This is a genomic window from Burkholderia puraquae (genome assembly GCF_002099195.1).
Lineage (GTDB): Bacteria > Pseudomonadota > Gammaproteobacteria > Burkholderiales > Burkholderiaceae > Burkholderia > Burkholderia puraquae.
Window position 1 is genome coordinate 1 of sequence record NZ_NBYX01000027.1, and the last position, 56,478, is coordinate 56,478.

Genomic DNA, 56,478 nt, shown 5'->3' on the forward strand with positions numbered 1-56,478 from the left:
CTTTCGCTATCTGATCCGAGGATCAGCTCGCTTCCATCAAGCGCCCACACTTATCGGCTGTTAATTTTTAAAGAGCATTCTGCGAGGAACTTCGTGTTTCCCGGCAGCGCTGCGTTTTCAGCAGCAGAGAAGCGAGATTATGAACCGTGTTTCGCAGCTCGTCAACAACTTTYTACACTACRTCGTTGCGACTGCGGGGCTCAACTTCCAGGCCAGCTGCGCGCCCCAGACTGCAGCACACCACCGACCCTGCTTCCCTCTTCCGCGCTGCGTTTCCGTTAGCGCGAAAGAGGCGTGATTCTAAGCACCCGCCCCCGTCCGCGCAAGCCCCTTTGTGAAAATATTTTGAAAAAGCCCCCGTGCGCTGACGCGCACGGGGGCTTGGGGCTCGGCGGCACGTGCAATCGCGCCGACAACCGATACCAACCAGCCTCCGGCCGCCTACCCAGGCACACCGATCAGCGGTGCTTGAACACCGGCTTCCGTTTCTCGACGAATGCCGCCATCCCCTCCTTCTGGTCTTCGGTCGCGAACAGCGAATGGAATAGCCGACGCTCGAAGTGAACACCTTCGGCCAGCGTCGTCTCGTACGCACGGTTCACCGACTCCTTGACCATCATGACTGCCGGCAGCGAAAACTCGGCGATCGTCGCCGCGGCGGCAATCGCCTCGTCGAGCAGCGTGTCGGCCGGCAGCACGCGCGACACGAGCCCCGCGCGCTCCGCTTCGGCTGCATCCATGAAACGGGCGGTCAAACACATGTCCATCGCCTTCGCCTTCGACACCGCGCGCGGCAAACGCTGCGTGCCGCCCGCACCCGGCATGACGCCCAGCTTGATCTCCGGCTGGCCGAATTTGGCCGTGTCCGCCGCGAAGATGATGTCGCACATCATGGCCAGCTCGCAGCCACCGCCCAGTGCAAAGCCCGAAACCGCTGCAATGATCGGCTTGCGGATCTCACGGACCGTCTCCCAGTTGCGCGTGATGTAGTCGCCCCGGTAGACATCCATATAGGAGTAAGTCGCCATCATGCCGATGTCCGCGCCGGCAGCGAATGCCTTCTCGCTCCCGGTCACGACAATAGCGCCGATGCCATCGTCCGCGTCGAGCGCCTTCAGCGCGTCACCCAGTTCATCCATCAGCACATCGTTCAGCGCATTCAGCGCCTTCGGACGGTTCAGCGTTACCAGCCCGGCACGCCCCCGGGTCTCCACCAGGATGTTCTCGTAAGCCATCTATTTCTCCTCGATCAATGAAATGAGAAACGCCTCGCACATGCGAATAGTTTGATGCTACCATTCTCCGACCAACCGGTCGGTTAATTAATCGATCCAATCCCTCTCAACGTCCATCAGGCCGCCGCCATGACCCATGCACTGTTCACGAAGCACGAAGACACGCTGAAGCACGCACTCGCCGCCATCGAGAGCCGCGGGTACTGGAGCCCGTTCGCCGAAATGCCGAGCCCCAAAGTGTACGGGGAAAGCGCGAACGCAGATGGCGAGGCCGCGTTCAAGTCGTACTTCAACAAGACGTTCGCGCTCGACCAGCCGGCGTCCGGAGAAACGGTCGGCTCAGAGCGGTCGCCGTATGGCATTGCCCTGGGTATCCGGTATCCGAAGTCGACGCCCGACGAACTGATCGCCGCCGCTGCCGCCGCGCAACGCTCGTGGCGCGAAGCCGGCCCGAGCGCCTGGATCGGCGTCAGCCTCGAAATCCTCGCGCGCCTGAATCGCGCAAGCTTCGAGATCGCCTACGGTGTGATGCACACCACGGGGCAGGCATTCATGATGGCGTTCCAGGCCGGCGGCCCGCACGCGCAAGATCGCGCGCTCGAGGCAGTCGCCTATGCATGGGACGAACTGCGCCGCATCCCGGCCGATGCGCACTGGGAGAAGCCGCAAGGCAAGAACCCACCGCTCGCGATGCACAAGCGCTATACGATCGTCCCGCGCGGCACCGGGCTCGTACTCGGCTGCTGCACGTTCCCGACCTGGAACGGCTACCCGGGCCTGTTCGCCGATCTGGCAACCGGTAACACCGTGATCGTCAAACCGCATCCGGGCGCGATCCTGCCCCTCGCAATCACTGTCAGGATCGCTCGCGACGTGCTCCGCGAAGCCGGTTTCGATCCGAACGTCGTCACGCTCCTCGCGACCGAACCCAATGACGGGGCACTCGTTCAGGATCTCGCGCTGCGCCCCGAAATCAAGCTGATCGACTTCACGGGCAGCACGCAAAACGGCACGTGGCTCGAACGCCATGCCCACCAGGCACAGGTCTATACCGAGAAGGCTGGCGTCAACCAGATCGTGATCGACTCGACCGACGACTTGAAGGCCGCCGCCAAGAACATCGCGTTCTCGCTGGCGCTGTACTCGGGCCAGATGTGCACGGCACCGCAAAATATCTACGTGCCGCGCGACGGCATCCGGACGGCGGACGGCCATGCGAGCTTCGACGAGGTCGCACAGGCAATCGCCGTTGCCGTGCAAAAACTCACCGGAGACCCGGCACGCTCGGTCGAACTGATCGGCGCAATCCAGAACGAAGGCGTGACCGCACGCATCGACGACGCCCGCCAGCTCGGCCGCGTGCTCGCCGACAGCCTTACCCTTCAGCACCCTTCGTTCCCCGATGCCCGCGTGCGCACGCCGCTCGTGCTGCAACTCGACGTGGCCGATCGCGAAAAATTCACGCAGGAGTGGTTCGGCCCGATCTCGTTCGTCATCGCAACCGACTCGACCGCACAATCGCTCGACCTCGCCGGGGAAATCGCGGCGGAACATGGCGCGCTGACGCTCTCCGTCTACAGCACCGACGATGCAATCGTCGCCGCCGCCCACGACGCGGCGGTGCGCGGTGGCGTCGCGCTGTCGATCAACCTGACGGGCGGTGTGTTCGTGAACCAATCGGCAGCGTTCTCGGATTTCCACGGCACGGGCGCGAACCCGGCGGCCAACGCGGCGCTGGCCGACCCAGCGTTCGTCGCCAACCGGTTCCGCGTGGTGCAAAGCCGAGCCCATGTTGCGCCGAAAGCGGCACCCGCGGAAGCCGGCCAACCGGCATAACCCGAATGGTCGACGTGCAAACGCCGCCACGTTCCCTACCATGAACGAATCCGTCACCCGGCGGGTTCGTTGCTCATCGATACGCCCATGACAGACGCCTATATCTGCGACGCGATTCGCACCCCCATCGGCCGCTACGGCGGCGCCCTGAAGGATGTCCGCGCCGACGACCTCGGTGCGGTACCGCTCAAGGCGCTCGTCGAGCGCAACCGCAACGTCGACTGGACGGCAATCGACGACGTGATCTACGGCTGCGCGAACCAGGCCGGCGAGGACAACCGCAACGTCGCGCGCATGTCGGCGCTGCTCGCGGGCCTGCCCACCGACGTGCCCGGCACGACGCTGAACCGCCTGTGCGGCTCCGGGATGGACGCGGTCGGCACGGCCGCACGCGCAATCAAGGCGGGCGAGGCCAGCCTGATGATCGCAGGCGGCGTCGAGAGCATGACGCGCGCGCCGTTCGTGATGGGCAAGGCCACGAGCGCGTTCGCGCGCCAGGCCGACATCTTCGACACGACGATCGGCTGGCGCTTCATCAATCCGCTGATGAAACAGCTGTACGGCGTCGATTCGATGCCGGAGACGGCCGAGAACGTCGCGGTCGACTACAACATCAGCCGCGCCGACCAGGATCTGTTCGCGCTGCGCAGCCAGCAGAAGGCCGCGCGTGCGCAGCAGGACGGCACGCTCGCCGACGAAATCGTCGCAGTCACGATTCCGCAGAAGAAAGGCGATCCGGTGGTCGTGTCGCGCGACGAGCATCCGCGCGAGACGTCGCTCGAAGCGCTCGCGAAGCTGAAAGGCGTCGTGCGCCCGGACGGCTCGGTGACAGCCGGCAACGCGTCGGGCGTCAACGACGGTGCGTGCGCGCTGCTGCTCGCCAATGCGCAGGCAGCCGACCAGTACGGCCTGCGCCGCCGCGCACGCGTGATCGGCATGGCGACAGCCGGTGTTGCGCCGCGCGTGATGGGCATCGGGCCCGCGCCGGCCACGCAGAAGCTGCTCGCGCGGCTCGGCATGACCATCGACCAGTTCGACGTGATCGAGCTGAACGAGGCGTTCGCATCGCAAGGTCTCGCGGTGCTGCGCATGCTTGGCGTTGCCGACGACGATCCGCGCGTGAACCCGAACGGCGGCGCGATCGCACTGGGCCATCCGCTCGGCGCATCGGGCGCCCGGCTCGTGACCACGGCGCTCCACCAACTCGAGCGTACGGGCGGCCGCTTTGCGCTCTGTACGATGTGCATCGGCGTCGGCCAGGGCATCGCACTCGCGATCGAACGCGTGTAACCCACGCACCGCGCGCCTATAACGAAGTCATGAAGGAGATACTGCATGTCCTATCAGGCGATTCAGCTGGATATCGATCAGGCCTCGAACGTGGCCACGATTACCCTCAACCGTCCCGATAAGCTGAACAGCTTCACGCGGGCGATGCATCGCGAACTGCAGTCGGCGCTCGATGATGTCGAGGCGGCCGGCGCGCGCGCGCTGATCCTGACAGGTGCGGGGCGCGGCTTCTGCGCGGGCCAGGATCTGGCCGATCTCGACTTCACGCCGGGCGCATCCACCGACCTAGGCACACTGATCGACGAGCACTTCAATCCGCTGATCCGCCGCCTGCAGCGTCTGCCGATTCCGGTAATCGCCGCCGTCAACGGCACGGCGGCCGGCGCCGGTGCGAATCTCGCGCTCGCATGCGATCTCGTATTCGCCGCCCGTTCGAGCAGTTTCATCCAGGCCTTCGTCAAGATCGGGCTCGTACCCGATTCGGGCGGTACGTGGTTCCTGCCGCAACGCGTCGGCATGGCACGCGCGCTGGGGCTCGCCCTGACCGGCGACAAGCTCGGCGCCGAACAGGCCGAGCAATGGGGCTTGATCTGGCGCGCGGTCGACGACGACACCCTCGCTGCGTCAGCCCGCCAGCTCGCCACCCAGTTCGCGCAACAGCCGACGCTCGCGATCGCATCGATCAAGCAATCGATGCGCGACAGCGTCACGAACACGCTCGACCAGCAACTCGACCTGGAACGCGACCTGCAACGCAAACTTGGCCAGTCGCACGACTACGCGGAAGGCGTTAAGGCATTCGTCGAGAAGCGCGCGCCGCGTTTCGAGGGGCGTTGACATGACGAACGCCACTGCCACGCTCGACCCCGATTCGCTCGCCCGCGCCGCCGCGCGGGCCATGTACGACGCCGACGCATGCAGCCGCGCGTTCGGGATGGAAATCGCCGAAGTACGCGCCGGCTATGCGCGCCTGCAAATGCGCGTGCGGCCCGAATTCCTGAACGGGCATCAGACTTGCCATGGCGGGATCATCTTCACGCTGGCCGATTCGACGTTCGCGTTCGCGTGCAACTCGTACAACGTGAACGCAGTCGCGGCCGGCTGCTCGATCGAATACCTGCGCCCCGTGCACGGCGACGACGTGCTGACGGCCGAGGCGATCGAGCAGGCACGCGCCGGCCGCCAAGGCATCTACGACATCCGCGTCACGAACCAGACCGGCGAAACCGTCGCGATGTTTCGCGGCAAATCTGCCCAGATCAAGGGCACGGTCATCCCGGAAGACCGCTGACGTCGACGGCTCGCACATAACAAACACTGGAGACATGCATGACTACCCCGCTACCGCTCGAGCCGATCGAGACCGCCTCACGTGACGAGCTGACCGCGCTGCAGCTCGAACGCCTCAAGTGGTCGCTCCGGCATGCGTATGACCACTCTCCCGTCTATCGTCGCAAGTTCGACGATGCGGGCGTCCATCCGGACAACCTGAAGACGCTCGCCGACCTGTCGCGCTTTCCGTTCACGACGAAAAGCGACCTGCGCGACAGTTACCCGTTCGGGATGTTCGCGGTGCCGCAGGATCAGATCTCGCGCATTCATGCGTCGTCGGGTACGACCGGCAAGCCGACGGTCGTCGGCTATACGGCCGGCGACATCGACACATGGGCGAATCTCGTCGCGCGCTCGATCCGCGCCGCCGGTGCGCGCCGCGGCGACAAGGTGCACGTCAGCTACGGCTACGGCCTGTTCACGGGCGGGCTCGGCGCGCACTACGGCGCCGAACGCGCGGGGCTGACCGTGATCCCGTTCGGCGGCGGCCAGACCGAGAAGCAGGTGCAGCTGATCCAGGATTTCCGGCCCGACATCATCATGGTGACGCCGAGCTACATGCTGTCGATCGCCGACGAAATCGAGCGCCAGGGTCTCGATCCCGTGCAGAGTTCGCTGCGCATCGGCATCTTCGGCGCGGAACCCTGGACCAACGACATGCGCGTCGCGATCGAGCAGCGGATGGGCATCGACGCGGTCGATATTTACGGGCTGTCCGAAGTGATGGGGCCCGGCGTCGCGTCCGAATGCGTCGAGACCAAGGACGGCCCGACCATCTGGGAAGACCACTTCTATCCGGAAATCATCGATCCAGAAACCGGCGAAGTGCTTCCGGACGGCGAACTCGGGGAGCTCGTGTTCACGTCGCTGACGAAAGAGGCACTGCCGATCGTCCGCTATCGCACCCGCGACCTCACGCGCCTGTTGCCCGGAACCGCCCGCACGATGCGCCGGATGGAGAAGATCACGGGCCGGTCGGACGACATGATGATCGTGCGCGGCGTCAACGTGTTCCCGACGCAAATCGAGGAGCAGTTGCTCAAGCAGCGCGCGCTCGCACCGCACTATCAGATCGTGCTGACGAAGGAAGGCCCGCTCGACGTGCTGACGCTCAACGTCGAGCCCTGTCCCGACACAGCGCCCGATACGGCGGCGATCCACGCGGCAAAACAGGCGCTCGCACACGACATCAAGTCGCTGATCGGCGTGACGGCCGTGATCAACGTGCTGCCCGTGAACGGGATCGAGCGTTCGGTCGGCAAGGCGCGACGCGTTGTCGACAAGCGCACGGGCTGACGGCAATCGCTGCGCATGCATGACGCGCGGCGAATCCGCGGCTGCAAATGAAACAGCCCGATCGACGAACGCCGATCGGGCTGTTTCATTCCGGAACGCCGCTGGGGCACCCGCCGACGCGACAGGCGCGTCACGAAAACCGACACCGCACTGGCACCGTCGCGATCAGAGCGACGCAGCGCCTACGAATGCGGCGCCTGATGCATCGATGACAACTCGCGCAACCCGCGCCGCCTCACATCAAGAATTCGGGAACAGCAGCCACATCCGGCCGACCTGCTTCATCCGCCCGGCCTGATCGCCCGCGTCGTCGCCGAGCCCCCAGAAATAGTCGGCCCGCACGCCGCCCTTGATCGCGGAGCCCGTATCCTGCGCGAACACGAGCCGGTTCATCGGGGTATTCGTCAGCGGGCGCGTGGTCTGCAGGAACACGGGCGTGCCGAGCGGGATCGACGACGGATCGACTGCGATCGAACGCTCCGGCGTCAACGGCACGCCGAGCGCGCCGATCGGGCCGTCCGCGCCGCCGTGCGGTGCATCTTCCTTGGTCGGCATGTCGCGGAAGAATACAAACCGCGGGTTCGTGTCGAGCAACGCGTCGACACGGCTCGGGTTCGCCTTCGCCCACGCCTTGATGCCCTGCATCGTCGCCTGAGCGGGTGTCAGTTCGCCGCGATCGAGCAACCACTTGCCGATCGAGCGGTACGGCTGGTTGTTGGTGCCGCCGAAGCCGACCCGCATCACCGAGCCGTCGTCGAGCAGCACGCGCCCCGAGCCCTGCACCTGCAGGAAGAACGCTTCGATCGGGTCGTCGACCCACACGAGTTCGTTGCCGTTCAGGATGCCGGCGCGTTCGAGCTGTGCGCGTGCCGGCAGCGCGGCGCCCGCGCGATAACCGGCCGGCCAGCGATAGAGCGCGTACTGATACGGACCGCGACGCACGCGCGAACCATGCAGCAGCGGCTCGTAATAGCCGGTCACGAGCCCGTCGAGCGTACCGTCGGTGTTCGCGAGCTGGAACGGCGTGAAATACGTTTCGAAGAACGTACGTGCACTGCTGACGTCGAGCTCGTCGAGCCGGTCGGCAGCCGAGCAAGCACGCTGCCAGGCCGGCTGGCGCGCGAGCCGCACGCAGTTCTGCCGCAGCGCGGCCGTCGCGCCGATCAGCGCATCGTCCTGCCAGCCCGGCACCTGCTGCCACGCGACCGGCGTGAGCCGCTTCGCGGCGACCTGACCCGGCACGATCGCCGCGCCGGTCGGCGGCTTCAGCGACGACGTCCGCGTCGGCGCACCGCCGCACGCCGCGAGCAACGCCGCCGCTGCGGCCGCCGCAACCCACCCGGCCAACCGGGGCCCAAACCACATACAATGTCCGTTCTTGATGGAAACCGCCATGTCAGATTTTCTCGACCAATATCCGATGCTCATCTTCGCGCTCGAAGCCTTCGTAGCGCTTGCCCTGCTGATCTTCATCGTCGTGTGGACGTCGTCGGGCAGGAAGAAACACGCCCGCAACAACGATCGCCAGCCGCGCTGACGCGCCCCGCACGCTCAATGCAGCGTGCGCGGCATGTGCAGTGCGAACTCGTCGACCGGCGCCTCGAAGCGCTCGCCATCCTCCGCCACGCAGAAATACTCGCCGCGCATCGTACCGACCGGCGTTGCGATCACGGCCCAGCTCGTGTACTCGAAATGCTCGCCCGGCTGCAGCAGCGGCTGGTGCCCGACGACGCCGAGCCCCTTCACTTCCTGCACGTGGCTCTCGCTGTCCGTGATGATCCAGTGACGCGCGATCAGCTGCGCCGCGACCTGTCCCGTGTTGCGGATCGTCAGCGTGTACGCGAATGCGTATTGACGGCGATCGGGGTCGGATTGTTCCGGCAAGTAGCTGGTTTTCACCGAAACGGTGAACTGATACTGACTCATGATGTTTCCGGTGGAAGGTGACTGTCCGCGCCGGCATGGGCAACGGGGCCGCGGGCGCGCCGCATTGGTTCGGCATTCTATGCGCAATCGGGCCGCAACCGCACGGCCTGCCGCCGCGCACCGGGTCGCCGGACGGTAGAATGACGGTTTTGCGCCGCAACGTCCCCGCTCTCCTGCCATGACCCAATTCCGCATCGCTCCCAGCATCCTGTCGGCCGATTTCGCTCGGCTCGGCGAAGAAGTCCGCAACGTGGTCGCCGCCGGCGCCGACTGGATCCACTTCGACGTGATGGACAACCATTATGTGCCGAACCTGACCATCGGCCCGCTCGTGTGCGAAGCGATCCGCCCGCACGTGCAGGTGCCGATCGACGTGCACCTGATGGTGCGCCCGGTCGACCGGATCGTGCCCGATTTCGCAAAGGCGGGTGCAAACCTGATCAGCTTCCACCCGGAAGGCTCCGATCACATCGACCGCACGCTGTCGCTGATCCGCGACCACGGCTGCAAGGCCGGCCTCGTGTTCAATCCGGCCACGCCGCTGAACTACCTGGACCACGTGATGGACCGCCTCGACTTCGTGCTGCTGATGTCGGTCAACCCGGGCTTCGGCGGCCAGTCGTTCATTCCGGAAACGCTGAACAAGCTGCGCGAGGCACGCGCACGCATCGACGCGTACACGGAGCGCACCGGCCGCGAGATCCTGCTCGAAGTCGACGGCGGCGTGAAGACCGACAACATCGCGGAAATCGCGGCGGCCGGTGCGGACACCTTCGTCGCGGGTTCGGCGATCTTCGGCAAGCCCGACTACCGCAAGGTGATCGACGACATGCGCGCCGCGCTCGCTACCGTCGAGCGGAGCTGACGCCGTGGCCGAATCGTCGCTCGCCGGCCATGTGCCGGCCGGGGCCGCAACGGAAGCCGCCCCGATCCGCTTCGCCACGCCGCGCATCGACGCGGCGCTGATCGATCTCGACGGCACGATGGTCGATACGGCCGACGATTTCACGGCCGGCCTGAACGGGATGCTCGCGCAGCTCGGCGCGCCGGCCACGTCGCGCGACGAGGTGATCGGCTACGTCGGCAAGGGCTCCGAACACCTGATCCTGAGCGTGCTGAAGCCGCGCTTCCCGGCCGACGAAGCGCATGCGCGTTTCGACGACGCGCTGGCGATCTACCAGACCGAGTACGCGAAGATCAACGGCCGCCACACGCGCCTCTATCCGGACGTGGCCGCCGGCCTCGACGCGCTGCGCGCGGCCGGCATCCGGCTCGCGTGCGTGACGAACAAGCCGCACCGCTTCGCGGTCGAACTGCTCGAGCAGTACGGGCTGGCCGATTGCTTCGGCATCGTGCTCGGCGGCGACAGCGTCGCGCGCAAGAAGCCCGATCCGCTGCCGATGCTGACGGCCTGCAACGCGCTCGGCGTCGCACCGGATGCGGCGGTCGCGATCGGCGACTCGGAAAACGATGCGCTGGCAGGCCGGGCGGCGGGGATGGCGACGCTGACGGTGCCGTACGGCTACAACCACGGCAAAGCTATACAAACGATAAATTCGGATGGTATAGTCGATTCGTTGCTGGTCGCAGCTCGCGCGATCACCGCGCACAACGCCGGCCGACCAACCCTCTGATTATTTCTTCCATCTGCATGTTTCTGAATAAAAAACGGAGTCTGAGCAGCATCGACCGGGGAGCCTGGCCCTGGCGTCGCTGGTCGCGCTAACCTCTTCGATGAGGTACGCTGAAGCACGTCTTCAGCGCCGTTTTTTATCTCGCTGCGCATCCGCGCGCCGATCGTCGCACCACCTCGAGTTCTACCGCGTCCGAACGCTTGCGTTCAGGCTCGGCTGCAGGCTCGCGACGTTCACGCCCGGAGTGCCGGCCGGCAACAGGCACTTCTCGATCGACCGCCCTTTCGCCGACGGCATCCCGCGCAGCGTCAAATGATCCCTGGCGCACGCGCCGCTCGTCCCGAACAGGACCGGAACATGACCGAACTCGAATTTCAATCGCTCGCGAACGAAGGCTACAACCGCATCCCGCTAATCGCGGAAGCCCTCGCCGATCTCGAAACGCCGCTGTCCCTCTACCTGAAGCTGGCCCAGCCCGAACGCTCGGGCGCCAACTCGTTCCTGCTCGAATCGGTGGTCGGCGGCGAACGCTTCGGCCGCTACTCGTTCATCGGCCTGCCCGCCCGCACGCTCGTGCGTACCCGCAACGGCGTGTCGGAAGTCGTGCGCGACGGCCAGGTGGTCGAGACACATGACGGCGACCCGTTCCAGTTCATCGAATCGTTCCAGGCGCGCTTCAAGGTGGCGCAGCGCCCGGGCCTGCCGCGCTTCTGCGGCGGTCTCGCCGGCTACTTCGGCTACGACGCGGTGCGCTACATCGAGAAGAAGCTCGCGAACACCGCACCGCGCGACGATCTCGGCCTGCCCGACATCCAGTTGCTGCTGACCGAGGAAGTCGCGGTGATCGACAACCTCGCCGGCAAGCTGTACCTGATCATCTACGCGGACCCGAGCCAGGCCGAAGCCTACACGAAGGCGAAACAGCGCCTGCGCGAACTGAAGCAGCGCCTGCGCACGACCGTGCAACCGCCCGTCACGTCGGCGAGCGTGCGCACCGAGACGTTCCGCGAGTTCAAGAAGGACGACTACCTGGCCGCCGTGCGCCAGGCGAAGGAATACATCGCGGCCGGCGAGCTGATGCAGATCCAGGTCGGCCAGCGTCTGACGAAGCCGTACCGCGACAATCCGCTGTCGCTGTATCGCGCGCTGCGTTCGCTGAACCCGTCGCCTTACATGTACTACTACAACTTCGGCGACTTCCACGTGGTCGGCGCATCGCCGGAAATCCTCGTGCGCCAGGAAAAGCGCGGCGAAGACCAGATCGTCACGATCCGCCCGCTCGCCGGCACGCGCCCGCGCGGCAACACGCCCGAGCGCGACGCGGAACTCGCGACCGAGCTGCTCAACGATCCGAAGGAGATCGCCGAGCACGTGATGCTGATCGACCTCGCGCGCAACGACGTCGGCCGCATCGCGGAAATCGGCTCGGTGCACGTGACCGACCAGATGGTCATCGAGAAATACTCGCACGTGCAGCACATCGTCAGCTCGGTCGAAGGCAAGCTGAAGCCCGGCATGACGAACTACGACGTGCTGCGCGCGACGTTCCCGGCCGGCACGCTGTCCGGCGCGCCGAAGGTGCGTGCGATGGAACTGATCGACGAACTCGAGCCGGTCAAGCGCGGGCTGTACGGCGGCGCCGTCGGCTACCTGTCTTTCTCGGGCGAGATGGATCTCGCGATCGCGATCCGTACGGGCCTGATCCACAACGGCAACCTGTATGTGCAAGCGGCGGCCGGTGTCGTCGCGGATTCGGTGCCCGAATCCGAATGGCAAGAGACCGAAAACAAGGCGCGCGCGGTACTGCGTGCGGCCGAACAGGTCCAGGACGGCCTCGATAGCGACTTCTGACCGGAGACTGACCATGCTGCTCATGATCGACAACTACGACTCGTTTACCTACAACCTGGTCCAGTACTTCGGTGAACTCGGCGAGGACGTACACACCTACCGCAACGACGAAATCACGCTCGACGAGATCGCGCGGCTCAATCCCGACGCGATCTGCCTGTCGCCCGGCCCGAGCAACCCGCAGCACGCGGGCATCACGCTCGACGTGCTGAAGGAATTCGCGGGCAAGAAGCCGATCCTCGGCGTCTGCCTCGGCCATCAGGCGATCGGCGAGGCGTTCGGCGGCCGCGTCGTGCGCGCGAAGACCATCATGCACGGCAAGGTGAGCAAGATCGAAACCGACTGCCGCGGCGTGTTCGCCGACCTGCCGAAGCACTTCGACGTCACGCGCTATCACTCGCTCGCGATCGAGCGCGAATCGCTGCCCGACTGCCTCGAGGTGTCCGCCTGGACCGACGACGGCGAAATCATGGGCGTGCGCCACAAGACGCTGCCGATCGAAGGCGTGCAGTTCCACCCGGAATCGATCCTGTCCGAGCATGGTCATGCGCTGCTCGAGAATTTCCTGAAACAGGCCCGCGGCGTGGCCGCACAAGCCGCCTGACGGGAGCCTCACGATGACGATTACCCCTCAGGAAGCGCTGCAGCGCACGATCGAACACCGCGAGATCTTCCACGACGAGATGCTGCACCTGATGCGGCTCATCATGCGCGGCGACATGTCGCCCGTGATGGCAGCCGCGATCATCACCGGGCTGCGCGTGAAGAAGGAGACGATCGGCGAGATCGCCGCCGCCGCGACCGTGATGCGCGAATTCGCGAACCACGTCGAGGTGCAGGACAACTCGAATTTCGTCGACATCGTCGGCACCGGCGGCGACGGCTCGCACACGTTCAATATCTCGACCGCGTCGATGTTCGTCACGGCCGCGGCCGGCGCGAAAGTCGCGAAGCACGGCAACCGCGGCGTATCGAGCAAGTCCGGCAGCGCCGACGTGCTCGAGGCGCTCGGCGTAAACATCGACCTGCAGTCCGATCAGGTTGCCGCGTCGATCGCCGAAACGGGCATGGGCTTCATGTTCGCGCCGAACCATCACCCGGCGATGAAGAACATCGCGGCCGTGCGCCGCGAGCTCGGCGTACGGACGATCTTCAACATCCTCGGCCCGCTGACCAATCCGGCCGGCGCACCGAACCAGCTGATGGGCGTGTTCCATCCCGACCTCGTCGGCATCCAGGTGCGCGTGATGCAGCGTCTCGGCGCGCAGCACGTGCTCGTCGTGTACGGCAAGGACGGCATGGACGAGGTGTCCCTCGGCGCCGCGACGCTCGTCGGCGAACTGCGCGACGGCAAGGTGCACGAATACGAGATCCATCCGGAAGACTTCGGCCTGCAGATGGTGTCGAACCGCACGCTGAAGGTGGAAAATGCCGACGAATCGCGCACGATGCTGCTCGGCGCGCTGGACAACAAGCCGGGCGTCGCGCGCGAGATCGTCACGCTGAACGCGGGCACCGCACTCTATGCGGCGAACATCGCCGAATCGATCGCGGACGGCATCCAGCTCGCCCGCGAAGCGATCGCGAGCGGCAAGGCCCGCGCGAAGGTAGACGAACTCGTGCGCTTCACGCAGCAGTTCAAGCGCTGACTCCCCTTACGAATCAAGCAGGAATCCACATGAGCGACATTCTCGACCGAATCATCGCCGTCAAGCGCGAAGAAGTCGCGGCGGCCATGCGCAGCGCGCCGCTCGAGGCACTGAAACTGGAAGCATCCGCGCGCGACCTGCGCGACTTCGTCGGCGCACTGCGCGCGAAGCATACGGCCGGCCACGCGGCCGTGATTTCCGAAATCAAGAAGGCGAGCCCGTCGAAGGGCGTGCTGCGCGAGCATTTCGTGCCGGCCGACATCGCGCGTTCATATGCGGAGCACGGCGCCGCGTGCCTGTCGGTGCTGACCGACGAGCAGTTCTTCCAGGGCAGCGTCCGCTATCTCGAGGAAGCGCGCGCAGCCTGCACGCTGCCGGTGCTGCGCAAGGACTTCATCGTCGACGCGTACCAGATCATGGAAGCGCGCGCGATGGGCGCCGACGCGATCCTGCTGATCGCCGCCGCACTCGACACGCCGCTGATGCAGGATCTCGAAGCGTATGCGCACTCGCTCGGCCTCGCGGTGCTGGTTGAAGTGCACGACCGCAACGAGATGGAACAGGCGCTGACGCTCAAGACGCCGCTGCTCGGCATCAACAACCGCAACCTGCGCACGTTCGAGACGTCGATCCAGACCACGCTCGGCATGCTCGACATGATTCCGGCGGACCGCATCGTCGTAACCGAATCCGGCATCCTGTCGCGCACCGACGTCGACACGATGCGCGCGGCGAACGTGAACACATTCCTCGTCGGCGAAGCGTTCATGCGCGCCGCCCAGCCGGGCGAGGAACTCGCACGGATGTTCTTCTGATGGCGATCGAAAAGGAAATCAAGCTCGCGCTGCCGGCCAGCCAGGCCGACGCCGCGCGACGCTTCTTCGAGACGCTGACCGGCGAACCCGGTCACGACATCACGCTCGCGAACGTCTATTACGACACGCCCGATCTCGCGCTGGCCCGCTCGAAGAGCGCAGTGCGCGTGCGCCGCGCGCCGCAAGGCTGGCTGCAGACGTTCAAGACTGTCGGCAGCGCGGAAGGCGGCCTGCATCGCCGCCACGAATGGGAACTGCCGGTGGCCGGCGACGCGCTCGAGATCGATGCGCTCGTCGCGGCCTGCGACGTGCCGGAAGCCGCCGCCGCGCTGAATGACGCGGCCGGCACGCTGTCCGCGCTGTTCCGCACGGATTTTTCGCGTACGCTGTGGCGCATCGCAATCGGCGGCGCAACCGTCGAAGCCGCGGTGGACCTCGGCGAGATCGTCGTCCAGGCGGAACACGAAACGCGCCGCGAACCGATCAGCGAAATCGAACTCGAACTGATCGACGGCCCGGAAGCGGCGCTCGTAACGCTCGCCGCCGAACTGCAGCAGGCGCTGCCGGGCCTCGTTCCCGAAAACATCAGCAAGGCGCAGCGCGGCTACCGGCTGCGCGCGCAATAACACGCATCACGCATGGCAACCCGCAAGACTTCCCGCGCGCCGCAACAGGCGTCGCTGTTCGACGATCCCGTGCCGGAAACGGCACCGGCCGATCATCCGTCCCCGCCTTCCGAGCCGCCCGCGGCCGGGCGCAAGTCCGCAAGGAAAGCCGCCGCACCGGCTGCGGCCCCGACGGCACCGCAGCCCGTTGCTGCCAACGTTCCACACCTCGCCGCGCAATTCGACGCGCTGCCGACCGTCTGGCGCGACGTGCTGAAACCCTTCACCGACAGCGACGCATATGCGCCGCTGTGCCGCTTCGTCGATGACGAGCGTGCGGCCGGCAAGGCGGTCTATCCGACCGACGTATTCCGCGCGCTGCGCCTGACGAGCCCGGATGACGTAAAAGTCGTGATCCTCGGCCAGGATCCGTATCACGGCGACGATCGCGGCACGCCGCAGGCGCACGGACTCGCGTTCTCGGTGCCGCCGGCCGTGCGCACGCCGCCGTCGCTGCGCAACATCTTCAAGGAAATCGCTGCGAACTTCGGTCATGACACGCCGCGCCACGGCTGCCTCGACACCTGGGCGCGCCAGGGCGTGCTGCTGCTCAATACGGTGCTGACGGTCGAGCGCGGTGCAGCCGCGAGCCATGCGAAGCGCGGCTGGGAGCAGTGCACGGACACGCTGATCCGCGAACTCGCCAGCCGCCATCGCGGGCTCGTCTTCATGCTGTGGGGCGCACACGCGCAGGCGAAACGCGCACTGTTCGACGCAAGCGCGCACTGCGTGCTCGAGGCACCGCATCCGTCGCCGCTGTCCGCGCACCGCGGCTTCCTCGGCTGCCGCCATTTCGCGCTCGCGAACGACTATCTGGTCGATGCCGGCCGCGAACCGATCGACTGGCGCCTGCCGGAAGTGGCCGAAACGCTCGCTTGACGGCCGCGCCGCCGATTCTTTCGCCAGCCGGCATGCAAAAACGCCGCGCCCCTTTCGGGACGCGGCGTTTTTTTTCGGACGATACAGCGGGCGCGGCGCACCCGCATCGACCTTACGCGGCGGCGATCGCTTCGCGTGCGCTGGCGAGCGCGGCGCTCTGCGCATCCGGCCCGAGGTTCAGGCCTTCCGCGAAGATGAAGCTCACGTCGGTCATGCCGACGAAGCCGAGGAACGTGCGCAGGTACGGGGTCTGGCTGTCGTTCGGCGTACCGGCGTACTTGCCGCCACGCGCCGTCACCACGTGAACCTTCTTGCCCTTGATCAGGCCTTCCGGACCGTTCTCGGTATAGCGGAACGTGACGCCTGCCCGCGCGATCCAGTCGAAGTACGTCTTCAGTTGCGACGAGATGCCGAAGTTGTACATCGGTGCGCCGATCACGATGATGTCGGCGGCTTGCAGCTCGGCGATCAGGGTATCGCTCTTCGCGACGATCGCATTCTGCTCCGCGGTGCGGTTCTCGGCCGGCGTGAAGAACGCGCCAAGCACCGATTCGTCGAGGTGCGGCAGCGCATCGGCCAGCAGGTCGCGAACCACGACCTTCGCGCCGGGGTTCGATTGTTGCAGTTTTGCCGTCAGCTCGTTGGCCAGCAGCGTGGATTGCGCACCTTGCGAACGTGCCGCGGAATTGATTTGCAGAATGGTCGTCATGTCAGGCTCCAGTAGGGTTGCGCTTTGGTAGCGCGAGTGACCCCATTGTGCGTGGCCGCATGACCGCGAAAAAGCGGGCTCAGGGCGACGGATTGTTGCAACAGCGAAACAATCCTCGATCGCGCCCCGATACCTGCCTCTGTACGCTCACCCCTTCAGCCAGGCCTCCCGGGCCTTCGAGACGGCGGCCGGCTTCGCGGCTGCCGCCAACCGGTAGCGCGTGACTTCCGGGCCGTCGAGCTTCAGTTTGACGGTACGCAGTTCGTCGCGGCGGAACGCGTGAACCTCGACCTTGTCACCCGGCCGGTAGCGCGCGAGCAGCGCGTCGAGGTTGGTACCCGTGACGCGCAGCCCGTCGACCGCGATTAGCGTATCGCCAGCCGACAGCCCCGCGCGATGTGCGGCGCCGCCTTCGTAGACGGCCGCGAACGTGCAGTCCGCGCCGCCGCGCAGGCGCGCGCCGATCGTCGGCTTCGCGGCCGCGCCGTTCGCGACATCGGGCGCGAGCGTCACGCCGAACGGCGCGAACAGCTCGGCGAGCGGCAGGTCGCGCGTGCCGTGGACGGCATCGGTGAACAGGCGGCCGAGCGCGACGCCCGTCGCCTCTTCGATCAGTGCCTCGACTTCGTTTTCCTCGACACCCGCCTGCTTGCCGCGGTAGAAATCGCGGCCGTACCGTTGCCACAGCAAGCGCATCACGTCGTCGAGCGACTTCTTGCTGCGCGTCTGCGCGCGAATCGCGAGATCGAAGGCGAGCGCGACGAGCGAACCCTTCGTGTAGTAGCTGACGATCGCGTTGGTCGCGTTCTCGTCCTGGCGGTAGTACTTGATCCATGCGTCGAACGAGCTTTCCGCGACGCTTTGCTTGAGCCGGCCCGTACCGCGCAGCACGCCGCCCACCGTGCGGCCGAGCGCCGCGAAATATTCGTCCTGCGACATCAGCCCGCTGCGCACGAGCATCAGGTCGTCGTAATACGACGTGAAGCCTTCGAACAGCCACAGCAGCGACGTGTAGTTTTCCTTCGTCAGGTCGTACGGCACGAACGCCGCCGGCTTGATGCGCTTCACGTTCCACGTGTGGAAGTACTCGTGGCTGCAGAGACCAAGATACGTGCGATAGCCTTCCGTCGTTTCGGGCCGCCCCTTCACCGGCAGGTCGGTGCGGTTGCAGATCAACGCGGTCGACGCGCGATGCTCGAGGCCGCCATAGCCGTCACTGACCGCCAGCGTCATGAACACGTAGCGCTCCATCGGCGCTTTCTTCGATTTCGGCTCGAACAGCGCGATCTGCGCTTCGCACACGCGCTTCAGGTCGGTGCGCAGGCGCTCCAGGTCGAGCTGCGTCACGCGCCCCGCGATCACGATGTCGTGCGGCACGCCATGCGCGTCGAACGTCGCAAGCGCGAATTCGCCGATCGTCACCGGATGGTCGGAAAGCTCGTCGTAGTTCGACGCGCGGTACGCGCCAAACCCGTAGCGCTTCGTGCCGCGCGCTTCGGGCAGCGCGGTGCCGACGCGCCACGTGCGGAACGCCATGCCGGCCGGTTTCGCGATGTCGACTTCACACGGCGCGTCCTCGCGGCCGGCGACGCTCAGGAACACGGCCGTCGCGTTGAAGAAGCCGCCCGATTCGTCGAGATACGCGGAGCGCACCGACAGGTCCCACGCATACACGTCGTAGCGCAGCGTCAGCGCGCCGTTCACAGGTGCGGCCTGCCACGTGTGCTTGTCGGTCTTCGCGATCCGCACCTTGCGGCCCGCGTCGTTGAATGCGCCGAGCGTCACGATGTTGCGCGCGAACTCGCGCACGAGGTAGCTGCCCGGAATCCACACCGGCAGCGAGAAGCGCTGGCCTTCGGGATCGGGATCGGCGACCGTCACCGATACTTCGAACAGGTGCGCGGCAAGATCTTTCGGGACAATCGAATAGCGGATCGGCTGGGTCATCGTGGCAATCGGTCGGTCGAATACGGCGGCGAAAACGAAGAGAGGCGCCGGCAGATCATGCGGGCGCCCCTCGCTGGCCGGGCCATGTGCCCGGCGTGTGGTCGGTTACTTGCTCGAGGCGAGCGCCTGGTTGAGCTGGTCGGCCGACACTGCGCCCGGCAGGCGCCGACCGTCCGGCAGGAAGATCGTCGGCGTGCCCGTCACGTTCATCCCGCGGCCGAGCGCGAGGTTCTTGTCGAGCGCGGTGGTATCGCAGGTACCGGCGCCGGACGGTGCGTGATGGTCGAGCATCCAGCTCTGCCACGTTTTCGCGCGATCGGTCGCGCACCAGATCGCCTTCGACTTCGCGGTCGAATCCGGCGACAGCACCGGGTACAGGAACGTGTAGACGGTCACGTTGTCGACCGACTGCAGCGTCGTCTCGAGCTTCTTGCAGTACGGGCAGTTCGGATCGGAGAACACCGCGATCTTGCGGGCACCGTTGCCCTTGACGACCTTGATCGCATTCGCGAACGGCAGGCTCGCGAAGTCGATCTTGTTGATTTCGGACAGGCGTGCGTCGGTCAGGTTCTTGTGCGTCTTGGCGTCGACGAGATCGCCGAGCAGCACGTAGTCGCCCGCCGCATCGCTATAGATGATCTGCGAGCCGAGGTTCACTTCGTAAAGGCCCGCGACCGGCGATTTCGACACGCTCTTGATCGGCGCGTCGTTGCCGAGGCGGGCCTGCAGCGTGGCTTTCAGCTTGTCGGTGGTCTGGTCGGCCTGCGCGGTGCAGCCAAGCGTCGCCATCGTGACGGCCAGCGCCAACGACGCGATGCGGATCGTTTTTTTCATCGAAATCTTCCTTCAGCTCAATCGGAGTGCACGGCACAGTGTACGCCGTAACGGAACCGTGTCCGACCGGCGAAGCGGCCGAAGGTTCGATCAACCGAGCGCGGCCGACACGAGCCAGCGCTTCACGAGCGGCTGCGCACCGACGAACGCCATGCCTGCATTGCGCACGGCCTTCGCGAGCGAGCCCGGCACCGCGAACAGCCGCTGCAGCCCGTCGGTCGCAACCATCAACGCGCGGATGTCCTCGCGGCGCGAACGCTCGTAGCGGCGCAGCAGCACCGTATCGCCGAGGTTGCGGAAGCTTTCCTTGCTCGCGATCGCGTCGGCCAGCGCCGCCACATCGCGCAGCCCGAGGTTCATCCCCTGCCCCGCGAGCGGGTGGATCAGGTGCGCGGCATCGCCGACGAGCGCGACGCGCGGCGCGATCAGCTTGTCGACCGTCTGCAGCGCCAGCGGGAAGCCGGCGGCCGGCGTCACGCAATCGAGCGTACCGACCTGGCCCTGAGACACGCGCTCGACCTCGGCCGCGAGTTGCGCCGGATCGAGTGCGAGCAATTCGTCCGCATGCGCGGTATGCGCGGACCAGACGAGCGACACATGGCCGTCCGGCAGCGGCAGCAGCGCGACGATCTCGCCTTCGTGGAACCACTGGTAGGCCGTCTCGCGATGCGGCAGCGATGCCTTGAAGTTCGCGACGACGCCGGTTTGCCGGTAGTCGCGCCGTTCGACTTTGGCCCCCATTTGCGAGCGCACCCACGAATGCGCGCCGTCCGCGCCGACGACGAGGTCCGCCTCCAGCACCTGCCCCGACGACAGCGTGAGCACGGCCGCGTCGTCGCGCACGTCGAAGCCCTGTGCGCGCGCATCGAACCACGTGAGGTTCGGCTGGAACCGCAGCGCGGCGTCGAGCGACGCCTCGACCAGCGACGATTCGGCGATCCACGCGAGTTGGGGCACGGAGGCCTGGTACGCGGAGAAATGCAGTTCCGCGTGCGCATCGCCGTACACGCGCATGTCGTACACCGGTGCGAGCCGGCCGTGGTCGAGCGCCTGCCAGACCCGCAGCCGCTCGAGCAAGGCCTGCGAACTGGAGGACAGCGCGTAGACGCGCGTGTCGAATGCGAGATCGGCGGGGCGCGGCGTGGCCGGCTGGGCGAGCAAGGCAGTCTTGTAGCCGGACTGGGTCAGCGCGAGCGCGGCCGTCTTGCCGACGAGCCCGCCGCCGACCACGGCGACATCGAAGGTGTGGTGGACAGTCATGGCGGGCATTATAGCCGCGGGGCCAAACCCTTACGCAGCCGGACTTTGCGGGAAATCAGCAGAATCGCAGGCCGATGCGGCAGCGCGGCGGCCCGTCGCATCGGCCGTTCGGCGCCAGCCCGGAATCCGGTGCGTCGGCACGGTACAATAGCGTCTTTGACCGTCGGCCCGCCGCGCCCCAAGCGCCGGCCGCCCTTTTTTCCCGCGCCGCCGTGCCCTGTCCGGCCGCGCCGCCACACCCGTCCGAAGGATTCCATGAGTCTCAAATGCGGCATCGTCGGCTTGCCCAACGTCGGCAAGTCCACTCTGTTCAATGCGCTGACCAAGGCCGGCATCGCCGCCGAGAACTACCCGTTCTGCACGATCGAGCCGAACGTCGGCATCGTCGAAGTGCCCGATACACGCCTGAAGGCGCTCTCCGAGATCGTCAAGCCGGAGCGTATCGTGCCGGCCGTCGTCGAATTCGTCGACATCGCGGGCCTCGTCGCAGGCGCAAGCAAGGGTGAAGGCCTCGGCAACCAGTTCCTCGCGAACATCCGCGAAACCGACGCGATCACGCACGTCGTGCGCTGCTTCGAGGACGAGAACGTCATTCACGTCGCCGGCAAGGTCAGCCCGATCGACGACATCGAAGTGATCAACACCGAACTCGCACTCGCCGACCTCGGCACTGTCGAGAAAGCGCTCACGCGCTATTCGAAGGCCGCGAAGTCGGGCAACGACAAGGAAGCGGCGAAGCTCGTCGCGGTGCTCGAGAAGGTGCGCGCGCAGCTCGACCAGGGCAAGGCCGTGCGCGGCCTCGCGCTGTCGGACGACGAACAGGCGCTGCTCAAGCCGTTCTGCCTGATTACCGCGAAGCCGACGATGTACGTCGCCAACGTGAAGGACGACGGCTTCGAGAACAATCCGCACCTCGATGCGGTGCGCAAGTACGCGGAAAGCGAGAATGCACCGGTCGTGGCCGTGTGTGCGGCGATCGAAGCGGAAATCGCCGATCTCGACGACGCTGACAAGGAAGCATTCCTCGCCGACATGGGCATGGAAGAGCCGGGCCTCGACCGCGTGATCCGCGCGGGCTTCAAGCTGCTCGGCCTGCAGACCTACTTCACCGCGGGCGTGAAGGAAGTGCGTGCGTGGACGATCCATATCGGCGACACGGCACCGCAGGCGGCCGGCGTGATCCACACCGACTTCGAGCGCGGCTTCATCCGTGCGCAGACGATCGCGTTCGGCGACTTCGTCACGTACAAGGGCGAGCAAGGCGCGAAGGAAGCCGGCAAGATGCGCGCGGAAGGGAAGGAATATGTCGTGCACGACGGCGACGTGATGAACTTCCTGTTCAACGTCTGAGCGAATAACCCCGGCGTACTGCAATTCGCGGAAACGAAAACCCCTTGCGGCCTCGGCGCCGCAAGGGGTTTTTTGTTTTTATGTGTCCCGCGTCGTTCAACTCGAGTTGACTGACTGTAACCATTTTGTCGAGGGTATTGTCACCCAGACCAGGCATCTCAGCCCCCGAAAGTGGAGTGGCCTGCAACGGTCGAGCGTAGCGCCCTGCGCAGTACGGGGCGCCACAACCTTCTTGTCGTAACAGCCCGATGATAAAGTGCCCTGCCCTCGTGACCGTCGTGAGCCCGGAAAAAAGCACTGAGAGGACAAGGATGGCAAACGAAAACATGCGCCTGAGCGAAGCCGGCTGGGCGGCGTTGTGTGATCGCGAACAAGCGGTCATGCACTATTACAACGATCAGGCGAACAACTGTACCTTCGGCGTGGGAACGCTCGCGCACAGTGGACCATGCACACCCGAGTAATTGCGCCGCCCGGTAACTCCAGCACAGGCTAATGCGCAGTTGGCGGCCCGCGTGAGCACCGCAGAATCTCAAGTGCGCAGGAGCGTCACACAGCGCGAACTCACACAGGCGCAATTCGATGGGCTGGTCAGCTATACCTATAACGCTGGCAATACCGGCACACTGGCGGCGTTGTAGTCCGCGAATCAAAACAATGATACGGGTGTCGTATCGCACATGAACCAGCGCCTCTACATCCACCCGCGCGACGCCCAAGGGCGCCGCCTTCGCGCAATTCGATCGAACGGCCTGGTTAACCGCCGACGCCTGGAATCCGTACCGTTCCAACCCCAGAGGACGCGACGAAAAAAGCACTGCCTATTGCTGTTCATGGTGGTGTCGGCGACGGCGTTCGCAGACCAGACACCGGCCGACGAGATATCGGCGCGCAGCGGGTTACCGGCCAGCGACGTTGCCGCACTGCTCAACAACTGCGACTCGAGCCAAACCAGCATGAATTTCTGCGCCTGACGCGACCAGATCGTCGCCGAGCGCGAACTACAGAAAGTCGTCGACAAGCAGGTCAGCGAACACCCGGATCGTAAAGCGTCGCTCGAGGTACGTATCTCAAAATGGAAGAAGGCGCGAGACGCATCCTGCGAAAAGTCGGCTCACAAGGAATGGGGTGACGGCTCGACGCTTCCTGCGGCGAAGGCGATCTGCGCAACGGCATCGACAAAGAAGATGGCGAAGAAATTGTCGGCAACTGGCAAGCGGAAACCATCCTGATACGAGGATGCCGGCACGCCGGAGTGTCGCTGCTGAAATCCGCTGGTGAGTTCAGAAAACCAAATGGCCCGAACCGGCATTCGCCGATCGGGCCATTTTTCATGACGGGGCGTTCCCGCCCGCCATCACTTCACTCCATCAGGTCGCCGACACGCGCCGCACTTCACTCGCCTGCGCATCGCGGCCACGCTTGTTCAACCACGACGCCAGCAGCACGATCAACGCCAACACGGCAGTCGCACCCACTTCCATCCGGTGATCCTCACTGACGAACATCACGGTGAGCGTGCCGCAGATGAACAGGATCACGGCCCACGTGAGCCACGGGAACAGCCACATCCGCAGCGTCAGGTCCGCGCCGCTCGATTCGAGCGTCTTGCGCATCCGCAACTGCGAGATCGCGATCACGAGATACACGAGCAGCGCGATCGCACCCGACGTCGCAAGCAGGAAGCCGAACACCTGCTCCGGCATCAGGTAGTTCGCGATCACGGTCAGGAAGCCGAACGCGGTCGACGCGAGCACGGCCGCGCGCGGCGTGCCGGTCGAATCGGTGCGGTGCAGGAACGCCGGCGCATCCTTGCGCTTGGACAGCGAGAACAGCATCCGCGACGCGGTGTACAGCGCCGAATTCAGGCAGCTCGCAACCGACACGAGCACGATCACGTCGATGATCGCCTTCGCATTCGGAATGCCGATCAGTTCCATCGCGCGCTGATACGAACCGTGCTTCGGCAGCAGCGGGTCGTTCCACGGCACGATGGCCGCGACGACGAGAATCGAGCCGAGATAGAACAGCGTGATACGCCAGATCACCGAGTTGGTCGCGCGCACGATCTGGCGTTGCGGGTTGTCCGATTCCGCAGCCGCAATCGTCACGATCTCGGTGCCGAGGAACGAGAACATCGTCGTCAGCATCGCCGCGAGCACCGCGCCCGCGCCGTGCGGCATGAAGCCGTCATGCACGAACAGGTTCGACACGCCCGACACGGCGGGGGCAGGAATGATGCCGACGATCGCCGCGCCGCCGATGCACAGGAACACGACGATCGCGATGACCTTGATCAGCGCGAACCAGAATTCGAATTCGCCGTAGTTCTTGACCGAGAAGAGGTTGGTCACCGTCAGCACCAGCGTGATGCCGAGCGCGAAGACCCAGGTCGCGACGCCGGGGAACCACGCATTGAGGATGGTCGCGGCGGCGGTCGCCTCGATCGGGATCACGAGCACCCAGAACCACCAGTACAGCCAGCCGATCGAAAAACCGGCCCAGTGGCCGATCGCGCGATCGGCATAGGTGGAGAACGAACCGCTGTCCGGATGCGCGACGGCCATCTCGCCGAGCATGCGCATCACCAGCACGACCAGCACCCCCGCGATCGCATACGCGAGGATCGACGCCGGGCCGGCTTCCGCGATGGCATGGCCGGAGCCGACGAACAAACCCGCGCCGATCACGCCGGCAATCGACATCATCGTCACGTGCCGCTGCTTCAGGCCCGTACCGAGGCCTGTGTTGCTTCCACTCATCTGTCTCTCTCCAAAAAACGGTTCCGGTATGGCCGGGTATCGCGTGAAGGCAGCACGGAGGATTGTGGTTCTTGAGCCGGGCCGGATGCGGCACCTGCAGGGGATGCAGGCGCGAGCCGGATCGGGGGCCGTTCCGGAACGGTGCGCCGCGCAGTCTGCGAAGCTGCGGGTGCGATGCCGCGCGCAAGGCGCCGGCGCATCGCGTGCACCCATTCCGTCGGCTTTCGTCAGCTGCCTTCGAAGCGAAGGAGTGTAAGCATCAAACGGTTCTTCACTAAGAACCAATTGAAGAATTTCGATGGAACCACTTGTTGCATCGACGTCGATCGATGCAACGCTTGTCCCCGTTCGCAGCGGCTCGCGAGCGCGTCGAAGGCATCCGGCGACGCCGGCCAGCCAGCCGCAACCGGTGCATCAGCTCGTGCCGCGCGCCATCTCGTCGCGCCATTTGGCAGGGACGACGGCCTGCCATTCTCGCAGAAGCAGGTTTTTCACGGCGTCGGGCCGGGCCGCCGACAGACGCACCAGCACGATCGGCCAGCCGGCGTAGTGATCCGTCACGTAATACACGTCGGGTTCCGATTCGATCAGCCACGCGCGTTCGTCGGGGCCGACGCCTTTCACGACGAGCGTGTCGCCGTCCTCGCGCAGCCGCGCCAGCATCTTGCCCTTCACCTTGAGCGCGGGCGTGCCGTACGACGTGCCTTCCTCGACGCCGCGCCATGCCAGTGCGATCTGCCGGACTTCATCGAATGTCATGGAGCCTCCCGCCTGCAAGACTTCGGTTCACGATCCGGCCACCCTACCGGAATTCGCGAAGGCGCACCGTGGAAAGTGCGCCTATCCGCGCGCCGCACGTGCGGCCATCGACACACGCCCCGTCGTCGCGACGATCGCGAAGGCGATCGCATTCGCAGCGGCGCTCGCCAGGATCGGCACGAGATAGCCGCCGCCCGCGTCGTAGATGAAGCCGGCCGCGGTCGGCCCGATCAGCGTGCCGAATGCAACGCTCGTATAAAGCACGCCGATGATCCCGCTCACGTTGCGGCCGCCGAAGTAGTCCATCGCGACCGCCGGCAGTACGGCGACCCAGCCGCCGTAGAACACGCCGAACACGAGTGCGAACGCGGCGAGCGTCGCGACGGTGCCGGCACCCGCCCATGCGACAAGCGCGACGGCCATGCCCGCGAACATCGCGAGCAGCGATGCGCGGCGGCCGAAGCGATCGGCGAGGCCGCCGAGGAAGAAGCGGCCGGCCGTGCTGCCGACGCCGATCGCGCCGAGCAGCAGCACGGCGGTCGATGACGAGACGCCATGATCGAGCGCGTACGGCACGAGGTGAACGAACGGGACGAACACGCCGAACGAGCAGATGAGGCATGCCGCGTAGAGGCTCGCGAACGGACGCGACATGACAGCTTCGCGCACCGTCGCACCGGCAGACGCAGAAGCGGCAGCCGGCTTGCGACCCGCGGCGGCGGCAGACACCGAAGCCCTCGCATCGCGCTCGGTGACTTTCGCACCGCCGCCTTCGACGGGCTCACGCGCCGCCTCCCCGTCCGGCAGCAGCCCCCGGCCACGCGGATCGTTCTCGATCAACAGCGACATCCCCGCGCCGATCACGACCGCGATCACGGCCAGCGTGAAATACGCACCACGCCAGCCGGCGTGTGCGATCAGCGCGGACGCGAGCGGCGGCATCACCAGCGTGCCGACGCCGATCCCGGCGACCGCGAGCCCCGACGCAAAGCCGCGCCGGCGCACGAACCAGCGCTGCACGGCGCCGACGGCCGGCACGTATGCGCAGCCCACGCCGAGGCCGACGCCAAGACCGTACGCGGCATAGACCTGCACCAGCGTATGCGCGGCTCCGGCAGCCGCGAGCCCGGCGCCCGTCAGCAGCATCCCGGCAACAGCAAGCCGCCGCGAGCCGAAGCGGTCGGCAAGCGGCCCGCTGACGATGCCGAAACCGAAATACAGGAAGCCGGCGAGCGAGAATACGAGCGAGATCTGCCCGCGCGACGCGGCAAAATCCCGCTGCAGCGACTCGACGAACGCGCTGAACGTATACGCGCTGCCGAAACCGACGAACGTGACGGCGAACGCGGCCGCAACCACGTACCAGCCGTAGAAAAGGCGCGATGCGCCTGGGCGGTTCATGACGATGCTCCTCTCAGGTTCCACCGGCCGCCGGGCGGCATCCGGATTGCCTCATGGATATAGTTGAACTATGTTGATCGCATCGGCCGCCGACCGGCAGCCGCGAAGCATGCGATCCGATGCGTCAACGGTACTCGTGCGTACGCCTCGTCTCAAACGATATTTCGTCGGACTTTCGATTTAGAAAAACTGAATGAATCGTTCCCGCTTGCCGCCCCTCAACGCGCTGCGCGCATTCGAAGCGGCCGCCCGCCACCTGTCGGTGAAGGCGGCCGCCGAGGAGCTGTCGGTCACGCCCGGCGCGGTCAGCCAGATGATCCGCACGCTCGAGACGCATCTCGGCGTGCAACTGTTCGAGCGCGTCAACCGCGGCATCCTGCTCACGGCCGCCGGTCGCGACTACCTGCCGCCGGTGCGCAACGCGTTCAGGCAGATCGCCGATGCGTCGCAGCGCGTGTCGGGCGCCGCCGACAGCGGCGTGCTGACGGTGAGCGTCACGCCGTTCTTCGCATCCGCGTGGCTCGTCCCGCGCCTCGCCCGGTTCACGGAGGCTTGCCCGGACGTCGACCTGCAGGTCGTCACGAGCCACGCACTCGCGGATTTCTCGCGCGACGGTGTCGACGTCGCGATCCGCCATGGCCTCGGGCGCTACATCGGGCTGTGCAGCGAGCGCCTGCTGACGGTGGAGATCGTCGCGCTCGCGTCGCCCGGACTCGTTGCGCGGCTCGGCATGCCGGCGACGCCCGCCGATCTCGTCGGCTGGCCGCAGTTGCACGACGCCGAGCGCAAGGGCTGGCACATCTGGTTCGGCGCGCAGCGGATCGACGATTTCGGCCCGCCGCGCGGCCCCGCGTTCGACGACTCGGGCCTGTTGCTGCAGGCGATCGTCGCCGGCCAGGGTGCCGGGCTGCTGCCGGCCGCGATGGTACGCGGCGAGCTGGCAAGCGGCCGGCTCGTGCAGCTCGCCGACGTCGCATGGCTCGACGATTTCGCGTACTACCTCGTCTATCCGCCGCATCACGCGGAACGGCCGAAGGTCGCCGCTTTTCGCCGATGGATCCTCGACGCCGCGCAGGCCGACGGCGCGGCATCGATGTCGGGCGCGGCATAGCGGCGCTCCCCGAGCGACACCGATCCTCGGCCGATCGGCTAACATGCGGCCCGGCACCGATAACAACAGACCGAGTGAGACCATGCCTGCCCTGCTCCGCCGCGCGACGCGCATCGCGACCCTGTCCGCCGCTGTCTTCGTCGCGTGCGCGGCGCTGCCCCATCCGGCGCACGCGTACCGCGCACCGCCCGGCTACGGCAACGAAGCCGATCTCGACCGTCACGACACGTATCGCAACCGCGACGGCGAAACCGTGCACGCGCCGGCGCATTCGAAATCGGGCCGCGTGCCCGAAGGCGCGAGCGCACGCTGCCGCGACGGTACGTACAGCTTCAGCCGTCACCGGCGCGGCACGTGCTCGGGGCACGGCGGCGTCGCCGCGTGGCTGTGAGCAGGACCCTGGCCAAAAGGCCGGCATCGCGCCAGCGGCAACCGGCGGCGAAGTACAATAGCCGCTCGCGCCGCCGACACGCGGCGCCGCCGCGCCGCGCGCGGCACGCTCCGTACCGAATCACCCGACGCCGCCACGCCAGCGCGCTGCGCGGCAGTCTCAACCACTTCTGACTTTCACACCCAAATGGCCCAATACGTTTTCACGATGAACCGGGTCGGCAAGATCGTGCCGCCCAAGCGCCAGATCCTGAAGGACATCTCGCTGTCGTTCTTTCCCGGCGCGAAGATCGGCGTGCTCGGCCTGAACGGCTCGGGCAAGTCGACGCTGATCCGCATCATGGCGGGCGTCGACAAGGACATCGAAGGCGAAGCGACGCCGATGCCGAACCTGAACATCGGCTACCTGCCGCAGGAGCCGCAGCTCGACCCGACGAAGACGGTGCGCGAAGCCGTCGAGGAAGGCCTCGGCGACCTGTTCCAGGCCAACAAGAAGCTCGAGGAAATCTACGCGGCGTACGCGGAGCCGGACGCCGACTTCGACGCGCTCGCGGCCGAGCAGGCGAAGTACGAAGCGATCCTCGCGTCGAGCGACGGCGGCAGCCCCGAGCAGCAGCTCGAAGTGGCCGCCGACGCACTGCGCCTGCCGTCGTGGGACGCAAAGATCGAACACCTGTCGGGCGGTGAGAAGCGCCGCGTCGCGCTGTGCAAGCTGCTGCTCGAAAAACCCGACATGCTGCTGCTCGACGAACCGACCAACCACCTCGACGCGGAATCGGTCGACTGGCTCGAGCAGTTCCTGGTGCGCTTCCCGGGCACCGTCGTCGCGGTCACCCACGATCGCTACTTCCTCGACAACGCAGCCGAGTGGATTCTCGAACTCGACCGCGGCCACGGCATTCCGTGGAAGGGCAACTACAGCAGCTGGCTCGACCAGAAGGAAGAGCGCCTGAAGCAGGAAGAAGCGTCGGAATCGGCGCGCCAGAAGGCGATCAAGAAGGAACTGGAGTGGGTGCGCCAGAACCCGAAGGGCCGCCAGGCGAAGTCGAAGGCACGTATCGCGCGCTTCGAGGAGCTGAACAGCCAGGAATACCAGAAGCGCAACGAGACGCAGGAAATCTTCATCCCGGTCGGCGACCGCCTCGGCAATGAAGTGATCGAGTTCAAGAACGTCAGCAAGGCGTTCGGCGACCGCCTGCTGATCGACAACCTGAACCTGAAGATCCCGGCTGGCGCGATCGTCGGCATCATCGGCCCGAACGGCGCCGGCAAGTCGACGCTGTTCCGGATGCTGACGGGCAAGGAACAGCCGGATTCGGGCGAAGTCGTGATGGGGCCGACCGTGAAGCTCGCGTATGTCGACCAGAGCCGCGACGCGCTCGACGGCTCGAAGACGGTGTTCGAGGAAATCTCGGGCGGTGCTGACGTGCTGACGGTGGGCAAGTACGAAACGCCGTCGCGCGCGTACATCGGCCGCTTCAACTTCAAGGGCGGCGACCAGCAGAAGATCGTCGGCAACCTGTCCGGCGGTGAACGCGGCCGCCTGCACCTCGCGAAGACCCTGATCTCCGGCGGCAACGTGCTGCTGCTCGACGAACCGTCGAACGACCTCGACGTCGAAACGCTGCGCGCGCTGGAAGACGCGCTGCTCGAATTCGCGGGCTCGGTGATGGTGATCTCGCACGATCGCTGGTTCCTCGACCGGATCGCGACGCACATCCTCGCGTTCGAAGGCGATTCGCAGGTCACGTTCTTCGACGGCAACTACCAGGAGTACGAAGCCGACAAGCGTGCACGCCTCGGCGAGGAAGCCGCGAAGCCGAAGCGTCTGCGCTACAAGCCGATCAGCCGCTGACCGGCACGGCCCGGGTGCCCGGCCCTGCGGCAACGCAGGGCCGGTCGCCGAGGGTGGCCGCATCAGGATGCGGCACAACAAAAAGCGGGCCACTGGCCCGCTTTTTCTATCTGATGGCTGGCGGCTCGCCCGCCGCTTACGCGAGCGCGCCGAGTTCGCGCAGCCGCGCCTCGGTCGCCGCCGCACTCGTGTGATGAATGCCGTGCCAGTCGAGCGCCGTCGCGGCCGCGGCATTCTTCGCGTTGTCGTCGATGAACACGAGTTCGTGCGGCGCGATGCCCGGCAAGTGCGGCTCGATCCGCGCATGCATCTCGCGGTAGATCGCCGGATCGGGTTTCACGAGCTTCACACGGCCCGACACGACGATGTCCCTGAAACGCCGCAGCACCGGAAAGTTGTCCCACGCATACGGAAACGTCTGCGCGGACCAGTTCGTCAGCCCGAACAGCGGCATCCCCTGCGCCTCCAGCCGGTCGACGAGTGAGGCGCCCTCTTCGAGCACGCCGCCGATCATCTCGTGCCAACGTGCGTAGAACGCGCGGATCAGCGCCTCGTGTTCCGGGAACTTCGCGACGAGCTCGGCCGTGCCTTCCTCGATCGTCTGCCCGCCGTCCTGGCGGATCACCCAGTCCATCGCGCACACGTGCGTGAGGAACCAGCGACGCTCCGCGTCGTCGGGAATCAATTCCCGGTAAAGGTACTCCGGGCTCCAGTCGATCAGCACGCCGCCGAAATCGAACACCACGGCCTTGATCGTCATGCGAACTCCGTCGCCAGGATGTCCGCGAGCGGGCGTGGCGTCACCGGGTTGCCCGACAGCGAATTGTTTTGCCATACGAAGTGATGGTGCGCGACGATCTGCGCGGCCGACAGGTGCGTGCGCTCGTTCGTCGTATGCAGATCGGACACGACGGTCGTCCGGTAGCCGAGCAGCGCCGCGCGGCGCGCGGCCGAATCGACGCAGAACTCGGTTGCATAGCCGCAGATCAGCACCGAACGGATGCCATGGCGGTCGAGCTGCGCCGCGAGCGGCGTGTCGTGAAACGAGTCGCTCACCTGCTTGCGCACACGCCAGTCGTCGTTCCCGACGACCAGCCCCGCATGCAGTCCCCAGCCCAATGTGCCGGGCACGATGTCGTCGTCCGCATCGCCGTCGTGCTGCACGAAGCACACGGGCGCGTTCGCCGCGCGCGCCGCCGCCGTCAGCCGGTTGATGCCCGACACGACGTCGTCGAGCCGGTACGCGGGCTTCGCCCGCTGCACCAGACCGCGCTGCATGTCGACCACGATCACTGCTGTGTCCGCCATTGTTGTCCTCGATGTTGTTGTTCGATCGCTTTCCGGCCGCTATCGCACGTGGCGTCAGATCGGCTGCGTGCGCGTGTCGAGCCACGCCTTCGCGTCGCCGCTCAGGTGCCGGCCGACGCGCTCGCGCACCGTCGCGTGATACGTGTTCAGCCACGCGCGCTCGTCTTCGTGCAGCATCTCGATCAGCACGCAGCGCGTGTCGATCGGGCACAGCGTCAGCGTCTCGAATGCGAGGAAATCGCCGAATTCCGTCTGTCCGGCCGCGCGGTTCACGACCAGGTTCTCGATCCGGATGCCCCACTGGCCGGGACGGTACACGCCCGGCTCGATCGACGTGATCATGCCCTCTTCCATCGCCGTGTACGGCTCGGCCGGCGCGTAGTGCGAGATGACCTGCGGGCCTTCGTGCACGTTCAGGAAGTAGCCGACGCCATGCCCCGTGCCGTGGCCGTAGTCGAGCCCGGCCGCCCACATCGGCGCGCGCGCGATCGCGTCGAGCATCGGCGAGCGGATGCCGCGCGGGAAACGGGCGCGCGACAGCGCCATCATCGATTTCAGCACGATCGTGAAATCGCGCCGCTGCAGGTCGCTGACCGTGCCGACCGGCACGACGCGCGTGATGTCGGTCGTGCCCGTCACGTACTGGCCACCCGAATCGATCAGCAGCAGCCCGTCGCCGGCGATCGTCGCGTGCGACGCGGGCGTCGCATGGTAGTGCGGCATCGCGCCGTTCGCGTTGAAGCCGGCGATCGTCGCGAAGCTCGGCGACACATAGCCGGGGCGCCGTGCGCGCGCGGCCGTGAGTTTCTCCTCGATCGTCAGCTCGGTGATCGTCTCGCGGTTCACGGCCTGCTCGAACCAGGTGAAGAATTCCGCGAGTGCGGCGCCGTCGTGTTCCATCGTCACGCGCACGTGCTCGATCTCGGTGGACGTCTTGCGCGACTTCGCGAACGTCGACGGATTCACGGCCTCGACGAGCTTCACGCCGGCCGGCACGGCCTCGAGCGTGCCGAACGTCACGCGGCGCGGGTCGATCAACAGCGTCGCGCCGTCGGGCAGCGCCGCGAGTGCGGCGCGCGCGGCGTCGTAGGCACGAACGTCGACGCCATCCTGTGCAAGCGACGCGGCCAAGGCCGGCGACACCTTGCCGTCGGCGACGAACAGCGTCGCGCGATCGGCGCCGATCATTGCGTGCGCAACGAACACCGGGTTGAAGTTGACGTCGGCGCCGCGCAGGTTGAACAGCCAGGCGAGATCGTCGAGCGTCGACACGAAATGCCACTGCGCGCCCTGCGCACGCATCGCGCGGCGCACTTCGGCCAGCTTGCTCGCACGCGTCGCGTCGGCCTGCGGCGCCACGTGCTCGAACACCGCGTCGCCGGGCAGCCCCGGCCGCTCGGGCCAGATCGCGTCGAGCAGGTCGAGGTCGGTGCGCAGCGCGATGCCGCGCGCGTTCAGCGCGCCCGTCAGCCCGCGTGCGGCCGCGACGCCGAGCACGGCGCCGTCGACGCCGACCGTCGTACCCGCCGCCACGTTCTGCGCGAGCCAGTCGACGTGCGGCGCGCTCTGCTGCCCGCCCGTCATCTTCATCAGTTGCACGCCCGTGCCGGCCAGTTCGGCATCGGCCTGCACCCAGTAGCGGCTGTCGACCCACAGCCCCGCGAAATCCGCGGTCACGACCAGCGTGCCAACCGAGCCCGTGAAGCCTGACAGCCAGCGGCGGGCCTGCCAGCGCTCCGGCAGATACTCGGACAGATGGGGATCGGCGGACGGCACGAGATAGGCGGCCAGGTCCTCGCGGGCCATGGCGCCACGCAGCAGCGCGAGGCGGGCCGGCACCGGCGAGACTTCGGGAAGACGGGCATTCATGATTTCACCTGAGAGCATTCAGCGACGGGCCGACAGCGCGACCGTCACGGCTACGGCGAGGAACGCGACACCGGTGCAGACCGGCCATTCGAGCGTCTCGCCATCGTAAAACAGTCCAGAGAGATTGCCGGCCATGCGGGCCGAGGCCGCGCCGACGATGCCGGCGAGCACCGCGATCCACCACGCCGGCCGGCCTGTGCGCCGCATCGGATGCAGCCATCGGCCGAACAGCCCGACGGCCGCTCCCAGGACAAGGATTCCAAACCAGTTCATTCGACGCCTTCTATAAATTCAGATTCGTCCCATAGGCGTGAACGTTGCCAGCGGCTAGCATCGATTCATCCATCGAACCCGAGACCAGCCGGGTGCCGCGAACATTCGAGTGTAGGGGCCGACTCGACGTTATGGCAAGCGCGCACCGGCTGCCGTATTGAAGAAATTCTCATGCGAATCGCTCTGATCGATCCGGACACGCGCCATGTCGCGCTCCTGAACCGTCTGCTCTTTGCAGGCGGTCATGTGTGCCACGCGTTTCCGTCCAGCACGGCGTTCTTCGAGTGGCTCGCCACCGACACCTGCGACATGCTGATCACCGGCCACTGGGCCGGCGACCAGCCGGCCGAGGAAGTCATTCCGCGCGCGCAGACCATCCTGCCCGGGCTGCCGGCCATCGCCGTGATGCAGTTGCCGCGCGAAAGCGAAATCGTATCGTGCCTGCACGCGGGCGCCGACGATTGCCTCGTGCGCCCGGTGAGCGGGCCCGAGCTGCTCGCGCGCGTCAACGCGCTGAGCCGGCGCGCGGGCGTACGCCGGCCGCCGACCCGCTCGCGCGAAATGTATGGCGAATACGCTTTCGACGCCACGCACTGCCTCGTTCGCTTCGGCGACGCAATCGTTTCACTCACGCCGAAGGAGTTCCGGTTTGCGCAGTTGCTGTTCGCGAACCTGTCGCGGCCGGTGTCGCGCGCCCATATCCTCGAAACGGTGTGGGCGCGCCGCCGCGACATGAAGTCGCGCACGCTCGATACCCACGCGTCCCGGCTGCGCAGCAAGCTGCATCTCCTTCCGGAGCGCGGCTACCGGCTGCTGCCGCTCTACGGCTACGGCTATCAGCTCGACCGCGTGCCGATCGAGCCCCCGAATTCCCGGCCCCGCCACGCTGATGCCCGGTATGCGGCGAGTGAGGAAATCGCTGAAACGCTATAATATGGGGCTAAACGATAGCCCTCGATATGCAACTCCTCACGATCGGAATCAATCACCACACTGCGCCTGTCGCCCTGCGCGAACGCGTGGCGTTTCCGCTCGAGCAGATCAAGCCGGCTCTCGTCACGTTCAAGAACGTGTTTCTCGGCCCCCAGGCGCCCAATACGCCCGAAGCGGCGATCCTCTCCACCTGCAACCGCACCGAACTGTATTGCGCGACAGACGATCGCGCGGCCCGCGAAGGCGCGGTCCGCTGGCTGTCGGAGTACCACCGGATTCCGGTCGACGAGCTCGCACCGCACGTCTATGCGCTGCCGCAGTCGGAAGCGGTCCGGCACGCATTCCGCGTCGCCTCCGGCCTCGATTCGATGGTGCTCGGCGAAACGCAGATTCTGGGCCAGATGAAGGACGCCGTCCGCACCGCGACGGAAGCCGGCGCGCTCGGCACCTATCTGAACCAGTTGTTCCAGCGCACATTCGCGGTGGCGAAGGAAGTGCGCGGCACGACCGAAATCGGCACGCAGTCGGTGTCGATGGCCGCCGCCGCGGTGCGCCTCGCGCAACGGATCTTCGAAAAAGTGTCCGATCAGCGCGTGCTGTTCATCGGCGCTGGCGAGATGATCGAGCTGTGCGCGACGCACTTCGCCGCGCAAGGCCCGCGCGAACTCGTCGTCGCGAACCGCACGGCCGAACGCGGCCAGCGCCTCGCCGAACGTTTCAACGGCCGCGCGATGCCGCTCGCGGATCTACCGACCCGCATGCACGAATTCGACATCATCGTGTCGTGCACGGCGTCGACGCTGCCGATCATCGGCCTCGGCGCCGTCGAGCGCGCGGTAAAGGCGCGCCGCCACCGGCCGATCTTCATGGTCGATCTCGCGGTGCCGCGCGACATCGAGCCCGAAGTCGGCAAGCTGAAGGACGTGTTCCTCTACACCGTCGACGATCTCGGCGCGATCGTGCGCGAAGGCAACGCATCACGCCAGGCCGCCGTTGCGCAGGCCGAAGCGATCATCGAGACGCGCGTGCAGAATTTCATGCAATGGCTCGACACGCGCAGCGTCGTGCCGGTGATCCGTCACATGCATACACAGGCCGACGCGCTGCGCCGGGCCGAAGTCGACAAGGCGCAGAAGCTGCTCGCGCGCGGCGACGATCCGGCCGCCGTGCTCGAAGCGCTGTCGCAGGCGCTGACCAACAAGCTGATCCACGGCCCGACGAGCGCGCTCAACCGCGTGAACGGCGCCGATCGCGATTCGCTGATCGACCTGATGCGCGGCTTCTACCAGCACGCGCCGCGCTCGAACGACCAGTCCGGCCACTAGCGCCGGCCGATCGCCCTGCCGCCGGCCGCGCGCCGGCCTATCCTTTCCGAATACCCCTTGCCCGGGAGCGCCGCTCCACACCATGAAGACGAGCATGCAACGCAAGCTCGACCAGCTGTCCACACGGCTGGCCGAACTGAACGACCTGCTGAGCCGCGAAAACGTCACGGCCGACCTCGACCAGTACCGCAAGCTCACGCGTGAACATGCGGAACTCGGCCCGGTGGTCGAACAGTACGCGCTGTGGCGCCAGTCGCGCAGCGACGAGACGGCCGCGCAGGAGCTGCTCGGCGATCTGTCGATGCGCGACTTCGCGGAAGACGAAATTCGCAGCGCGCGCGAGAGCATGACCCGCCTCGAGACCGAGCTGCAGAAAATGCTGCTGCCGAAGGATCCGAACGACGACCGCAACATCTTCGTCGAAATCCGTGCGGGTACGGGCGGCGACGAATCGGCGCTGTTCGCAGGCGACCTGCTGCGCATGTACCTGCGCTTCGCGGAACGCCAGCGCTGGCAGGTCGAAATGATGTCGGAGAGCGCGTCGGATCTCGGCGGCTACAAGGAAGTGATCGTGCGGATCGCGGGCCAGGGCGCGTATTCGCGCCTGAAGTTCGAATCGGGCGGCCATCGCGTGCAGCGCGTGCCCGCGACCGAAACGCAGGGGCGCATCCACACGTCCGCATGCACGGTTGCAGTGATGCCGGAAGCCGACGAAATCGGCGAGGTCGAGATCAATCCGGCCGACCTGCGGATCGACACGTTCCGCGCGTCCGGCGCGGGCGGCCAGCACATCAACAAGACCGATTCGGCGGTGCGCGTCACGCACATCCCGACCGGGATCGTCGTCGAGTGCCAGGACGACCGTTCGCAGCACAAGAACAAGGATCGTGCGCTGAAAGTGCTCGCCGCGCGCATCAAGGACAAGCAGTACCACGAGCAGCACGCGAAGGAAGCCGCGACGCGCAAGAGCCTGATCGGCTCCGGCGACCGCTCGGAACGGATCCGCACGTACAACTTCCCGCAGGGCCGGATGACCGACCACCGGATCAACCTGACGCTGTACCGGCTCGAGGCGATCATGGACGGCGACCTCGACGAACTGATCCGCGCGCTGGTCAGCGAGCACCAGGCCGAACTGCTCGCGTCGCTCGGCGATGCCGACTGAGGCCGCGATGCCCGACACCACCGCCGAAGAACTGCTGCGTGCGTCCCCGCTCGACGCGGTCGATGCACGCGTGCTGCTTGCGCACGCGCTCGGCTGGACCCGCACGCAACTGATCACGCGCGGCGACGCGCCGCTCGACGCGGCCGCGGTCGAACGCTACCGTGCGCTCGAGGCGCGTCGCATGGCCGGCGAGCCGGTTGCGCAACTCGTCGGGATACGCGAATTCTTCGGCCGGCCGTTCGACGTGACGCCCGACGTGCTGATCCCGCGCCCTGAAACCGAACTGCTCGTCGAAGCCGCACTCGATGCAATCGACGGGCTGCCGCATCCGGCCGTGCTCGATCTCGGCACGGGCAGCGGCGCGATTGCCGTCTCCGTCGCTGCCGAGCGGCCCGACGCACGCGTGTGGGCGCTCGACCGTTCACCGGCCGCGCTCGAGGTCGCGCAACGCAACGCAGGCAAGCTGCTCGACGTGCACCGCCCCGGCGGCCCGCTGCACTGGCTGCAGAGCGACTGGTACGCAGCACTCGATCCGGCGCTCGCCTTCGACACGATCGTCAGCAACCCGCCATACATCGCGCGGCACGATCCGCACCTCACGCAGGGCGATCTGCGTTTCGAGCCGCGCGGCGCACTTACCGACGATGCCGATGGCCTCAGCGCGATCCGCACGATCGTCGCGGGCGCCGGCACCTACCTGAAACCGGGCGGCACGCTCTGGATCGAGCACGGCTACGACCAGGCCGAGGCCGTGCGCGCGGTGCTCGCCTCGCACGGCTTCGTCGCGGTCGAGTCGCTCGCCGATCTGGCCGCGATCGAACGCACGACAGGCGGCCGCCTGCCGGGCTGATGCCCGGCCCGCCCGGTTGAAATCCGCTATCATTTCGATCTAACGCCCCGCTAACGCAAGGTCAGTCATGGACACCCAACAACGTATCAAGCAAATCGTCGACGAAAACCAGGTCGTGCTCTTCATGAAGGGCAACGCACAATTCCCGATGTGCGGCTTCTCTGGCCGCGCCATCCAGGTGCTGAAGGCCTGTGGCGTCGATCAGTTCAAGACGGTCAACGTGCTCGAAGACGACGAGATCCGCCAGGGCATCAAGGCATTCTCGAACTGGCCGACCATCCCGCAGCTCTACGTGAAGGGCGAATTCATCGGCGGCTCGGACATCATGATGGAGATGTACCAGTCGGGCGAACTGCAGCAACTGTTCGCCGCCGCGTAATACGCCCCCTCTTTCGATGGCATCTCCCAGCGCGCCGCCACGCCGGCTGATCGTCGCGATCACCGGCGCCACCGGCGCGATCTACGGCGTCCGGCTGCTCGACCTGCTGCGCGCCGCCGGCGGCGTCGAAACGCACCTGCTGATTTCGAACGCCGGCTGGCTCAACATCCAGCATGAACTGAAGCTGCCGAAAGCCGATGTCGAAAGCCGTGCGGACGTCGTGCACTCGGTGCGCGACGTCGGCGCGACGATCGCATCGGGGTCGTTCGCGACCGACGGGATGGTGATCGCGCCATGCTCGATGAAGACGCTCGCGAGCGTCGCGCACGGGCTGTCCGACAACCTGATCACGCGCGCGGCCGACGTCACGCTGAAGGAACGCCGCCGCCTCGTGCTGATGGTGCGCGAAACGCCGTTCAACCTCGCGCATCTGCGCAACATGACCGCCGTCACCGAGATGGGCGGCATCGTCTTTCCGCCGCTGCCCGCGTTCTATGCGATGCCGAAGACGATCGAGGAGCTCGTTGACCAGACCGTCACGCGCGTACTCGACCTGTTCTCGCTCAGCGCACCGCTGACGACGCCGTGGGCCGGCATCCGGCACGCGCAGTAAGCGCACGCCCGCCGATCCGTTCTTCGCGCATCTTCGCCGATTTCCACGGAAACTCGTTCGATTTCACGACTGCGGCACCCATCTGCCGTAGCGCGCACCGCGCCTCCGTTATTATCAACAAACAAGCGTCAATCAAATTCCGAATCACGGATTTATCAATATTCGGTGTGCGCCTATAGTCACAGGCAAATCCCTTTGCAGGCCACCACCATGAACCGCTTGCCTTCGCTGTACCTGTCCCACGGCGCGCCGACGCTGCCGATCGACCCGACGATGCCGTCCGGCGCGTTCACGCACCTCGGTGCCGAATTGCCGCGCCCGCGCGCAGTGCTGATGCTGTCCGCGCACTGGGGCACGCAGCGGCCCGTCGCCAGCATCGCCGCGCATCCGGAAACGATCCACGATTTCTACGGTTTTCCGCAGGCGCTGTACGACATCCGCTACCCGGCACCCGGCGCGCCCGACGTCGCCGAGCGCGCGGCCGGGCTACTGAATGCGGCCGGCATCGCGACCGCGACGACCGAGCACGGGCTCGACCACGGCGCGTGGGTGCCGATGCTGCTGATGTTCCCGGAGGCCGACGTGCCCGTGGCCCAGCTGTCGATCCAGCCGCGCGCGGATGCGGCGCACCACTTCGCGCTCGGCCGCGCGCTGCGACCGCTGCGCGACGAAGGCGTGATGGTGATCGGCTCGGGCCAGATCACGCACAATCTGCGTGCCGCCGATTTCGGTGCGACACCGGAGGATGCGGACCCGCGCGTCGCGGAATTCACCGACTGGTTCGAGGCGAAGCTGGCCGCGCGCGACGTCGACGCACTGCTCGACTACCGTCGGCAAGCGCCGCACGCGGCGCTGATGCATCCGACCGACGAGCATCTGCTGCCGGTATTCACGGCGCTCGGCGCGGCGGACGACGACTACCAGCTCGGCATCCAGTCGCTCGGCACGTACCAGCGCGTGCTTGCGATGACGAACTACGTGTTCGCGAGCGCCAACACCTGAGCCGCGACGCAACCGTCGGCCACAAAGAAAAAGCCCGCCCGAGCATCGCTCGGGCGGGCTTTTTTTCCGCTGCTTGCTGCCGCCGCCGAATCCGGCGGCAGGTCACGCGTCAGGCACCGACCCCTTCGAGGATCTCGTCGTGCGACTCACGCTCGTCGAGATACTGGGTCCGGTAGCCCGTATTCACACCCCAGAAGTAGAACACCAGCGAGATCGCCGCGACGATCAGCATGTCCCAGCCGTACGGCAGGTAGCCGTGACCGCCGAATTCCTTGCTGCCGATCAGCGACAGCACGGCCATCGTCGGCAGGTACGCAACCAGCCACCATGCGGCCTTCAGGTCGGCGCCCCAGCCGGTCCAGCCCGATTTCGCCTGGAAGTAGAAGTACACCGGCAGCGCGACGATCATCAGCAGGATGATTTCGCCCGTCAGCGGCCACTTCGCCCAGTACAGGATCAGCGATGCGCACACGAATGCGAACGGAGCGATCAGCTTCATCAGCGGAATCGACAACGGACGCTCGATGTCGGTCGCGGAGCGGCGCAGCGCCATCAGGCTGATCGGGCCGGTCAGGTACGAGATCACCGTTGCGACCGAGATCACCGCCGCGAGCGAGCTCCAGCCGCGGAAGAAGAACAGGAAGATGAACGACACGAGCAGGTTGAACCACATCGCCTGGCGCGGCACGCCGTAGATCGGGTGCACGTTGCCGAACATCTTCGGCATCGTGTTGTTGCGCTCCATCGCGTAGATCATGCGGGTGGTGGTCGCCATGTAGGTCGTCCCGGTACCGCTCGGGCTGATGAACGCGTCGACGTACAACAGGATCGCCAGCCAGTTCAGGTTCAGCGCAATCGCGAGTTCCGCGAACGGCGACGAGAAGTTGAAGTGCGCCCAGCCCTTCGCGACGTCGGCCGGATTCACCGAACCGATGTAGGCCATCTGCAGCAGCACGTAGATCACGAGTGCGAGCAGGATCGACGTGATCACCGCGAACGGCACGCTGCGCGACGGGTTGCGCGCTTCACCGGCCAGGTTCACCGGGCTCTGGAAGCCGTTGAACGCGAACACGATGCCGCTCGTCGCGACCGCGGTCAGCACGGCCGACCAGCCGTACGGCGCGAAGCTCGCATTGGATGCGGTGCCGAGGTTCTCCGCATGGAAGCTCGTCAGCATCAGGCCGAGGATCGTGAGGCCGGGGATCAGGAACTTGAAGATCGTGATCGCCGTGTTCGCCCGCGCGAAGGCCTTGACGCCCCAGTAGTTCAGCATGAAGTAGATGACGACCAGCACGGCCGACAGCAGCAGGCCGAGTGTCTGCAATTCGCCGTTCACGAACAAGGCATGCGCCCACGGATACGGCCACGTGCTCATGTACTGGATCGACGCTTCGGCCTCGATCGGAATCACGGATACGATCGCGATCCAGTTCGCCCAGGCGCTGATGAAGCCGACAAGCGAACCGTGCGAGTAGCGCGCGTACCGCACCATGCCACCCGATTCGGGGAACATTGCGCCCAGTTCCGCATACGTCAGTGCAATTGCGAGAATCACGACAGCGCCGATGATCCATGCGCAGATCGCCGCCGGACCGGCGATCTTCGCGGCCTTCCAGGCACCGAACAGCCAGCCCGAGCCGATAATCGAACCCAGCCCCGTCAGCATCAATGCAAACGGGCCGATGTTCCGTTGAATAGAACTCTTCACATCCTCTCCTGTGTCTCAAAAAGCATGGTCGGCCCGCGGTCCGGGATCGGCTCGGACAGCACCGCGCATGCAATTTTGGGGGGGGCGAGTCACCCGATCGGGGCAACCCGGCCACGCGGCGCGTAGTTTAACGGTTGCACCTGAAACGTGGCGCCAAAATCGTTCGGCCCCTACAAAAAATTCGCATCGTTTGCAAGCTTTGTAAACCTGATATACGCAATAACCCTGAGTTAATGGAAATCCGGTTGACCACGCGGTCGATAAGCCGTATAAAGAACCTCGCAGGATTTCAAGTGGCGAGTGAATTGGTTCTTTCGTAGTTCGCCCATCAACGGTACTCCGGTTGGTCCTATTACCCCTTCCTTGATTTTCCGCACCCCATGGGCTTCGGCCCCGTTTTATCTTTTTAGGAACAAGTAACATGGCAACCGGTACCGTCAAGTGGTTCAATGACGCAAAGGGCTTCGGCTTCATCACCCCGGAAGGCGGCGGCGACGATCTGTTCGCGCACTTCTCGGAAATCCGCACGGAAGGCTTCAAGACGCTGCAAGAAAACCAGAAGGTTGAATTCGAAGTGAAGACGGGCCCGAAGGGTCTGCAAGCTGCGAACATCAAGCCGATGTAAGTTTTGCGCGAGATTTCGTGTTAAAAAGCCCCGCTTCGGCGGGGCTTTTTGTTTTTCGGCGCTGGTCCGGCACGGTGGCCTTGCGGCCGCCGCCGTTCAGCCGAACAATCGCTGCGCGTGAATGCCAAGGCCCGTCGCGACACTCGCGAGGCGGTCGCCGAACACCGGCTGTGCATCCGGGAACGCACCCGCAAGCGCGCCCGACAGGAACGCGAGCCCCGTCGAGCCGCCGGTGAAATACAGCGCGCCGACATCGCGCGGCGCCACACCCGCGAGCCGCACCGTCTCGCGCGCGGCGTCGACGATGCGCGCGGTGTCGTCGTGGCTCGCATCGACGAGGCGGCCGGCATCGAACGCGATCTGCAGATCCTCTTCCACGTCGTTCAGGTCGATCATCGTCTCCCCGCCCGCTGCAACGCCGATCTTCGCTTCTTCCGCACGCGCCATCAGCGCGTGCCCGAGCCGCTGCTCGACCACGCTCGTGAGCCGGTCGTACTGCTGCACATCCCGGTACAGGTGCTTCATCAGCTTCAGCTCGCCGAGCCGCTTCGGCGTGTAGACCGTATTGATCAGGTGCCAAGTCGCGAGATCGAAGTAGATCTTGTTCGGCAGCTCGCGCCCTTCGGGGTCGAGCGAACGGTAGCCGAATGCGGGCAGGATCGCCGCCAGCTCGACGCGCCGGTCGTAATCGGTGCCCGCGACGTGCACGCCGTGATGGGCCAGCACGTCGTCCTTGCGCTCGAGCCGAGCCATCCGTTCTGGCCCGACGCGCACCAGCGAGAAGTCGGACGTACCGCCGCCGATGTCGGCGACGAGCACGAGGCGCTCCGCCTGCTGGCGCGATTCGTAGTCGAATGCGGCCGCGATCGGTTCGTACTGGAATTGGACGTCCGTGAAGCCGATCGACCGCGCGGCGGCCTCGAGCTGGTCCTGTGCGAGGCGGTCGGCGCGCGGATCGTCATCGACGAAGAACACGGGCCGGCCGAGCACCGCACGGCCGATCGGCGCACCCGCTCGGGTTTCGGCCCGGCGCTTCAGGTGCGTCAGGAAGCGCGCGATGATTTCGGTGTACGCGATCGCACTGCCGTCGCCGAGATCGGTCGTCGTTTCCGCGAGCGGCGAGCCGAGGATGCTCTTCATCGAGCGCATCAGCCGGCCGTCGAAACCGTCGATGTAGGAGGCCAGCGCCGCACGGCCGTATTCGACCGTCTCTTCGTCGTTGTTGAAGAAGATCGCGGTGGGCAGCGTCAGGTGGTCGCCCTCGACGGGCGCGAGGCGCATGCCGTCGCCGTCGGGCAGCGCCACGGCGGAATTGGACGTGCCGAAATCGATCGCGCAGTAAGTCATGGGAAGTTGCCGCAGCAGGGCCGGCGCGAAAACGGAAAGGACGGGCTTTTTAACATGAAGCCCGCGGGATCACAACCGGGGCCGGCCATCGGTGCCGTGCAACGGGCCCCGGCGGCAGCGGCGCGCGAGCTGGCGCGCCGCGGAGACATTCGGGCGGGATGCGCGATGCAGCCCGTCCGCCAGGCAGGTCACGCTGCCGCGTCGAAGCCCTTCTTCCACGCGCCCGCATAGACAACCTCGCCGATCGCATGACGCGTGCGCGGCGCCTTCTCGCGATCGCGCAGCACGGGATCGAGCTTGTCGACGTTGCCGTAGTGACCGAGCGAGATCATCGCCGGAATCGTGACGTCGGCCGGAATCGCGAACGCGTCGCGGAACGCCTTCGCGTCGAAGCCGCTCATCTGGTGGGCGGCCAGGCCCAGCGCGTGCGCCTGCAGCACCAGCGACATCGCGGCGGCGCCCGCGTCATACAGCGCGGTCGGCGCCGGTTCACCCTTCGGCGTGAGCGTGTGCGCGGTCACCGCGATCAGCACGGGCGCCGGCGCATTCCAGCCCTGGTTGAACGGCACCAGCGTCGCGAACGCGCGCTTGAATGCGTCTTCGTCCTGCGTGCGATCGAATACGATGAAGCGCCACGGCTGCGCGTTGTAGGCAGACGGCGCCCAGCGGGCGGCTTCGAGCACCGCGTGGAGATCGCCGGCGCTGACGGGTTCATCCGAATACGCGCGCGGGCTCCAGCGGCCCGCGATCAGATCGTGAATCGAAACAGTGGTGGGAGCAGGTTTGACGGACATGCGGATCCTCGCTGACATCGATGAAGGGGCGCGAACGCCCGGCGAACCGCAAGCATACCCGCTTGAGCCGATGCGCGCCCGATCGTCCCGCGCTATGCAAATCTCCGTGTGTGCATTGGCCGGCCGACCGCCGCGCGGCCGCCCGGGCTGCAGGACAGCCGCGGTCAGGCCGCCTGCGCGGCTGCACGCGACGGGCCACGGTTAATCCGCAGCACGATCAGCGCGCCGACGATGCACAGCCCGCCCGAGATCATCGACGCGATCGTGTAGGTGCCGAGGCTCGCGCGCAGCAGCCCCGCACCGAGCGCCGCGAACGCCGCGCCGAGCTGGTGGCCGGCGACGATCCAGCCGAACACGACCGGCGCCGCGGCCTTGCCGAACACGTCGGTCGCGAGCCGCACGGTCGGCGGCACCGTAGCGATCCAGTCGAGCCCGTAAAACATCGCGAACAGCGGCAACCCGAAGAAATCGATCCCGAACGCGTGCGGCAGGTAGATCAGCGACAGCCCGCGCAGCCCGTAGTACCAGAACAACAGCACGCGATTGTCGTAGCGGTCGGACAGCCAGCCCGACAGCGTCGTGCCGAACAGGTCGAACACCCCCATCGCCGCGAGCAGCGATGCGCCCTGCACCTCCGTCATCCCGTAGTCGCTGCACATCGCGATCAGGTGCGTGCCGACGTAACCGTTGGTGCTCGCGCCACAGATGAAGAAGCTGAAGAACAGCAGCCAGAAATCGCGCGAACGGCTCGCCGTCAGCAGCGTACCGAACGCGACCGCGAGCGGGTTCTCCTTCGTCGCCTCGGGCGCGGGCGGCGCATCGGCCGGCTCGCCGTACGGGCGCAGCTGCAAGTCGGCCGGCCGTTCGGGCAACAGGAACGCAACGAGCGGAATCACGATCGCGGCCGCGACCGCGACGACCAGCACGACCGGCCGCCAGCCATGACGCTGCGCGATCGCCGCGAGCATCGGCAGGAACACGAGCTGGCCGGTGGCCGTGCTCGCGGTCAGGATCCCCATCACGAGGCCGCGCCGCGCATGGAACCAGCGCGTGACGAAGGTCGCGGACAGCGTCAGCGCGACGACGCCCGTCGAGCAACCGACCATCAGGCCCCAGATCACCACCATCTGCCAGCTCTGCGTCATCATCGACGACAGCGCGACGCCTGCGCTCATCGTCACGAGCGCGGTGAGGATCGTCGGGCGCAACCCGAAGCGCTGCATCGCAGCGGCCGCGAACGGCCCCGTCAGCCCGTACAGCGCAATGTTCACCGAGATCGCCAGCGAAATTGCCGCGCGGCTCCAGCCGAGCTCGCGTTCGAGCGGCACCATCAGCACGCTCGGCGTCGCGCGCGTGCCGGCCGCCGCCAGCAGGATCAGGAATACCACCGCCGCCGCGAGCCATCCGTAGTGGAAGCGCCCGCCGATTCGTGTCACCGCCCAGTTCATCTTCGCGTTCTCCAGTTGGCGGCTCCGGCGCCTGCGCACCCGCTCCGCCCCACCCAGCCAGGCCACCTCCGCCGCACGCTGCATCGGCTGACCCGGGCCGACGCTTGGCATTTGTCTGTTGATCCAGTCGGCATTGTTACCGACCGGTCACAAGTGTGTCGCGATCGTAGTGACCAATCGGTAACATGTCAAGCAATCCAATATGCAGTCGAGGGTCATCATGTCGGGCATCGAGATCGCCAAACCGCCGGCGCGCCGCACACGCCGGCCGATCGACGGCGCCACCGCGCAGGAGCACCTGCTGCGCGCCGCCGAGGAGCTGTTTTACAAGGAAGGCGTTCGTACGGTGGGCGTCGAGGCGGTCGTGGAGCGTGCGGGCGTCAACAAGATGAGCCTGTATCGCCAATTCTCGTCGAAGGACGAGCTGATCCTCGCGTATCTGGAGCGGATGGATGCGTGTTTCTTCGAGCGCTTCGACACGAGCGTCGCGAAGCACCCGGGCCAGCCGAAAGCGCAACTGATCCAGTATTTCGTCGATCTCGCCGAGCGCGCGACGCAGAACGATTACCGCGGCTGCCCGTTCGTCAATGTGGCCGCGGAATTCCCGGATGCGTCGCACCCGGCACGCGAGCGCGTCGCGCAGAACAAGGAACAGCTGATGAAGCGGCTCGCCGCACTGTGCGAAGACGCCGGCGCGCGACAGCCGCAGGCGCTCGCCGACTCGCTCGCGCTGGTGATCGAAGGCATCTATGCGGCCAGCCAGACCTACCGGCACGGCGCAACGCCGATCGGCGTTGCGCCCGCGCTCGTCACGCAGTTGATCGAAGCCGCATGCGCGTGACGGCGCGCCCGCTACAATGCGGCCCTCGCCGCCCCTCCGCCCGACTGGTTTCACAATGACCGACACCCGCCCCGAATCGCACGACGACATCCTCGCCGCCACGCGGCACTGGCTCGCGCGCGCGGTGATCGGGCTCAATCTGTGCCCGTTCGCGAAAAGCGTCTATGTGAAGGAGCAGGTGCGCTACGCGATCAGCGAAGCGACGACGCTGGAAGACGCACTCGCCGAACTCGAAACCGAGTTGCGCGCGCTCGACGCGGCAGACCCGCAGCAGGTCGACACGACGCTTGTGATCTTCCCGCATGCGTTCGCCGATTTCATCGACTACAACGATGCGCTGTTCTTTGCCGACCGGCTGGTGCGGCAATTGCGGCTCGACGGCGTGCTGCAGATCGCGAGCTTCCATCCGCACTACCGGTTCGAAGGCAGCGAACCCGACGACATCGAGAACTACACGAACCGCGCACCGTATCCGATCCTGCACCTGCTGCGCGAGGACAGCATTGCGCGCGCGGTCGACGCGTTCCCGAACGCGTCCGCGATCTACGAAAAGAACCAGGAAACGCTGCGTCGCCTCGGCCACGACGGCTGGCGCGAATGGATGCGCCGGCCGGACGACGACGTCTGACGCCGCACGCGGGCGCGCGGGTTGCGCGTCAGCCTTCGGTCGGCTCGACAGCCTCGCCGCCCGCCGCCGCGGCTTCCGCCACGAAGAAGCGCTCGTTCAGTTCGGCGAGGCCGAACATCCCGAGGATCTCGTTCAATCGCTCGCCGGGCCGCCGGCGCGGCAGGTTCTTGTACTGCGCGATGATCAGTTCGTTCTTCATCGAATGCTCCCAGCCGACCAGCTCGGTCACGCTGACCTGGTAGCCGTGCGCCTCGAGCTGCAGGCAGCGCAGCACGTTGGTGATCTGGCTGCCGAATTCGCGCGTATGCAGCGGATGCCGCCACACCTCGGTCAGCGCGTTCGCGAGCGACTTGCCCTTGTTCTTGCGCAGCACGCCCGCGACTTCCGCCTGGCAGCACGGCACCAGCACGATGTGCTGCGCGCGCTTCGCGAGCGCGAAGCGGATCGCGTCGTCGGTCGCCGTGTCGCACGCGTGCAGCGCGGTGACGACGTCGACGGTTTCGGGCAGCTGCGACGACGTGATCGAATCGGCAACCGACAGGTTCAGGAACGACATGCCGCCGAACCCGAGCCGCGCGGCAAGCTCGGCCGAACGCGTGACGAGCTCCTCGCGGGTCTCGATCCCGTACACGTGCGACGCGAACGCCGGCGTGCCGTGCCCCGGCTGCTGCTTGAAGAACAGGTCGTACAGGATGAAGCCGAGATACGACTTGCCGGCACCGTGATCGACGAGCGTCACGTTGCTTTTGTCGGCCTGCACGCTGGCCAGCAGCGGCTCGATGAACTGGAACAGGTGATAGACCTGCTTCAGCTTGCGGCGGCTGTCCTGGTTCAGCTTTCCGTCGCGGGTGAGGATGTGCAGTTCCTTCAGCAGCTCGACGGACTGCTCCGGGCGGATTTCGTGGGTCTTGTTCGACATCGTGAAGCGGCGCCGGGCCACGGTCGGTCGACCACGGCCCGGCGGCGGGAATTCGTGAGGAATGGCGATAGTTTACCGAAAATGCGCAGTCACGCTCGTGCGCCGAGCCGCCAGAGCGACGTGACCTCGGCGTGGCGTGCCGCGTGCAGCGGATCGCCGGCGTCCATCGACTTCGGGTGCGCGGGGCGAATGTCGTCGCGGCCGAGCACGACGAGGCCCGCTTCGTCGATCCATTGCAGCAGCGTGTCACGCGGCCGCAGGCCGAGGTGCTCGGCGAAATCGGACAGGATCAGCCAGCCTTCGCCGCCCGGCGCGAGGTGCGCGGCGAGCCCCGCGAGGAAACCGCGCAGCATGCGGCTGTCCGGATCGTAGACCGCGTATTCGATCGGCGCGCTCGGCCGGGCCGGCACCCACGGCGGATTGCAGACCACGAGCGGCGCACGGCCGGCCGGAAACAGATCCGCCTCGACGACCTCGACGCGACTCGCGTGGCCAAGCCGTTCGACGTTCTCGCGCGCACAGGCGAGCGCCCGCGGATCCTGGTCGGTCGCAACGACACGCTCAACGCCGCGCGATGCAAGCACGGCCGCCAGCACGCCGGTACCCGTGCCGATGTCGAACGCGAGCGACGTCGCCGGCAGCGGCGCGCGCGCGACGAGTTCGACGTATTCGCCGCGCACCGGCGAGAACACGCCGTAGTGCGGATGGATCGGCGCGCCGCCGAGCGCCGGGATCGGCACGCCCTTCTTGCGCCATTCATGCGCGCCGACGAGGCCGAGCAGTTCGCGCAACGACACGACCGACGGTGCGCCGCCGGGCCCGTACGCCTCTTCGCATGCGGCGCGCACGTCGGGCGCGCGGCGCAGCGGGATCGTGTAGTCGGCATCGAGCGGGATCAGCAGCATGCCGAGCGTGCGGGCGCGCTGCGACTGCGCGAGACGATGCAGGTTGAATGCGTCGACGCCGGCCGCGGCTTTCGCCTTCTTCGGCTTGCGCTCGACACGGCGCGCCATCGCCTGCACGAGCTGGCGCGCATTCTGGAAGTCGCCCTGCCAGACGAGCGCGGTGCCCTCGCACGCAAGGCGGTAGGCCGCGTCGGCGGTGACGCGATCGTCGGCGGCCACCGCGCGCTTCGGCGGTTGCACGCCGGCTTCGGAGCGCCAGCGCACGGCATGATCGGCGCCGTCGGCGTCGGTCCAGTGGAAAACAGGGAAATCGGTCACGCGAACTCGGTTACGGTTGGCTTCAACGGCGGCGAGAATTCACCGCGCGGACCACACCATACCGCGCTTTGCCCGACCCGGCAAAACGGGCGCCGCAACGCCCGCCCGAAAGCGTTCGCCGCGGCGCAATCGACGATCAGGCCAGGTCGAAGGTTTCCGCACCCGGCGCATCGCGCTTGACGGCCGCGATGCCGTTCTCGCGGCCCTGCACACTCTTGTACGTTTCGCTCGTGCCGATGACCTGATGGTTGGCGGCTTTCAGGTTGAACATCGGCTCGCCGTTGTGGGCAAGCTTCCGCTCGTAGCGCTCATCCAGCCGCGCATTTTCCCGCACGGACGCGATCCCGTTTCTCGCGCCGCCCTTCTCTTCGTACCGCTCGCTCGCGAGGATGATCTCGCCGTTCGCCGACTTCAGGTGGAAGTAGTACTGACCGTTCGTGGCTTTCTTGATCTCGAATTTTGCCGCCATGTTTTGCTCCTGAAAGAATGTCCGGCCCTCGGACATCGGCAAGTGTAGGGGCAACCTCCGCGAAAATCGACACCACGCAACGATAAGCGTTAAAGACTGTCAGTTTGTCAATTTTCGGTGACATTTGAGCGACGTTGAGAGAAGCCACGCAACCTAGCCGCCCCACCCCGGCATCGCGGGCATGCGCAGCGTGCCCGCGTCGTTGAAGTGCACGGTGCCGAGCACGCCGCCCGCGAGCCGGCCGCGCAGCGCATACGGCAGCTCGCCGTTCGCGGCCGCGCCGGGCAGGTTCCACGCCTGCCGCGCGGCGGCGAAGGCCGACACGGAAACCGGCACGTCGAGCACGGCCTCGCCGAAGCGCGGCACGGTGCCCGAGCGATCGCTGACACCGCTCGCGAACGGCGTGCCGTTCAGGTCGAGCGCGACCGAGATGCCGTCGTATTCAATCGGCGCGTCGTTCGGGTTCTGCACGCGCAGCTTCAGGCTGAAACGCATCTCGAGGCCCTGCCCGACGAGCGGGTCGAGCCCGGCGACCGTCACGCGCACCGGTTCGCGCGTCAGCCCTGCGCAGCCGCCGAGCAGGAGCACGGCGGCGAACAGCGGCAGCACGGCGCGCAGCGGCGCGATACGGAACAGGGTTCGTGGCATGGGAGGGCCTCCTCGCGGCAGTCGGTGAGCGGATCGTCGCTGCATTGTACCGAGCGCCTCATGCGCCGGGTTTCGTAGTTTTCGCGGCCACGCGAGATCGTTAATAGATTAAAACTACGAAAATACCAGCCCGACGGAAATCGCATTAATGCCTTCCAGCATTCAATGAAGCACGGCGATTTCAATAGATGCAACTTCTAAATTTTTCGTTTCCTTTACCCAAAACCATCAAGTATATTTACGCATCCTTCGAGCAAGCCGACAAACCTTGAAGCCGCATGACGGTGATTTTACGGAACGGCGACACGCGTTCCTGCCATCCCGCGGCCAGGCCCGGCCAGCCCCGTAGGTCGTCTGTTCAAGGGGATTGCGCGCCCGCACTGGGCGTGCAGTTCCGTGTCGTGCGCGCGAAATCAATTCAGTACAACACGCGCCCGGCCATTTTGAACCGGCAAGTTAACCGACATCCGGAAATCCAGAGGGGGCAGTAAACCATGATTACCTTCACGTAGTCGGCCGCCGTCTTTTCGAATAATCCGTCATTGGCATTTTCATCGCTGTTGATTAACGGCGAGGGGATTGTTTTTGCCGGCGTTTTCACAGCACTGAACGATTCTTTCAACAATCGAGGTTTCAGTCATGTCGATCAACATTCGCAAGATGCGTTACCTGCCGCTCGTCGCCGCACTCGCGCTCGCCGGGTGCGGCGGCGACGACGGCGGCGTGGGCTCGGCTTCCGCGCTCAGCTCCGCCGGCGCGCCGCACTCGGGCTCGTCGCCCGCCGTCACCGCGCCGCCAAGCGCATCCAACGTCGACAAGAGCGTGTCGCCTGTCGAATTGCCGGACACCGTGGTGCCCGTGAACTACCGGCTGTGGTTCCGTCCGAACGACGCGCTGAACGCGTTCGACGGCCGCGCCGACGTCGAAATCAAGGTGCTGAAGCCGGTCAACAACATCGTGATCGCCGGCCACCGGATCAAGTTCACGAACGGCCGCATCACGCTGCAGCCGGGCAACATCCAGCTGATCGCGACGCCGCAGGACAAGGGCGACTTCTATCAGCTGCGCCCCGTCAGCGGCACGATCTCGCCGGGCAACTATTCGCTGCACATGGAATGGTCGGGCATCATCAACTTCAAGTCGTATGACGATCCGGTCAACCACACCGGCGGCAGCTGCGGCGACGATCCGTATCCGGGCTGCTCGGCCGCGGAGGGCGTCTTCCGCGTCGACCTGAAGGGCACCGACGGCAAGACGAGCGGCGCGATCCTCACGCAGGGCGAAACCAACCTGTCGCGCCAGTGGTTCCCCGGCTGGGACGAGCCGGCGTTCCGCCCGACCTATGAAGTGACGGCCGAAGTGCCGCAGAGCTGGCGTGTCGTGTCGAACGCGGCCGAGAAGCCGTCGACCAACGTCGGCGGCGGCTACAAGCTCGTGCAGTTCGAGAAGACCCCACCGATGCCGTCGTACCTGCTGTTCTTCGGCGGCGGCATGTTCGACACCTACGAGGACGATTTCTCGAGCCCGCTGCCGGGCGGCAAGGGCGGCCTGCACCTGCGCGTGTTCACGCCGCCGGGCATGAGCGACTGGGCGAAGCCGGCGATGGACCGCACCAAGCAGGCGCTCGACTTCTACTACCGCTACACGGGCATCGCGCTGCCGCTCACGAAGTTCGATACGGTGGCCGCGAACGACGCGTTCAAGGAGCAGAAGGACCTGAACTTCGGCGGGATGGAGAACTGGGGGTCGATCCTCGAGTTCGCCGACGACATCCTGCCGCAGCCGGGCCAGCCAATGTCGCACTACGGCAACGAGGTGCTGACGCACGAAGTCGCGCACCAGTGGTTCGGCGATCTCGTCACGACCGACTGGTGGGACAACGTGTGGCTCAACGAATCGTTCGCGACGTTCTTCGAGACGAAGACGACGATCCAGTTCTTCCCCAACGAGTTCAGCTGGCTCGACCAGGTGAAGAACAAGTACCGCGTGATCAATCGTGACATCGGCCCGAACGCGTTCCCGGTCGCGCCGAACTTCAACGACTGGGCGTCGAACGACTTCGTGCTGAGCGCCAGCGCGTTCACGTACGACAAGGGCGGTCACGTGCTGAAGACGCTCGAGAACTATCTCGGCGAGCAGACGCTGCGCAAGGGTCTGCAGCAGTACCTGGTCGACTACTCGTTCGGCAACGGTACGCCGAAGCGCCTGTGGGATGCGCTGTCGAAGGAAAGCGGCCAGGCGGTCGGCCCGATCGGCGACAGCTACGTGCGTCAGACCGGCGTGCCGCTGATCTCGCTCGACACGCAGTGCGACCTGACGAAGAACCAGACCGTCATCACGCTGAAGCAGCAGCCGTTCCCGAACAAGAACGCGTATCCGGGCCTGCAATGGACGGTGCCGATCACGCTCGCGTACGGCCAGGGTCTCGCGAAACGCACGACGCTCGCGCTGAAGGATACGCAGACGCAGACGCGGATCGACGGCTGCACGGGCGTGGTCGCCGACCCGAGCGGGCTCGACTACTACGTCGTGAACTACAGCGACGCGGCCTGGAGCGGGCTGCTCACGCAGGTCAACGGCTCGACCGATCCGGTGCTGCTCGCGAACCTGAAGAGCGAGGCCGCGCTGCTCGTCGCGAACAACCTCGCGCCCGCGTCGCGCTCGACGTCGATCGGCTCGGTCGCTTCGCCGGCTGCAATGAAGCTGCGCCAGACGCCGACCTTCGGCGGCATCGAGCCGGTGACGAAGGAACGCCCGGCACGCCAATACCAGGGTCTCTTCAAGCCGCGCAAGGTAGTGACGCAGTAACGGTGCGCATCCGGCCGGCGCCGCGCAGCCTGCGGCTGCCGGCCGGCGTACCGGCTTCTCCGACCTTTGACGGGCCTCGCGAGCGAGGCCCTTTTTTATGCCCGGCGTCGGCACGGCCCCGCGACGCGACGCCCGCCGGCACCGTCATGACCACGCGGCATCCCACGCCGGCTGCGCGAACCAGGTCGCGAGGAACGCGACGAGCCGCGACGCGCGTGCGGTGCCGCGCGCCTGCTGGCGCAACACGTGGATCGTCGCCTGCTCGGGCGCCGCGGCGAACTGCGGCAGCACCGCGCGCAACCGTCCGTCGCGCAGCGCGTCCCCCGCGAGCCAGGTCGGCAGGTGCGCGAGACCCAGTCCGTCGATCGCGGCTTCGAGCAACGCTTCCGAATGATTGCTGCGAAACCGCGGCTGCGCCGGCACGTGGCGGCGCTCGCCGAAGCGCCACGCGCCCGGCGGCGGCGCACCGTGCCACGCAAGGCAGTCGTGGCCGGCGAGCGCGTCGGGCGATTCCGGCTCGCCGCGCCGCGCGAGATACGCCGCGCTCGCGCACAGCACGCGCCGCTGCTGCGCGAGCACGGTCGCGACGAAGCGTGTGTCCTCGAGCGGGCCGATGCGCACCGCGAGATCGACGTCGGAGCCGAGCCGCGCGCCCTGCAAGTCGACCATGCTGTCGGTCAGCACCAGGTCGACCTGCAGCGCCGGATGACGCTGCATGAACACGGCCAGCGCGGCCATCAGGTGACGCCGGCCGAACGGCGCCGGACAGTCGACGCGCAGCAGCCCGCTCGGCTCGTCGTGCTGGCTGTGCAGGTCTTCCTGCAGGCCGCGCAGCTCGGCCAGCATCCGCGTCGCGCGCCCGTACAGCAGCTGCCCGGCCTCGGTCGGCCGCAACGCATGCGTGGTGCGATGCAGGAGACGGATGCCGAGCTGCGTCTCGAGCCGGTCGATGCGCCGCGTGACCGACGACGCGGCGATACCCAGCCGGCGTGCGGCTGCCGAGAAGCTCTGCTGGTCGACCACGTCGACGAACAGCGCCAGATGCGGGGAAAGGAAATCGTCCATTCAGGGCCTTCGGATTTGGCTATGCGTTTATCGCAAAGCAATCATCCGCCTTTGCACGTTTCCGCGTCAAACCGGGCCGACTAGACTCCATTCATCCTTTTCACCCGCTGCACGCGCCGGCCCGCCCAGCCGCGGGGCAGCCATCCGTCACGGAGATCATCATGCGCAGCATCCGCTTCGACGCCCCCGCCGCCGACATCGAGTCGCTCGACGCGCGGGTCAGGGAAATCGACACGCCCGAACCGGCCGACGGCCAGATGCTGATCGAGGTGCGCGCGGCCGGCGTGAACCCGAGCGACGTGAAGGCCGCGCTCGGCCGCATGCCGCACGCGGTGTGGCCGCGCACGCCCGGGCGCGACTGGGCCGGCATCGTGCGCAGCGGCCCGGACGGCTGGATCGGCGCGCCGGTGTGGGGCTCGGGCGGCGATCTCGGCGTGCATCGCGATGGCTCGCACGCGGAGTGGCTCGTGCTCGACGCGGCCTCGGTGCGCCGCAAGCCCGCCGTGCTGACGCTCGACGAAGCGGCCGGCGTCGGCGTGCCGTTCGTCACCGCGTACGAAGGCTTGCGCCGCGCCGGCATGCCGACGGCCGACGACGTCGTGCTCGTGTTCGGCGCGAACGGCAAGGTCGGCCAGGCCGCGATCCAGCTTGCGAGCGCACACGGCGCGACCGTGATCGGCGTCGAGCGCAGCGCCGGCGGCTATCGCGGCCACGCATCGGGCAACGTGCACATGATCGACGCGTCGAAAGAACCGGTGGCCGACGCGGTGCGTGCTGCGACCGGTGGCCACGGCGCGGACATCGTCTACAACACGGTCGGCAGCCCGTACTTCGAAGCGGCGAACGCGTCGATGGCGATCGGGGCGCGGCAGGTCTTCATCTCGACGATCGACCGCAGCGTGCCGTTCGACATCTTCGCGTTCTATCGCGGCCAGCACACGTTCGTGGGCGTCGATTCGCTGCAGCTCGGCGCCGCCGCGGTCGCGCAGATCCTCGACACGCTCGCATCCGGCTTCGGCAACGGCACGCTGCGCCCGTTCCCGATCGGCGACGACTACGTGTACCCGCTCGAGCGCGCGCACGACGCCTATCGCGCGGTGCTGGCCGGTGCGCGCGAGCGCGTCATCCTCAAGCCCTGACGCCGGACCACACGGAGACCGCCATGCTGGATTACGTGACTTCGCTCGCGGTGGGCCTCGGCGTCGGCGTGCTGTACGCGCTGCTGCACGTGCGCTCGCCGGCCCCGCCGCTCGTCGCGCTCGTGGGCCTGCTCGGAATGGTGATCGGCGAACGCGCGATCGCGCTGCTGCGCTGACGAGTCGATGCGGCGCGGGTGTGCTAGCGGTCGTCGCGCCGGCGGAACGCCCACCACGCGGCGAGCCCCGTGAAGCCCGCGACGAGCAGCACCATCAGCCAGAAGCCGTGCTTGTTCTCCGAGAACGGCACGCCGCC

The 56,478-nt window shown here is 66.4% G+C and carries 54 protein-coding genes and 3 pseudogenes (1 of these 57 only partly in view); 33 read left to right on the forward strand and 24 right to left on the reverse strand.

The window, feature by feature from the left end; all coding sequences use genetic code 11:
- Nucleotides 1-458 precede the first annotated feature (458 nt).
- Entirely contained in the window at nt 459-1,235 is a 777-nt protein-coding gene (locus B7G54_RS32845; protein ID WP_085042893.1) for an enoyl-CoA hydratase, read from the reverse strand.
- A gap of 129 nt (nt 1,236-1,364) precedes the next feature.
- Between B7G54_RS32845 and paaN the strand changes: the two genes are divergently transcribed.
- The 5 genes from paaN (at nt 1,365) to paaK (ending at nt 6,989) form a co-directional block, all read left to right on the forward strand.
- Nucleotides 1,365-3,071 carry a phenylacetic acid degradation protein PaaN gene (gene paaN, locus B7G54_RS32850; RefSeq protein ID WP_085042894.1) on the forward strand — a complete coding sequence of 569 codons (1,707 nt, stop codon included), beginning with the start codon at nt 1,365-1,367 and terminating at the stop codon, nt 3,069-3,071.
- A gap of 87 nt (nt 3,072-3,158) precedes the next feature.
- On the forward strand, nt 3,159-4,361 hold the full coding sequence (gene pcaF / locus B7G54_RS32855; RefSeq protein WP_085042895.1) for a 3-oxoadipyl-CoA thiolase: 1,203 nt from the start codon (nt 3,159-3,161) through the stop codon (nt 4,359-4,361).
- 45 nt (nt 4,362-4,406) lie between these two features.
- Complete coding sequence (gene paaG / locus B7G54_RS32860; RefSeq protein WP_085042896.1) at nt 4,407-5,198, forward strand: 2-(1,2-epoxy-1,2-dihydrophenyl)acetyl-CoA isomerase PaaG; 792 nt, start codon at nt 4,407-4,409, stop codon at nt 5,196-5,198.
- Nucleotide 5,199: 1 nt separating this feature from the next.
- Nucleotides 5,200-5,652: a hydroxyphenylacetyl-CoA thioesterase PaaI gene (gene paaI, locus B7G54_RS32865; RefSeq protein ID WP_085042897.1), complete on the forward strand. Its 453-nt coding sequence runs from the start codon at nt 5,200-5,202 to the stop codon at nt 5,650-5,652.
- A 38-nt stretch (nt 5,653-5,690) separates the two neighbouring features.
- Nucleotides 5,691-6,989: a phenylacetate--CoA ligase PaaK gene (gene paaK, locus B7G54_RS32870; protein WP_085042898.1), complete on the forward strand. Its 1,299-nt coding sequence runs from the start codon at nt 5,691-5,693 to the stop codon at nt 6,987-6,989.
- A 240-nt stretch (nt 6,990-7,229) separates the two neighbouring features.
- Here the strand turns inward: paaK and mltA are convergent, their stop codons facing one another.
- Complete coding sequence (mltA, locus tag B7G54_RS32875; protein WP_244289457.1) at nt 7,230-8,354, reverse strand: murein transglycosylase A; 1,125 nt, start codon at nt 8,352-8,354, stop codon at nt 7,230-7,232.
- Between the two features lie 28 nt (nt 8,355-8,382).
- Between mltA and B7G54_RS39865 the strand changes: the two genes are divergently transcribed.
- Nucleotides 8,383-8,526: a hypothetical protein gene (locus tag B7G54_RS39865; protein ID WP_014898203.1), complete on the forward strand. Its 144-nt coding sequence runs from the start codon at nt 8,383-8,385 to the stop codon at nt 8,524-8,526.
- 14 nt (nt 8,527-8,540) lie between these two features.
- On the opposite strand, the gene apaG is transcribed toward B7G54_RS39865, so the two are convergent.
- Nucleotides 8,541-8,915: a Co2+/Mg2+ efflux protein ApaG gene (apaG, locus tag B7G54_RS32880; RefSeq protein WP_085042899.1), complete on the reverse strand. Its 375-nt coding sequence runs from the start codon at nt 8,913-8,915 to the stop codon at nt 8,541-8,543.
- Between the two features lie 178 nt (nt 8,916-9,093).
- Here apaG and rpe point away from each other — a divergent pair, with 178 nt between their 5' ends.
- The 8 genes from rpe to B7G54_RS32920 all read left to right on the forward strand — a co-directional run bounded on the left by rpe (nt 9,094) and on the right by B7G54_RS32920 (nt 16,408).
- A complete protein-coding gene (gene rpe, locus B7G54_RS32885; RefSeq protein ID WP_085042900.1) occupies nt 9,094-9,780 on the forward strand; it encodes a ribulose-phosphate 3-epimerase in 687 nt (228 codons plus the stop codon).
- 4 nt (nt 9,781-9,784) lie between these two features.
- Complete coding sequence (locus B7G54_RS32890; RefSeq protein ID WP_085042901.1) at nt 9,785-10,549, forward strand: phosphoglycolate phosphatase; 765 nt, start codon at nt 9,785-9,787, stop codon at nt 10,547-10,549.
- Nucleotides 10,550-10,906: 357 nt separating this feature from the next.
- Entirely contained in the window at nt 10,907-12,400 is a 1,494-nt protein-coding gene (trpE, locus tag B7G54_RS32895) for an anthranilate synthase component I (protein WP_039362349.1), read from the forward strand.
- A 13-nt stretch (nt 12,401-12,413) separates the two neighbouring features.
- Complete coding sequence (locus B7G54_RS32900) at nt 12,414-13,004, forward strand: aminodeoxychorismate/anthranilate synthase component II (protein ID WP_085042902.1); 591 nt, start codon at nt 12,414-12,416, stop codon at nt 13,002-13,004.
- A gap of 13 nt (nt 13,005-13,017) precedes the next feature.
- On the forward strand, nt 13,018-14,049 hold the full coding sequence (gene trpD, locus B7G54_RS32905) for an anthranilate phosphoribosyltransferase (protein ID WP_085042903.1): 1,032 nt from the start codon (nt 13,018-13,020) through the stop codon (nt 14,047-14,049).
- A 29-nt stretch (nt 14,050-14,078) separates the two neighbouring features.
- A complete protein-coding gene (gene trpC / locus B7G54_RS32910; protein WP_085042904.1) occupies nt 14,079-14,864 on the forward strand; it encodes an indole-3-glycerol phosphate synthase TrpC in 786 nt (261 codons plus the stop codon).
- Nucleotides 14,864-15,490 (forward strand): CYTH domain-containing protein, encoded by a 627-nt coding sequence (locus B7G54_RS32915; protein ID WP_085042905.1) that lies wholly within the window; start codon nt 14,864-14,866, stop codon nt 15,488-15,490. The genes trpC and B7G54_RS32915 overlap by 1 nt, the downstream gene beginning before the upstream one ends.
- A 12-nt stretch (nt 15,491-15,502) precedes the next feature.
- Nucleotides 15,503-16,408, forward strand: a complete 906-nt coding sequence (locus tag B7G54_RS32920) for a uracil-DNA glycosylase (protein WP_085042906.1) — start codon at nt 15,503-15,505, stop codon at nt 16,406-16,408.
- A gap of 112 nt (nt 16,409-16,520) precedes the next feature.
- On the opposite strand, the gene B7G54_RS32925 is transcribed toward B7G54_RS32920, so the two are convergent.
- From B7G54_RS32925 to B7G54_RS32940, 4 genes are all read right to left on the reverse strand, one after another.
- A complete protein-coding gene (locus B7G54_RS32925) occupies nt 16,521-17,117 on the reverse strand; it encodes an FMN-dependent NADH-azoreductase (protein WP_085042907.1) in 597 nt (198 codons plus the stop codon).
- A 147-nt stretch (nt 17,118-17,264) separates the two neighbouring features.
- Nucleotides 17,265-19,064 (reverse strand): M61 family metallopeptidase, encoded by a 1,800-nt coding sequence (locus B7G54_RS32930; RefSeq protein WP_085042908.1) that lies wholly within the window; start codon nt 19,062-19,064, stop codon nt 17,265-17,267.
- 105 nt (nt 19,065-19,169) lie between these two features.
- A complete protein-coding gene (locus B7G54_RS32935) occupies nt 19,170-19,898 on the reverse strand; it encodes a DsbC family protein (RefSeq protein ID WP_085042909.1) in 729 nt (242 codons plus the stop codon).
- A 90-nt stretch (nt 19,899-19,988) separates the two neighbouring features.
- Nucleotides 19,989-21,167, reverse strand: a complete 1,179-nt coding sequence (locus tag B7G54_RS32940) for a UbiH/UbiF family hydroxylase (RefSeq protein WP_085042910.1) — start codon at nt 21,165-21,167, stop codon at nt 19,989-19,991.
- Between the two features lie 246 nt (nt 21,168-21,413).
- Here B7G54_RS32940 and ychF point away from each other — a divergent pair, with 246 nt between their 5' ends.
- The 3 genes and pseudogenes from ychF to B7G54_RS40270 all read left to right on the forward strand — a co-directional run bounded on the left by ychF (nt 21,414) and on the right by B7G54_RS40270 (nt 23,740).
- A complete protein-coding gene (ychF, locus tag B7G54_RS32945) occupies nt 21,414-22,508 on the forward strand; it encodes a redox-regulated ATPase YchF (protein WP_085042911.1) in 1,095 nt (364 codons plus the stop codon).
- 311 nt (nt 22,509-22,819) lie between these two features.
- A pseudogene (locus tag B7G54_RS32950) lies at nt 22,820-23,305 on the forward strand (lysozyme); the annotation flags it as partial.
- Between the two features lie 36 nt (nt 23,306-23,341).
- Nucleotides 23,342-23,740 (forward strand): annotated as a pseudogene (locus B7G54_RS40270) (lysozyme inhibitor LprI family protein).
- Nucleotides 23,741-23,878: 138 nt separating this feature from the next.
- On the opposite strand, the gene gabP reads toward B7G54_RS40270, so the two are convergent.
- The 3 genes from gabP to B7G54_RS32970 form a co-directional block, all read right to left on the reverse strand.
- Complete coding sequence (gabP, locus tag B7G54_RS32960; protein ID WP_085042912.1) at nt 23,879-25,270, reverse strand: GABA permease; 1,392 nt, start codon at nt 25,268-25,270, stop codon at nt 23,879-23,881.
- A gap of 414 nt (nt 25,271-25,684) precedes the next feature.
- Nucleotides 25,685-26,029, reverse strand: coding sequence for an MmcQ/YjbR family DNA-binding protein (locus B7G54_RS32965; RefSeq protein ID WP_085042913.1), 345 nt, complete (start codon nt 26,027-26,029; stop codon nt 25,685-25,687).
- An 81-nt stretch (nt 26,030-26,110) separates the two neighbouring features.
- Nucleotides 26,111-27,430, reverse strand: coding sequence for an MFS transporter (locus tag B7G54_RS32970; protein ID WP_085042914.1), 1,320 nt, complete (start codon nt 27,428-27,430; stop codon nt 26,111-26,113).
- A 193-nt stretch (nt 27,431-27,623) separates the two neighbouring features.
- On the opposite strand from B7G54_RS32970, the gene gcvA reads away from it, so the two are divergent.
- From gcvA to ettA, 3 genes are all read left to right on the forward strand, one after another.
- A complete protein-coding gene (gcvA, locus tag B7G54_RS32975; RefSeq protein ID WP_085042915.1) occupies nt 27,624-28,541 on the forward strand; it encodes a transcriptional regulator GcvA in 918 nt (305 codons plus the stop codon).
- A gap of 82 nt (nt 28,542-28,623) precedes the next feature.
- A complete protein-coding gene (locus B7G54_RS32980) occupies nt 28,624-28,932 on the forward strand; it encodes a DUF3761 domain-containing protein (protein WP_085042916.1) in 309 nt (102 codons plus the stop codon).
- Nucleotides 28,933-29,118: 186 nt separating this feature from the next.
- The gene (gene ettA / locus B7G54_RS32985) at nt 29,119-30,786 is read left to right on the forward strand and encodes an energy-dependent translational throttle protein EttA (protein ID WP_085042917.1); all 1,668 of its coding nucleotides are present in this window, start codon (nt 29,119-29,121) and stop codon (nt 30,784-30,786) included.
- Between the two features lie 136 nt (nt 30,787-30,922).
- On the opposite strand, the gene B7G54_RS32990 is transcribed toward ettA, so the two are convergent.
- Genes B7G54_RS32990 through B7G54_RS33005 form a run of 4 tightly spaced genes read right to left on the reverse strand, consistent with a single transcriptional unit; the run spans nt 30,923 to nt 34,236 of the window.
- Nucleotides 30,923-31,546 (reverse strand): HAD family hydrolase, encoded by a 624-nt coding sequence (locus B7G54_RS32990; RefSeq protein WP_085042918.1) that lies wholly within the window; start codon nt 31,544-31,546, stop codon nt 30,923-30,925.
- Entirely contained in the window at nt 31,543-32,094 is a 552-nt protein-coding gene (locus B7G54_RS32995) for an isochorismatase family protein (protein WP_085042919.1), read from the reverse strand. Before B7G54_RS32995 ends, B7G54_RS32990 begins: the two co-directional genes overlap by 4 nt.
- Nucleotides 32,095-32,148: 54 nt before the next feature.
- Nucleotides 32,149-33,963, reverse strand: a complete 1,815-nt coding sequence (locus tag B7G54_RS33000) for an aminopeptidase P family protein (protein ID WP_085042920.1) — start codon at nt 33,961-33,963, stop codon at nt 32,149-32,151.
- Between the two features lie 18 nt (nt 33,964-33,981).
- Nucleotides 33,982-34,236, reverse strand: coding sequence for a hypothetical protein (locus B7G54_RS33005; RefSeq protein WP_085042921.1), 255 nt, complete (start codon nt 34,234-34,236; stop codon nt 33,982-33,984).
- A 171-nt stretch (nt 34,237-34,407) separates the two neighbouring features.
- On the opposite strand from B7G54_RS33005, the gene B7G54_RS33010 reads away from it, so the two are divergent.
- From B7G54_RS33010 to B7G54_RS33040, 7 genes are all read left to right on the forward strand, one after another.
- The gene (locus tag B7G54_RS33010) at nt 34,408-35,169 is read left to right on the forward strand and encodes a response regulator transcription factor (RefSeq protein ID WP_085042922.1); all 762 of its coding nucleotides are present in this window, start codon (nt 34,408-34,410) and stop codon (nt 35,167-35,169) included.
- A 26-nt stretch (nt 35,170-35,195) separates the two neighbouring features.
- The gene (gene hemA / locus B7G54_RS33015) at nt 35,196-36,494 is read left to right on the forward strand and encodes a glutamyl-tRNA reductase (RefSeq protein WP_011350794.1); all 1,299 of its coding nucleotides are present in this window, start codon (nt 35,196-35,198) and stop codon (nt 36,492-36,494) included.
- Between the two features lie 82 nt (nt 36,495-36,576).
- Entirely contained in the window at nt 36,577-37,659 is a 1,083-nt protein-coding gene (gene prfA / locus B7G54_RS33020; protein WP_085042923.1) for a peptide chain release factor 1, read from the forward strand.
- Nucleotides 37,660-37,666: 7 nt separating this feature from the next.
- Complete coding sequence (gene prmC / locus B7G54_RS33025) at nt 37,667-38,509, forward strand: peptide chain release factor N(5)-glutamine methyltransferase (RefSeq protein WP_085042959.1); 843 nt, start codon at nt 37,667-37,669, stop codon at nt 38,507-38,509.
- A 67-nt stretch (nt 38,510-38,576) separates the two neighbouring features.
- Nucleotides 38,577-38,888, forward strand: coding sequence for a Grx4 family monothiol glutaredoxin (gene grxD / locus B7G54_RS33030; RefSeq protein ID WP_011350791.1), 312 nt, complete (start codon nt 38,577-38,579; stop codon nt 38,886-38,888).
- Between the two features lie 16 nt (nt 38,889-38,904).
- Complete coding sequence (locus B7G54_RS33035) at nt 38,905-39,501, forward strand: UbiX family flavin prenyltransferase (protein ID WP_085042924.1); 597 nt, start codon at nt 38,905-38,907, stop codon at nt 39,499-39,501.
- Between the two features lie 210 nt (nt 39,502-39,711).
- Nucleotides 39,712-40,503: a DODA-type extradiol aromatic ring-opening family dioxygenase gene (locus B7G54_RS33040; RefSeq protein WP_085042925.1), complete on the forward strand. Its 792-nt coding sequence runs from the start codon at nt 39,712-39,714 to the stop codon at nt 40,501-40,503.
- Nucleotides 40,504-40,612: 109 nt separating this feature from the next.
- Here the strand turns inward: B7G54_RS33040 and B7G54_RS33045 are convergent, their stop codons facing one another.
- Entirely contained in the window at nt 40,613-42,211 is a 1,599-nt protein-coding gene (locus B7G54_RS33045; protein WP_039352109.1) for an APC family permease, read from the reverse strand.
- A 421-nt stretch (nt 42,212-42,632) separates the two neighbouring features.
- On the opposite strand from B7G54_RS33045, the gene B7G54_RS33050 reads away from it, so the two are divergent.
- Complete coding sequence (locus B7G54_RS33050; RefSeq protein WP_085042926.1) at nt 42,633-42,836, forward strand: cold-shock protein; 204 nt, start codon at nt 42,633-42,635, stop codon at nt 42,834-42,836.
- Between the two features lie 96 nt (nt 42,837-42,932).
- Here B7G54_RS33050 and B7G54_RS33055 read toward each other — a convergent pair whose 3' ends face one another.
- From B7G54_RS33055 to B7G54_RS33065, 3 genes are all read right to left on the reverse strand, one after another.
- A complete protein-coding gene (locus B7G54_RS33055) occupies nt 42,933-44,183 on the reverse strand; it encodes an Hsp70 family protein (protein WP_085042927.1) in 1,251 nt (416 codons plus the stop codon).
- A gap of 188 nt (nt 44,184-44,371) precedes the next feature.
- Complete coding sequence (locus B7G54_RS33060; RefSeq protein WP_085042928.1) at nt 44,372-44,977, reverse strand: nitroreductase family protein; 606 nt, start codon at nt 44,975-44,977, stop codon at nt 44,372-44,374.
- A gap of 164 nt (nt 44,978-45,141) precedes the next feature.
- On the reverse strand, nt 45,142-46,425 hold the full coding sequence (locus B7G54_RS33065; RefSeq protein ID WP_085042960.1) for an MFS transporter: 1,284 nt from the start codon (nt 46,423-46,425) through the stop codon (nt 45,142-45,144).
- 220 nt (nt 46,426-46,645) lie between these two features.
- On the opposite strand from B7G54_RS33065, the gene B7G54_RS33070 reads away from it, so the two are divergent.
- Nucleotides 46,646-47,266: a TetR/AcrR family transcriptional regulator gene (locus B7G54_RS33070; RefSeq protein ID WP_085042929.1), complete on the forward strand. Its 621-nt coding sequence runs from the start codon at nt 46,646-46,648 to the stop codon at nt 47,264-47,266.
- A gap of 55 nt (nt 47,267-47,321) precedes the next feature.
- Nucleotides 47,322-47,894: a DUF1415 domain-containing protein gene (locus tag B7G54_RS33075; RefSeq protein WP_085042930.1), complete on the forward strand. Its 573-nt coding sequence runs from the start codon at nt 47,322-47,324 to the stop codon at nt 47,892-47,894.
- Nucleotides 47,895-47,922: 28 nt separating this feature from the next.
- Here the strand turns inward: B7G54_RS33075 and B7G54_RS33080 are convergent, their stop codons facing one another.
- From B7G54_RS33080 to B7G54_RS33095, 4 genes are all read right to left on the reverse strand, one after another.
- Nucleotides 47,923-48,813 (reverse strand): class I SAM-dependent methyltransferase, encoded by an 891-nt coding sequence (locus B7G54_RS33080; protein WP_085042961.1) that lies wholly within the window; start codon nt 48,811-48,813, stop codon nt 47,923-47,925.
- Between the two features lie 89 nt (nt 48,814-48,902).
- The gene (locus tag B7G54_RS33085) at nt 48,903-50,036 is read right to left on the reverse strand and encodes a methyltransferase (protein WP_085042931.1); all 1,134 of its coding nucleotides are present in this window, start codon (nt 50,034-50,036) and stop codon (nt 48,903-48,905) included.
- A gap of 136 nt (nt 50,037-50,172) precedes the next feature.
- Complete coding sequence (locus B7G54_RS33090; RefSeq protein WP_085042932.1) at nt 50,173-50,505, reverse strand: YegP family protein; 333 nt, start codon at nt 50,503-50,505, stop codon at nt 50,173-50,175.
- 153 nt (nt 50,506-50,658) lie between these two features.
- Entirely contained in the window at nt 50,659-51,153 is a 495-nt protein-coding gene (locus B7G54_RS33095; protein ID WP_085042933.1) for an LEA/WHy family protein, read from the reverse strand.
- A gap of 639 nt (nt 51,154-51,792) precedes the next feature.
- On the opposite strand from B7G54_RS33095, the gene B7G54_RS33105 reads away from it, so the two are divergent.
- Entirely contained in the window at nt 51,793-53,961 is a 2,169-nt protein-coding gene (locus tag B7G54_RS33105) for a M1 family metallopeptidase (RefSeq protein WP_085042934.1), read from the forward strand.
- 144 nt (nt 53,962-54,105) lie between these two features.
- Here the strand turns inward: B7G54_RS33105 and B7G54_RS33110 are convergent, their stop codons facing one another.
- Nucleotides 54,106-55,026, reverse strand: a complete 921-nt coding sequence (locus tag B7G54_RS33110; RefSeq protein ID WP_085042935.1) for a LysR family transcriptional regulator — start codon at nt 55,024-55,026, stop codon at nt 54,106-54,108.
- Nucleotides 55,027-55,187: 161 nt separating this feature from the next.
- Here B7G54_RS33110 and B7G54_RS33115 point away from each other — a divergent pair, with 161 nt between their 5' ends.
- Nucleotides 55,188-56,165 (forward strand): quinone oxidoreductase family protein, encoded by a 978-nt coding sequence (locus B7G54_RS33115; RefSeq protein WP_085042936.1) that lies wholly within the window; start codon nt 55,188-55,190, stop codon nt 56,163-56,165.
- Nucleotides 56,166-56,191: 26 nt separating this feature from the next.
- Nucleotides 56,192-56,338 (forward strand): annotated as a pseudogene (locus tag B7G54_RS33120) (DUF1427 family protein); the annotation flags it as partial.
- A gap of 26 nt (nt 56,339-56,364) precedes the next feature.
- On the opposite strand, the gene B7G54_RS33125 reads toward B7G54_RS33120, so the two are convergent.
- On the reverse strand, nt 56,365-56,478 hold the 3' portion of the coding sequence (locus tag B7G54_RS33125; protein ID WP_085042938.1) for a transporter. Its footprint extends 912 nt past the window's final position; only the last 114 of its 1,026 coding nucleotides appear in the window; its start codon lies off the right edge, out of view; it ends in the stop codon at nt 56,365-56,367.

Coding starts and splice junctions, on each gene's coding strand:
- B7G54_RS33000 (WP_085042920.1), bottom strand. CDS start 33,963: ATGAATGCCCGTCTTCCCGAAGTCTCGCCGGTGCCGGCCCGCCTCGCG.
- B7G54_RS32845 (WP_085042893.1), bottom strand. CDS start 1,235: ATGGCTTACGAGAACATCCTGGTGGAGACCCGGGGGCGTGCCGGGCTG.
- rpe (WP_085042900.1), top strand. CDS start 9,094: ATGACCCAATTCCGCATCGCTCCCAGCATCCTGTCGGCCGATTTCGCT.
- B7G54_RS33110 (WP_085042935.1), bottom strand. CDS start 55,026: ATGGACGATTTCCTTTCCCCGCATCTGGCGCTGTTCGTCGACGTGGTC.
- apaG (WP_085042899.1), bottom strand. CDS start 8,915: ATGAGTCAGTATCAGTTCACCGTTTCGGTGAAAACCAGCTACTTGCCG.
- B7G54_RS39865 (WP_014898203.1), top strand. CDS start 8,383: ATGTCAGATTTTCTCGACCAATATCCGATGCTCATCTTCGCGCTCGAA.
- B7G54_RS33055 (WP_085042927.1), bottom strand. CDS start 44,183: ATGACTTACTGCGCGATCGATTTCGGCACGTCCAATTCCGCCGTGGCG.
- B7G54_RS33040 (WP_085042925.1), top strand. CDS start 39,712: ATGAACCGCTTGCCTTCGCTGTACCTGTCCCACGGCGCGCCGACGCTG.
- trpD (WP_085042903.1), top strand. CDS start 13,018: ATGACGATTACCCCTCAGGAAGCGCTGCAGCGCACGATCGAACACCGC.
- trpC (WP_085042904.1), top strand. CDS start 14,079: ATGAGCGACATTCTCGACCGAATCATCGCCGTCAAGCGCGAAGAAGTC.
- B7G54_RS33070 (WP_085042929.1), top strand. CDS start 46,646: ATGTCGGGCATCGAGATCGCCAAACCGCCGGCGCGCCGCACACGCCGG.
- B7G54_RS33065 (WP_085042960.1), bottom strand. CDS start 46,425: ATGAACTGGGCGGTGACACGAATCGGCGGGCGCTTCCACTACGGATGG.
- trpE (WP_039362349.1), top strand. CDS start 10,907: ATGACCGAACTCGAATTTCAATCGCTCGCGAACGAAGGCTACAACCGC.
- gabP (WP_085042912.1), bottom strand. CDS start 25,270: ATGAGTGGAAGCAACACAGGCCTCGGTACGGGCCTGAAGCAGCGGCAC.
- B7G54_RS33005 (WP_085042921.1), bottom strand. CDS start 34,236: ATGAACTGGTTTGGAATCCTTGTCCTGGGAGCGGCCGTCGGGCTGTTC.
- B7G54_RS33105 (WP_085042934.1), top strand. CDS start 51,793: ATGTCGATCAACATTCGCAAGATGCGTTACCTGCCGCTCGTCGCCGCA.
- gcvA (WP_085042915.1), top strand. CDS start 27,624: ATGAATCGTTCCCGCTTGCCGCCCCTCAACGCGCTGCGCGCATTCGAA.
- B7G54_RS33090 (WP_085042932.1), bottom strand. CDS start 50,505: ATGGCGGCAAAATTCGAGATCAAGAAAGCCACGAACGGTCAGTACTAC.
- B7G54_RS33080 (WP_085042961.1), bottom strand. CDS start 48,813: ATGTCGAACAAGACCCACGAAATCCGCCCGGAGCAGTCCGTCGAGCTG.
- paaG (WP_085042896.1), top strand. CDS start 4,407: ATGTCCTATCAGGCGATTCAGCTGGATATCGATCAGGCCTCGAACGTG.
- B7G54_RS32930 (WP_085042908.1), bottom strand. CDS start 19,064: ATGACCCAGCCGATCCGCTATTCGATTGTCCCGAAAGATCTTGCCGCG.
- B7G54_RS32925 (WP_085042907.1), bottom strand. CDS start 17,117: ATGACGACCATTCTGCAAATCAATTCCGCGGCACGTTCGCAAGGTGCG.
- B7G54_RS32965 (WP_085042913.1), bottom strand. CDS start 26,029: ATGACATTCGATGAAGTCCGGCAGATCGCACTGGCATGGCGCGGCGTC.
- B7G54_RS33075 (WP_085042930.1), top strand. CDS start 47,322: ATGACCGACACCCGCCCCGAATCGCACGACGACATCCTCGCCGCCACG.
- ychF (WP_085042911.1), top strand. CDS start 21,414: ATGAGTCTCAAATGCGGCATCGTCGGCTTGCCCAACGTCGGCAAGTCC.
- prmC (WP_085042959.1), top strand. CDS start 37,667: ATGCCCGACACCACCGCCGAAGAACTGCTGCGTGCGTCCCCGCTCGAC.
- B7G54_RS32900 (WP_085042902.1), top strand. CDS start 12,414: ATGCTGCTCATGATCGACAACTACGACTCGTTTACCTACAACCTGGTC.
- B7G54_RS32915 (WP_085042905.1), top strand. CDS start 14,864: ATGGCGATCGAAAAGGAAATCAAGCTCGCGCTGCCGGCCAGCCAGGCC.
- B7G54_RS33095 (WP_085042933.1), bottom strand. CDS start 51,153: ATGCCACGAACCCTGTTCCGTATCGCGCCGCTGCGCGCCGTGCTGCCG.
- B7G54_RS32920 (WP_085042906.1), top strand. CDS start 15,503: ATGGCAACCCGCAAGACTTCCCGCGCGCCGCAACAGGCGTCGCTGTTC.
- B7G54_RS32935 (WP_085042909.1), bottom strand. CDS start 19,898: ATGAAAAAAACGATCCGCATCGCGTCGTTGGCGCTGGCCGTCACGATG.
- B7G54_RS32970 (WP_085042914.1), bottom strand. CDS start 27,430: ATGAACCGCCCAGGCGCATCGCGCCTTTTCTACGGCTGGTACGTGGTT.
- paaN (WP_085042894.1), top strand. CDS start 1,365: ATGACCCATGCACTGTTCACGAAGCACGAAGACACGCTGAAGCACGCA.
- paaI (WP_085042897.1), top strand. CDS start 5,200: ATGACGAACGCCACTGCCACGCTCGACCCCGATTCGCTCGCCCGCGCC.
- B7G54_RS32990 (WP_085042918.1), bottom strand. CDS start 31,546: ATGACGATCAAGGCCGTGGTGTTCGATTTCGGCGGCGTGCTGATCGAC.
- mltA (WP_244289457.1), bottom strand. CDS start 8,354: ATGTGGTTTGGGCCCCGGTTGGCCGGGTGGGTTGCGGCGGCCGCAGCG.
- paaK (WP_085042898.1), top strand. CDS start 5,691: ATGACTACCCCGCTACCGCTCGAGCCGATCGAGACCGCCTCACGTGAC.
- B7G54_RS32940 (WP_085042910.1), bottom strand. CDS start 21,167: ATGCCCGCCATGACTGTCCACCACACCTTCGATGTCGCCGTGGTCGGC.
- ettA (WP_085042917.1), top strand. CDS start 29,119: ATGGCCCAATACGTTTTCACGATGAACCGGGTCGGCAAGATCGTGCCG.
- hemA (WP_011350794.1), top strand. CDS start 35,196: ATGCAACTCCTCACGATCGGAATCAATCACCACACTGCGCCTGTCGCC.
- B7G54_RS33010 (WP_085042922.1), top strand. CDS start 34,408: ATGCGAATCGCTCTGATCGATCCGGACACGCGCCATGTCGCGCTCCTG.
- B7G54_RS32995 (WP_085042919.1), bottom strand. CDS start 32,094: ATGGCGGACACAGCAGTGATCGTGGTCGACATGCAGCGCGGTCTGGTG.
- B7G54_RS32980 (WP_085042916.1), top strand. CDS start 28,624: ATGCCTGCCCTGCTCCGCCGCGCGACGCGCATCGCGACCCTGTCCGCC.
- B7G54_RS33060 (WP_085042928.1), bottom strand. CDS start 44,977: ATGTCCGTCAAACCTGCTCCCACCACTGTTTCGATTCACGATCTGATC.
- grxD (WP_011350791.1), top strand. CDS start 38,577: ATGGACACCCAACAACGTATCAAGCAAATCGTCGACGAAAACCAGGTC.
- B7G54_RS33050 (WP_085042926.1), top strand. CDS start 42,633: ATGGCAACCGGTACCGTCAAGTGGTTCAATGACGCAAAGGGCTTCGGC.
- B7G54_RS33035 (WP_085042924.1), top strand. CDS start 38,905: ATGGCATCTCCCAGCGCGCCGCCACGCCGGCTGATCGTCGCGATCACC.
- prfA (WP_085042923.1), top strand. CDS start 36,577: ATGAAGACGAGCATGCAACGCAAGCTCGACCAGCTGTCCACACGGCTG.
- B7G54_RS33115 (WP_085042936.1), top strand. CDS start 55,188: ATGCGCAGCATCCGCTTCGACGCCCCCGCCGCCGACATCGAGTCGCTC.
- pcaF (WP_085042895.1), top strand. CDS start 3,159: ATGACAGACGCCTATATCTGCGACGCGATTCGCACCCCCATCGGCCGC.